General features: G+C 74.1%; 38 protein-coding genes and 1 pseudogene. 14 read left to right on the plus strand and 25 right to left on the minus strand.

What is annotated here, in order from left to right:
* Positions 1-247 precede the first annotated feature (247 nt).
* Complete coding sequence (locus tag ACIBPB_RS24725) at positions 248-1081, plus strand: MaoC/PaaZ C-terminal domain-containing protein (RefSeq protein WP_396842004.1); 834 nt, start codon at positions 248-250, stop codon at positions 1079-1081.
* Between the two features lie 84 nt (positions 1082-1165).
* A complete protein-coding gene (locus ACIBPB_RS24730; protein ID WP_396841859.1) occupies positions 1166-1783 on the plus strand; it encodes a DedA family protein in 618 nt (205 codons plus the stop codon).
* Between the two features lie 259 nt (positions 1784-2042).
* Here ACIBPB_RS24730 and ACIBPB_RS24735 read toward each other — a convergent pair whose 3' ends face one another.
* A complete protein-coding gene (locus ACIBPB_RS24735; RefSeq protein WP_396841860.1) occupies positions 2043-2681 on the minus strand; it encodes a TetR/AcrR family transcriptional regulator in 639 nt (212 codons plus the stop codon).
* A 66-nt stretch (positions 2682-2747) separates the two neighbouring features.
* Here ACIBPB_RS24735 and ACIBPB_RS24740 point away from each other — a divergent pair, with 66 nt between their 5' ends.
* From ACIBPB_RS24740 to ACIBPB_RS24755, 4 genes are all read left to right on the plus strand, one after another.
* On the plus strand, positions 2748-3200 hold the full coding sequence (locus ACIBPB_RS24740; protein ID WP_396841861.1) for an SCP2 sterol-binding domain-containing protein: 453 nt from the start codon (positions 2748-2750) through the stop codon (positions 3198-3200).
* Position 3201: 1 nt separating this feature from the next.
* Positions 3202-4416 (plus strand): acyl-CoA dehydrogenase family protein, encoded by a 1215-nt coding sequence (locus ACIBPB_RS24745; protein WP_396841862.1) that lies wholly within the window; start codon positions 3202-3204, stop codon positions 4414-4416.
* Positions 4417-4613: 197 nt separating this feature from the next.
* Positions 4614-6179, plus strand: a complete 1566-nt coding sequence (locus ACIBPB_RS24750; RefSeq protein WP_396841863.1) for an AMP-binding protein — start codon at positions 4614-4616, stop codon at positions 6177-6179.
* A 126-nt stretch (positions 6180-6305) separates the two neighbouring features.
* On the plus strand, positions 6306-7877 hold the full coding sequence (locus tag ACIBPB_RS24755) for a N,N-dimethylformamidase beta subunit family domain-containing protein (protein WP_396841864.1): 1572 nt from the start codon (positions 6306-6308) through the stop codon (positions 7875-7877).
* 107 nt (positions 7878-7984) lie between these two features.
* Here ACIBPB_RS24755 and purD read toward each other — a convergent pair whose 3' ends face one another.
* Complete coding sequence (purD, locus tag ACIBPB_RS24760; RefSeq protein ID WP_396841865.1) at positions 7985-9232, minus strand: phosphoribosylamine--glycine ligase; 1248 nt, start codon at positions 9230-9232, stop codon at positions 7985-7987.
* A gap of 126 nt (positions 9233-9358) precedes the next feature.
* Complete coding sequence (locus ACIBPB_RS24765; RefSeq protein ID WP_396841866.1) at positions 9359-10648, minus strand: adenylosuccinate synthase; 1290 nt, start codon at positions 10646-10648, stop codon at positions 9359-9361.
* A gap of 122 nt (positions 10649-10770) precedes the next feature.
* Here ACIBPB_RS24765 and ACIBPB_RS24770 point away from each other — a divergent pair, with 122 nt between their 5' ends.
* Both ACIBPB_RS24770 and ACIBPB_RS24775 read left to right on the plus strand, forming a co-directional pair.
* The gene (locus ACIBPB_RS24770; RefSeq protein WP_396841867.1) at positions 10771-11769 is read left to right on the plus strand and encodes a hypothetical protein; all 999 of its coding nucleotides are present in this window, start codon (positions 10771-10773) and stop codon (positions 11767-11769) included.
* A gap of 74 nt (positions 11770-11843) precedes the next feature.
* Entirely contained in the window at positions 11844-14006 is a 2163-nt protein-coding gene (locus tag ACIBPB_RS24775; RefSeq protein WP_396841868.1) for a chromosome partitioning protein, read from the plus strand.
* A 48-nt stretch (positions 14007-14054) separates the two neighbouring features.
* On the opposite strand, the gene ACIBPB_RS24780 is transcribed toward ACIBPB_RS24775, so the two are convergent.
* Complete coding sequence (locus ACIBPB_RS24780; RefSeq protein ID WP_396841869.1) at positions 14055-14483, minus strand: DUF3151 domain-containing protein; 429 nt, start codon at positions 14481-14483, stop codon at positions 14055-14057.
* A gap of 260 nt (positions 14484-14743) precedes the next feature.
* Between ACIBPB_RS24780 and ACIBPB_RS24785 the strand changes: the two genes are divergently transcribed.
* Complete coding sequence (locus ACIBPB_RS24785) at positions 14744-15955, plus strand: LOG family protein (RefSeq protein ID WP_396841870.1); 1212 nt, start codon at positions 14744-14746, stop codon at positions 15953-15955.
* Positions 15956-16011: 56 nt separating this feature from the next.
* Here ACIBPB_RS24785 and fbaA read toward each other — a convergent pair whose 3' ends face one another.
* Positions 16012-17034, minus strand: coding sequence for a class II fructose-bisphosphate aldolase (gene fbaA, locus ACIBPB_RS24790; protein ID WP_396841871.1), 1023 nt, complete (start codon positions 17032-17034; stop codon positions 16012-16014).
* 162 nt (positions 17035-17196) lie between these two features.
* Complete coding sequence (locus ACIBPB_RS24795) at positions 17197-17580, minus strand: phage holin family protein (RefSeq protein WP_396841872.1); 384 nt, start codon at positions 17578-17580, stop codon at positions 17197-17199.
* Positions 17581-17850: 270 nt separating this feature from the next.
* On the opposite strand from ACIBPB_RS24795, the gene ACIBPB_RS24800 reads away from it, so the two are divergent.
* Entirely contained in the window at positions 17851-18063 is a 213-nt protein-coding gene (locus ACIBPB_RS24800) for a hypothetical protein (protein WP_396841873.1), read from the plus strand.
* A gap of 36 nt (positions 18064-18099) precedes the next feature.
* Here ACIBPB_RS24800 and ACIBPB_RS24805 read toward each other — a convergent pair whose 3' ends face one another.
* A complete protein-coding gene (locus ACIBPB_RS24805) occupies positions 18100-19149 on the minus strand; it encodes an LCP family protein (RefSeq protein WP_396841874.1) in 1050 nt (349 codons plus the stop codon).
* Positions 19149-19631 carry a SigE family RNA polymerase sigma factor gene (locus ACIBPB_RS24810; RefSeq protein ID WP_396841875.1) on the minus strand — a complete coding sequence of 161 codons (483 nt, stop codon included), beginning with the start codon at positions 19629-19631 and terminating at the stop codon, positions 19149-19151. Before ACIBPB_RS24810 ends, ACIBPB_RS24805 begins: the two co-directional genes overlap by 1 nt.
* Positions 19632-19798: 167 nt before the next feature.
* Between ACIBPB_RS24810 and ACIBPB_RS24815 the strand changes: the two genes are divergently transcribed.
* From ACIBPB_RS24815 to ACIBPB_RS24830, 4 genes are all read left to right on the plus strand, one after another.
* Complete coding sequence (locus ACIBPB_RS24815) at positions 19799-21370, plus strand: LPXTG cell wall anchor domain-containing protein (RefSeq protein WP_396841876.1); 1572 nt, start codon at positions 19799-19801, stop codon at positions 21368-21370.
* 53 nt (positions 21371-21423) lie between these two features.
* Positions 21424-22845 (plus strand): 3' terminal RNA ribose 2'-O-methyltransferase Hen1, encoded by a 1422-nt coding sequence (locus ACIBPB_RS24820; protein WP_396841877.1) that lies wholly within the window; start codon positions 21424-21426, stop codon positions 22843-22845.
* A complete protein-coding gene (locus ACIBPB_RS24825; protein WP_396841878.1) occupies positions 22842-25358 on the plus strand; it encodes a polynucleotide kinase-phosphatase in 2517 nt (838 codons plus the stop codon). Before ACIBPB_RS24820 ends, ACIBPB_RS24825 begins: the two co-directional genes overlap by 4 nt.
* Positions 25359-25438: 80 nt before the next feature.
* A complete protein-coding gene (locus ACIBPB_RS24830; protein ID WP_396842005.1) occupies positions 25439-26218 on the plus strand; it encodes a DedA family protein in 780 nt (259 codons plus the stop codon).
* A gap of 218 nt (positions 26219-26436) precedes the next feature.
* Here ACIBPB_RS24830 and ACIBPB_RS24835 read toward each other — a convergent pair whose 3' ends face one another.
* The 17 genes and pseudogenes from ACIBPB_RS24835 to ACIBPB_RS24915 form a co-directional block, all read right to left on the minus strand.
* Entirely contained in the window at positions 26437-26814 is a 378-nt protein-coding gene (locus ACIBPB_RS24835) for a helix-turn-helix transcriptional regulator (protein ID WP_007073957.1), read from the minus strand.
* 57 nt (positions 26815-26871) lie between these two features.
* On the minus strand, positions 26872-27411 hold the full coding sequence (gene pyrE, locus ACIBPB_RS24840; protein WP_396841879.1) for an orotate phosphoribosyltransferase: 540 nt from the start codon (positions 27409-27411) through the stop codon (positions 26872-26874).
* A 167-nt stretch (positions 27412-27578) separates the two neighbouring features.
* Complete coding sequence (locus tag ACIBPB_RS24845) at positions 27579-28379, minus strand: SDR family NAD(P)-dependent oxidoreductase (protein WP_396841880.1); 801 nt, start codon at positions 28377-28379, stop codon at positions 27579-27581.
* Between the two features lie 194 nt (positions 28380-28573).
* A pseudogene (locus ACIBPB_RS24850) lies at positions 28574-29170 on the minus strand (hypothetical protein); the annotation flags it as partial.
* Positions 29171-29242: 72 nt separating this feature from the next.
* Positions 29243-30085, minus strand: a complete 843-nt coding sequence (locus tag ACIBPB_RS24855) for a hypothetical protein (RefSeq protein ID WP_396841881.1) — start codon at positions 30083-30085, stop codon at positions 29243-29245.
* Positions 30086-30167: 82 nt separating this feature from the next.
* A complete protein-coding gene (locus tag ACIBPB_RS24860; protein ID WP_396842006.1) occupies positions 30168-31175 on the minus strand; it encodes a hypothetical protein in 1008 nt (335 codons plus the stop codon).
* Between the two features lie 72 nt (positions 31176-31247).
* Positions 31248-32816, minus strand: a complete 1569-nt coding sequence (locus tag ACIBPB_RS24865; RefSeq protein WP_396841882.1) for a polyamine aminopropyltransferase — start codon at positions 32814-32816, stop codon at positions 31248-31250.
* Positions 32813-33253 (minus strand): hypothetical protein, encoded by a 441-nt coding sequence (locus ACIBPB_RS24870; RefSeq protein ID WP_396841883.1) that lies wholly within the window; start codon positions 33251-33253, stop codon positions 32813-32815. The genes ACIBPB_RS24865 and ACIBPB_RS24870 overlap by 4 nt, the downstream gene beginning before the upstream one ends.
* On the minus strand, positions 33250-33627 hold the full coding sequence (locus ACIBPB_RS24875) for a hypothetical protein (protein ID WP_396841884.1): 378 nt from the start codon (positions 33625-33627) through the stop codon (positions 33250-33252). Before ACIBPB_RS24875 ends, ACIBPB_RS24870 begins: the two co-directional genes overlap by 4 nt.
* Positions 33627-34049: a DUF350 domain-containing protein gene (locus ACIBPB_RS24880; RefSeq protein ID WP_357308487.1), complete on the minus strand. Its 423-nt coding sequence runs from the start codon at positions 34047-34049 to the stop codon at positions 33627-33629. The genes ACIBPB_RS24875 and ACIBPB_RS24880 overlap by 1 nt, the downstream gene beginning before the upstream one ends.
* A 32-nt stretch (positions 34050-34081) precedes the next feature.
* Positions 34082-34507 carry a DUF4247 domain-containing protein gene (locus tag ACIBPB_RS24885; protein ID WP_357308484.1) on the minus strand — a complete coding sequence of 142 codons (426 nt, stop codon included), beginning with the start codon at positions 34505-34507 and terminating at the stop codon, positions 34082-34084.
* Positions 34504-34995 carry a DUF2617 family protein gene (locus tag ACIBPB_RS24890; RefSeq protein ID WP_396841885.1) on the minus strand — a complete coding sequence of 164 codons (492 nt, stop codon included), beginning with the start codon at positions 34993-34995 and terminating at the stop codon, positions 34504-34506. Before ACIBPB_RS24890 ends, ACIBPB_RS24885 begins: the two co-directional genes overlap by 4 nt.
* 2 nt (positions 34996-34997) lie before the next feature.
* Positions 34998-35627, minus strand: coding sequence for a DUF4178 domain-containing protein (locus tag ACIBPB_RS24895; protein WP_396841886.1), 630 nt, complete (start codon positions 35625-35627; stop codon positions 34998-35000).
* Between the two features lie 82 nt (positions 35628-35709).
* Positions 35710-36630, minus strand: a complete 921-nt coding sequence (locus ACIBPB_RS24900; RefSeq protein ID WP_396841887.1) for a hypothetical protein — start codon at positions 36628-36630, stop codon at positions 35710-35712.
* Positions 36631-36684: 54 nt separating this feature from the next.
* The gene (locus tag ACIBPB_RS24905; protein WP_396841888.1) at positions 36685-37062 is read right to left on the minus strand and encodes a hypothetical protein; all 378 of its coding nucleotides are present in this window, start codon (positions 37060-37062) and stop codon (positions 36685-36687) included.
* Positions 37063-37206: 144 nt separating this feature from the next.
* Entirely contained in the window at positions 37207-39798 is a 2592-nt protein-coding gene (gene clpB, locus ACIBPB_RS24910; protein ID WP_396841889.1) for an ATP-dependent chaperone ClpB, read from the minus strand.
* An 85-nt stretch (positions 39799-39883) separates the two neighbouring features.
* Positions 39884-40525: a TetR/AcrR family transcriptional regulator gene (locus ACIBPB_RS24915; protein ID WP_396841890.1), complete on the minus strand. Its 642-nt coding sequence runs from the start codon at positions 40523-40525 to the stop codon at positions 39884-39886.
* Between the last annotated feature and the right edge of the window lie 314 nt (positions 40526-40839).

Below are 40839 nucleotides of genomic sequence, written 5' to 3' on the forward strand. Positions count from 1 at the left end.
CGCCCGCAACGCCCTGCGCGCGGGCGCCGATCCGCACCCCGCACAGCTGGACGCGGGCGCCGATCCGCGCCCGGCGCGGCTGGGCGCGGCGGAGCCGCCCGCGCTCTCGGCCGAGGCGACCCAGGACCTCTCCGCGCTGGCGGGCGACCTGACCCACGACCTGTCCGCCGCGAGCCGGTCGGCGGCCACGCTGACCGCCGCCGCGCCCGGCGGGCCGGACGGGCGGGTCCGGATCGAGCTGGGGCGGATGCCGGCGCCCGGCGCGCTCTACCGGCGGGCCCTGCTCGGGGTGCTGCCCGGGATGGGACGCCGGCGCGGGCAGGACGTACCCGAGGTGGAGCTGGCGGTCGGCGGGGTCACCGTCGACCCCGGGCACCTCGCCGACTACGACCGGGTGTGCGGGTTCCGGCTGGCCGACCGGCTGCCGGCCACCTACCTGCACGTGCTGGGTTTCCCGCTGGCGTTGCGACTGATGACGGTGCCGGAGTTCCCCATCCCGCTGACCGGGGTGGTGCACGTGGCCAACCGGATCACCGTGCACCGGCCGGTCGACGCCGGCGAGACCGTGGACTTCCGCACGTACGCCGAGAACCTGCGCCCGCACGAGCGGGGCCGGCAGCTCGACGTGGTGCTGGTCGGTTCGGTCGCCGGTGAGGAGGTCTGGCGGGGCGTCTCGACGTACCTCGGGAAGGGACGCTCGGCGGGCGGCGGCCCGCGGCGCGACCGGGGTGACCGCCCGGCAGCGCCGGCCGCGTCCGCCCAGTGGCGGGTGACGCCGCGGGTGGGCACCGACTACGCCCGGGTCTCCGGCGACCACAACCCGATCCACACCTCACGGCTCGGGGCGCGGCTGTTCGGCTTCCCGGGCCCGATCGCGCACGGGATGTGGAGCAAGGCCCGGTGCCTGGCGGCGCTGGAGGGCCGGCTGCCGGAGGCGTACACGGTGGACGTGGCGTTCAAGCTGCCGGTGCCGCTGCCGTCCACGGTTGCCTTCAGCGCCGGCGCCACCGGCACGGACTGGGACTTCGCGCTGCACAGCGCCCGGGACGGCCGGCCGCACCTGGTGGGCACCATCCGCTGAGCCGGGGCCCCGGCGGGCCCCGGTTTACCCCCTTTTGCACCGGAAGAGGCACCACCTGACCGCGCACCCCCGGAGCATGGGGGGATGGGGGACGCGCTCGACCTGCTGCACCAGACGGTGACCTCGCCGTGGGTGTACCTGCTGATCATCGCGGTCACCGCGGTCGACGCGTTCTTCCCGGCGGTACCGGGCGAGACCGTGGCCATCACCGCCGGGGTCTTCGCGGCCAACGGCGAACCGCACCTGGTCGGGGTGATCCTGGCCGCCAGCTTCGGCGCACTCGTCGGCGACCACATCTCGTACGCCATCGGGCGCGGCGGCGGCGCGCACCGGCTGGCCCGGCTGCCCGCCGACAGCCGACGCCGGGCCAGCTCCGAGTGGGCCCGCCGGGCCGTCGACCGGCGCGGCGGGGCGATCCTCACCACCGCCCGGTACGTCCCGGGCGGCCGCACCGCCGTCACCCTCACCATGGGCGCGGTCCGCTACCCGATCCGCTCCTTCCTGATGTACGACGCGCTGGCCTGCGCCGTCTGGGGGACCTACTGCGGGCTGCTCGGCTGGTTCGGCGGCCTCGCCTTCGCCCACCACCCGATTCAGGGCCTGCTCGTCGGCGTCGGCCTCTCGGTGCTGGTCGCCGGCCTGCTGGAAGCGGCCCGGTGGGCCCACCGACGGGCCCGAGCCCGCGCCGCCATCCGCCGCTGACCCACCCGCCCCACCCGACCGCTCGGCCGATCGGTCCGGCCACGGAATGCGGCAAACGGTGGTCTCCGCACGGCCCGAGGGCCCACCTTGCCGCAATCCGTGGCGCGGGCGGGGCGGACCGCCCGCCCACCGCCGCCCAGCCCTGACCAGCCCGACTAACCGGCCGGCCCGGGCGGGCAGGGCGGGGTGGACAGGCGAGGCAGGGCGGGGTGGGGCGGGCAAGGCGGGGTGGGGCGGGCCGGGTGGGAGGCCGGGGCGGTCAGTCGGCGGGCGGGTGCCAGGTGGTGCCACGGAGCAGTTGGTCGGCGCCGAGCCAGGCCACGTTCATCATCCGGGTGGCGGTCTTCTCCGGGTCCGCCTCGGGGTGGTCGGCGAGCCAGTCGGCCAGCGACTCGGTCGCGCCGACCAGGGCGTACGCGACGACCTCGAGATCGGTGGGGCGGACCTCGCGGCCCTTGGCGCGCAGCGCGTGGTCCAGCATGCCGGCGACCACGTCGACCAGCCGGTCGCGCATGGTGGCCAACTCGGCGGCGAACGGTTGGGAAGCGCGGGCCTGCCGGTAGAGCACCGCCCAGCCGTCCCGGTGTGCGCCGACGAAGCCGAAGAAGGCGCGCAGCCCGCGCCAGAGCCGTTCGTCGGCGGGCAGGTCGGGGGCGGCCGCCCCGGCGATGGCCTCCATCATCCGGGTGCCCTCGCGGTGCAGGCAGGCGACGAAGAGCTCGTCCTTCGTCCCGAGGTACGCGTAGACCATCGGCTTGGAGATGCCGGCGTCGTCGGCGATCTCGTCCATGCTGGCCGCGTGGAAGCCGCGGCGGGAGAAGACCTTGACCGCCGCGTCGAGCATCTGCTGCTCGCGTACCGCCCGGGGCAGGCGCTTGAAGGTGGGCGTGCTGGACACCTTGCGAGCATACCTACTCGTGCGTAAGGTTACGCCAGAGTAACCAAGTCGAGAGGTGCATCCCCCATGACTGACTTCGACCCGGCCAACTTCGCGAACGTCGGCCCGAAGGAGTTCGCGCAGCTGGTCAAGTCCACTCCGGACGACAAGATCGCCGAGATGATGTCGGGCGAGCTGCGCGGCAAGGTGCTGAGCGAGGTCTTCAACCGGATGCCGTCGCTGTTCCGCGCCGACCGCGCCGGCTCGACCAACGCGGTCATCCACTGGAACATCACCGGTCGGCCGGACGGCGGCACCGACACCTACGAGATCGTCATCGACAACGGCACGTGCACCGTCTCGGAGACCCCGACCCGCGACCCCAAGCTCAGCCTCACCATGGGCCCGGTCGAGTTCCTGAAGATCGTCTCTGGCGGCGCGAACCCGGTCATGATGTTCATGACCGGCAAGCTGAAGGCCAAGGGCGACCTGGGTCTGGCGGCCAACATCGCCAACCTGTTCGACATCCCGAAGGCCTGACATGACCGAGTTCTCGCTCGACCTGAACGAGGAACAGCGGGACCTCCGCGACTGGGTGCACGGCTTCGCCGCCGAGGTCGTGCGCCCGGCCGCGGCCGAGTGGGACGCCCGGGAGGAGACCCCCTGGCCGATCATCCAGGAAGCGGCGAAGGTCGGCCTGTACGGCTTCGAGTTCCTCGCCACCTGCTGGGCCGATCCCACCGGCCTCTCGCTCCCGATCGCCAGCGAGGAGCTCTTCTGGGGTGACGCCGGTATCGGGCTCGGCATCTTCGGCACCTCCCTCGCGGTCGCCGCGATCTACGGCGCCGGCACCCCGGAGCAGCTCGTCGAGTGGGTGCCCCAGTGCTTCGGCGACGTCGACCAGCCGGCGGTCGCCGCGTTCTGCACCACCGAGCCGGAGGCCGGCTCCGACGTCGGGTCGATGCGTACCCGCGCGGTCTACGACGAGGCCACCGACGAGTGGGTGCTCAACGGGCAGAAGGCGTACGCCACCAACGGCGGCATCGCCGGGGTGCACGTGGTCACCGCCTCGATCGAGCCCGACCTGGGCTCACGCGGGCAGGCGGCGTTCGTGGTGCCGCCGGGCACGGCCGGCCTCAACGCCACCCGCAAGCTGCGCAAGCTCGGGCTGCGCGCGTCGCACACCGCCGACGTCTTCCTCGACGACGTCCGGGTGCCCGGGCGCTGCCTGCTCGGCGGCAAGGAGGCGCTGGACGAGCGGCTGGCCCGGGCCCGCTCCGGGCAGCGCGCGTCCGGCCAGGCGGCGATGCGTACCTTCGAGCTGTCCCGACCGACCGTCGGCGCCCAGGCGCTCGGCGTGGCCCGCGCCGCGTACGAGTACGCCCTGGACTACGCGAAGGACCGGGTCCAGTTCGGACGGCCGATCATCGAGAACCAGGCGGTCGCGTTCGCGCTCGCCGACATGAAGATGGAGATCGACGCCGCCCGGCTGCTGGTCTGGCGGGCCTCCTGGATGGGCCGCAACAACCGGCCGTTCACCGCGGGCGAGGGCTCGATGTCCAAGCTCAAGGCCGGCGAGGTCGCCGTCTCGGTCACCGAGAAGGCGGTTCAGCTCCTCGGCGGAGCCGGCTTCCTGCGCGACCACCCGGTGGAGCGCTGGTACCGGGACGCCAAGATCTACACCATCTTCGAAGGAACCTCCGAGATCCAGCGGCTGGTCATCTCCCGGGCCATCTCCGGGATGCAGATCCGCTGATCGCCGGCGGACCCCGACCCGACCCGCGACGGCATCCGCTGTGCCGAGCGGTACCCGTCGCGGGTCGGGCCGCCGGTCCGCCCGGCCCGGCGTACGCCGTTCCGCGCGTCCGCGGGCTGGACAGATGATCACCTCAGCCGGGCCGCCGGGCCCGGACGGTGCATGATCGGGAGACTCGAACGCGAAGGAGGCTCGGCATGGACCTGCCGTTCATCGTCGCCACGCTGACCCGACGCGGACTGCTCACTCCGGGGCACCCGATCCGGGTCGCCTCCCAGCTCAACGCGCTGCGCCGCTGGGGCTGGAGCCTCGCCGGTGAGCTGCGCCAGGCCGCTGCCCGCGATCCCGGGCGGACCGCGGTCGTCGACGAGAACGGCGGCAGCCTGACCTACCAGGAACTGCTGGACCGCTCGGAACGGCTGGCCCGGTCGATGCGCGCGGTGCTCGGCGTACGCAGCGGCGACCGGATCGGCGTGCTGTGCCGCAACCACCACGGGCTGATCGAGGCGATCGTCGGAGCCATGCTGCTCGGCGCGGACGCCGTACTGGTCAACACCGGGCTCTCCGCCGGCCAGCTCAGCACCGTGGCCGAGGAGCAGAAGCTGCGGGTGCTGGTGCACGACGCGGAGTTCGCGGAGCGGCTCCTCGCCCTCCCCGCCGAGGTGCACCGGGTCGACGAGCGCGGCCAGGAGGAGCTGATCGCCGCCGCCCTGCCCGGGGACCAGCTCCAGCCGCCGGAGCGGGACGGCCGGACCATCGTGCTCACCTCGGGCACCACCGGCGCGCCGAAGGGCGCCCGGCGCCCGACCCCGCACGGGTTCGGCCCGCTGGTCTCCATCATCGACCGGATCCCGCTGCACGCCCGGGAGACCGTGCTGATCGCCGCGCCGATCTTCCACACCTGGGGGTACGCCGCCCTCCAGGTGGCGTTCGCGCTGCGCGCCACCGTCGTGCTGCACCGCCGCTTCGACCCGGCCGCCACGCTGGCCGCGCTGACCGCCCAGTCCTGCGACGCGCTCTTCGCCGTACCGGTGATGCTGCAGCGGTTGATGGAGGTGCCGCCGCCGGCGGCCCGACCACCGCTGAAGGTGGTCGCGGTCAGCGGCTCGGCCCTCCCCGGCGGGCTGGCCACCGCCTTCATGGACCGCTTCGGCGACGTCCTCTACAACCTCTACGGCTCCACCGAGGTCTCCTGGGCCTCCATCGCCGGCCCGGCCGAGCTGCGCGCGGCGCCCACCACGGCCGGCCGGCCGCCGCACGGCACCCGGCTGGAGGTCCTCGACGACGCCGGCCGGCCGGTGCCGGGCGGGCAGGTCGGGCGGATCTTCGTGGGCAACGAGATGCTCTTCGAGGGGTACACCTCCGGGGCCAGCCGGGAGAGCCACGACGGCCTGCTCGACACCGGTGACCTGGGCCGGGTCAACGCCGACGGGCTGCTCTTCGTCGACGGCCGGGCCGACGACATGATCGTCTCCGGTGGGGAGAACGTCTTCCCGTCCGAGGTGGAGGATCTGATCGCCCGGCTGCCGCAGGTGCGCGAGGTCGCGGTGATCGGCGTACCGGATCCCGAATACGGTCAGCGACTGGCCGCCTTCCTGGCCCTGCACCCGGACGAGCAGCTCGACCCGGCCGCGGTCCGCGAGTACGTGCGGCACTACCTGGCCCGCTTCTCCGTACCGCGGGACGTGGTCTTCGTGAAGTACCTGCCGCGCAACGCCACCGGCAAGGTGGTCGCGCGGGAGCTGCGCCGCTACTACGAGTAATCAACCGGCCGTTCGGTGCGCGTAAGCAGCCGCGCGAGGGACAGATTCGGCGTACGGAGCGTGATAGCCTCTCTCCGCTTTCGTCCCGGGCCGGCAGGTCCTCTCCATGCCCCCAGGAGCCACTAGATGGTCCGAATGCGTCGGCGCTGGGCGCTCGCTCTGCTGGCTGGTGGGGCGTCCGCCGCGGCTATCAACGCGGAGTACTTCTCCCGCCGGACGCCCGCGCCGCGGCCCTCCGACGTGTCGGTGCGGCAGCCGCCGCCCACCCTCGCCGAGGAGAACCTCCTGCCCGGCGAGCCCTGGTGGCCGAAGGAGGGCCTGCCGACCACCGACGACGACCACCGGCAGATCCAGGGGTACGTCAACAAGACCAGCATCCTGCCCGGTGACTCTCTCGACTTCCACGTCGCGGTGAACCCGGCCGGCCGGTTCCGGATCACCATCCACCGACTGGGCTGGTACGGCGGTGCCGGCGCCCGCACCGTGTACACGAGTCCGGAACTCGAAGGGGTCCCCCAGGAGGTGCCGGCGGCCGACGCCGCGGACGGCATGATCGCCTGTCGCTGGCCCCGCTCCTGGGGGCTGGACGTGCCCAGCGACTGGCCCTCGGGGGTCTACCAGGCGGTGTTCACCTCGGCCGCCGGCTGGCGGGCCTGCACCCCGTTCATCGTCCGGGACGACCAGCGCCGCTCCGACCTCTGCGTGGTCCTGCCGGTCACCACCTGGCAGGCGTACAACCAGTGGCCGAAGGACCGCCGGCAGGGCAAGAGCCTCTACAACGGCTACTCCGCCGACGGCCGCACCGACCCGGAGTTGCGGGCGGCCCGGGTCTCCTTCGACCGGCCGTACGCCAACGAGGGCATCCCCTCCCGCTTCCTCGAGGACCAGCACGCCATCCAGTTCCTGGAGCGGTCCGGCTACGACATCTCCTACGCCACCAGTTTCGACCTGCACTCGGGGCGGATCGATCCCACCCGGCACCGGGGCATCGTGTTCTGCGGGCACGACGAGTACTGGTCCACCGAGATGCGCGGGGCCGCCGAGCGGGCGGTGGCCGGTGGGACCAGCGTCGCCTACTTCGGCGCGAACAGCATCTACTGGCGCATCCTCGTCGACGCCGCGGACGACGGCCGGCCGGAGCGGACGATCACCTGCACCAAGGTCGCGCCCACCGACCTGAGCGCGGTCACCGACGAGACCACCTGCCGCTGGCGTGACCGGGGTGAACCCGAGCAGGCGTTCCTGGGCGTGCAGTACAACGGCGTCGTGGACGGCCGCAAGTCACTGGTCGTACGCGCCGCCGACCACTGGTTCTGGGCCGGCACCGGGGTGGCGGAGGGCGACCGGATCCCCAGCCTCGTCGGCGGCGAGGCCGACGGCCGCTCCCGGGGCCTCAAGCCGCTCCGCGACGTGCGTGCCACGATCCTCAGCGCCTCGCCCTACCGGACGAGTCAGGGCCGGCCGCAGATCCAGAGCAGCCACATCTACGAGACCGCCAACGGGGCGATCGTCTTCGCCGCCGGCACGCTGCGCTGGACGACGGCGCTGAACAGCCCCACCTGGCGCAACGAGCGCATCGAACGGGCCACCCGCAACCTGCTGGACCGGATCGTGGAGCCCACCGTCCCGCCGGCCCAGCCGACCACCCCGGCCACGCCGGCCAGCTCGCCGGCCACCCCGACCGTCGGGACGGTCTAGCGCCCCTGCCCCGGAGCGGACGGTTCCGTCCGTCGCCGAGGGTCAGGCCGGCAGGCTGTCGCCGGCCCGGTCAGGCCGGCCCGCTGATCCGTCCGTCGGCGGCCCGGTCAGGCCGGCAGGCTGATCCGTCCGTCGGCGGCCGCGGCGGCGATGTCGGTCCGGTGCTGGGCGCCGGCCAGCTCGATTCCCGACACCAGGGCGTACGCGGCCTGCCGTGCCGCCGCCAGGTCCGGGCCGGTGGCGGTGGCGCAGAGCACCCGGCCGCCGGCCGACCGCAGCGTGCCGTCGCCGTCCCGGCGGGTGCCGGCGTGGATCACGCCGGGCTGCTCGGCCCCGGTGATCACGTCACCGGTGCGCGGGGCCGCCGGATAGCCCTCGGCCGCCACCACGACCGTGACCGCCGAACCGTCGCGCCAGCGCAGCGGCGGGTGCGCCGCCAGCGTGCCGGTGGCGGCGGCGTGCAGCAGCCCGGCCAGCGGGGTGTCCAGCAGCGCGAGGACCACCTGGGTCTCCGGGTCGCCGAAGCGGGCGTTGAACTCGATCACGCGAGGGCCGGCGGCGGTGATCGCCAGGCCGACGTAGAGCAGACCCGAGAACGGGGTGCCGCGCCGGCGCATCTCGGCCAGCGTCGGGTGCACGACGTCGCGCATCACCTCGTCGACCAGCCCGGGCGGCGCCCACGGCAGCGGCGCGTACGCCCCCATGCCGCCGGTGTTCGGGCCGGTGTCGCCGTCGCCGGCCCGCTTGAAGTCCTGCGCGGGCAGCAGCGGCAGCGCCGCCTCGCCGTCGGTGACCACGAAGAGGGACACCTCGGGTCCGGCCAGGTACTCCTCGATGACGACCCGGCCGCACTCCGCCGCGTGCGCCTCGGCTACCGCCGGGTCGTCGGTGACCACCACGCCCTTGCCGGCGGCCAGCCCGTCGTTCTTCACCACGTAGGGCGCGCCGAACTCGGCCAGCGCGCGCCGGACGCTCTCCGTGTCGTCGCAGGTGTACGCCCGGGCGGTGGGCACGCCGGCGGCCGTCATCACGTCCTTGGCGAACGCCTTCGAGCCCTCCAGCCGGGCGGCCTGCGCGGACGGGCCGAACACCGCGATGCCCTTGGCGCGTACCGCGTCGGCGACTCCCGCCACCAGCGGCGCCTCCGGCCCGATCACCACCAGGTCGGCGCCGGTCTCCACGGCGAGCGCCGCCACCGAGGCCGGGTCGGTCGCGTCCACCTCCCGCAGTTCCGCCACCGCCGCGACCCCCGGATTGCCCGGTGCCGCGACCAGTGCCTGCACCGCCGGATCGCCGGCCAGCCCGAGGGCGAGCGCGTGCTCCCGCCCACCACTACCCACAAGAAGAACCCGCACGACCCCGCATCCTACTGGCCACCCGACCCGGCGCAGTTGATCAAGGAGTTCGCGTCTCATCCTGGGTGGTTCAGGACGCGAACTCCCTGGTCACCGCGACGAGGGTGGGGAGGCGGGGGCAGGGGGTCAGGGGAGGAGGGGGTGGCGGATGACGTTCTCCTCGCGGCCGGGGCCCACGCCGACGACGCTCACGCGGGTGCCGGTGAGTTCCTCGATGCGGGCGATGTAGCGGCGGGCGTTCTCCGGCAACTCGTCCTCGGTGCGGGCCTTGGTGATGTCCTCCCACCAGCCGTCGAGCTCTTCGTAGATCGGCGTGGCGTGGTGGATCTCGGTCTGCGTCATCGGCATGTCGTCGTACCGCTCACCGTTGATCTCGTACCCGACGCAGATCGGCACCTTGGCCATGCCGGTGAGCACGTCCAGCTTGGTGACCACCAGGTCGGTGACGCCGTTGAGGCGGCAGGCGTACCGGGCGACCACCGCGTCGAACCAGCCGCAGCGGCGCTCCCGGCCGGTGGTGGTGCCGTACTCGTGGCCGATCTTGCGCAGGTGCTGGCCGTTGTCGTCGAACAGCTCGGTGGGGAACGGGCCGCTGCCCACCCGGGTCGTGTACGCCTTGCTCACCGCGATGACCTTGGTGATCGCGGTCGGTGGGATGCCCGCGCCGACGCACGCGCCGCCGGCCGTCGGGTTCGACGACGTGACGAACGGATAGGTGCCGTGGTCCATGTCGAGCATGGTGGCCTGGGCGCCCTCCAGCAGCACCGTCTCGCCGCGGTCCAGGGCGTCCCAGAGCATCACCCGGGTCTCGGCGATGTACGGCCGGAGCCGCTCGGCGTAGCCCAGGTACTCCTCGATCGTCGCGTCCAGGTCGATCGCCTTGCGGTTGTAGACCTTGAACAGGAGCTGGTTCTTCTCGCGGAGCGCCAGCTCCAGCTTCTTCCGCAGGATGCCGGGGTCCAGCAGGTCCTGGAGCCGGATGCCCATCCGGGCGACCTTGTCGCCGTACGCGGGGCCGATGCCCCGGCCGGTGGTGCCGATCCGGGAGCTGCCCAGGTAGCGCTCGACCACCCGGTCCAGCGCCCGGTGGTGCGGCATGATCAGGTGCGCGTCGCCGGAGATGCGCAGCCGGGACACGTCCACCCCGCGCTCGGCGAGGCCGTCGATCTCCTGTAGCAGCACCTTCGGGTCGACCACCACGCCGTTGCCGATGACGATCATCGCGCTCGGCGACAGCGCGCCGGACGGCATCAGGTGCAGCGCGTACTTCTGGCCGTCCGGCGTGATCACCGTGTGGCCGGCGTTGTTGCCGCCGGAGTAGCGCACGACGTAGTCGACCCGCTCACCCAGCAGGTCGGTAACCTTGCCCTTGCCCTCGTCGCCCCACTGGGCGCCGAGGAGCACGATCGCTGGCATCTTCTCCGCCTCCAGAAGGCTCGGGTGCCAGGTGGCGACCGGTCAGCGAGCCCGGGGTGTCAGGCTAACAAGTAGTGACGATGGGACCGGCAGGGGTTCGTCGAGAAGCAGGAGGCTCCTTCGTGTACGACGTGGTGCTGCTCACCCTCGGCTCGGAGCGGGACGCCGCCGGTGGGGGCTGTGGCGGCGGTGACGCCTGCTGCGGTGGCACCGCCGAGGGAGCCGGCGAGGAGTCCCCGGAACGCTGCGAGACACCGCGCGTACCGGTGTTGGCCTGCGCGGACGCGCTGACCGCCCGGGGTGCGCGGGTGGTCACGGTCACCGCCCGGTCGGACGCGGAGATCGACGAGGTGCTGGCCCGGCTGGACGCTCCGCCGCGCGCCGACGGCCTCACCTGGCCCGACCCGGACTCCAAGACCCGTCTCGTGATCGCTACGGCGAGTGACGGCCAGTTGCGCGCCGTGCTGCGCCGGCTGGTCCGCCGGTACGCCCCGCCGCCCAGCCGCCGTCCGGACGACCTGCCCGGCGACCGGACCGTGCCGGACCTGCCCCCGGTCGGCGTACTCCCGCTCGATCCGGCCCGGAGCGGTCCGGCGCGGGACCTGGCCGGGCAACTCGGGCTGCCCCGGGACCCGGCGGCGGTGGCCGCCGCGGTGCTGGACGGCACGGCCCGCCGGCTCGACCTGCTGCGCAACGACGGCGGCTCGGTGACCCTCGACGGCGCCCTGCTCGGCGCGGCCGACGACGCGGGCCGGCCGCTGCACTGGCGGGCCCGGGTGGAGGTCGACGGGACGACGCTGAGCGACGGGGACGAGCCGATCATGGCCTGCGCGATCGGCAACGCCGGCGGGTACGCGCGCCTGGCCGACGTGACGCTGCTCGCCGACCCGGACCCGACCGACGGCCGGGTGGAGGTGGCGGTGGCCGTGCCCGTGGTCGCCCGCTCCACCTGGGGCCGCAAGCGGGTACGCCTGGAGGTGCGGCGCGCCCGCGGCCGGGCCGTGGCCGTGGTGCCGCGCGACGACAAGGTGCCCTTCCTGGACGACGGCGTCGAGGCGGAACTGAACCGGAAGCGCTCCTGGTGGATCGAGCCGGGCGCCTGGGCGGTCTGGACCGGCTGACCTCCGTCGATCTTCCGACCGGGCGGACGGGCAGCCGGACGGCCTATCCTCGGCGGGAGGAATGGGGAGGAACCGTGGTGCACGAGAACGCCGACCGGGCCCACGTACCGGGCCAACCGCCGGTGCCGGAGCGGGACATCGAACCGCTCTGGCCGCCGGAGCAGAACGACCCGGCCGCCACCGTTCCGCCCTGGGCCGCGCCGGCCCAGCCCGGCGCGGCGAGCTGGCCAGCCACGCCGCCCGGGGCAAACACGCCCAACTCGCCGCCGTCGACCGTGCCGGCCACACCCCCGCCCACCCCGTTGGCTGAGGGACCGGCCCCGCAGACGGTACGGCCGGCCCCGGTGGACCTGGACCTTCCGTTCACCCTCGACCAGCCGCCCGGCCCAGCGACCGGGTCGGTCCCGCCCCCCGACCTGGCCGGCGCGGCGGAGGCGGCCGGGCGGCCCGGGAGCCCGCCCGCCGATGACCCGCAACCGCCCGCCCTCGCCGGCGGGTTGCCGGTCACGACCCCGGAGGCCACGACCCCGGAGGCCACGACCCCGGAGGTCACGACCCCGGAGGCCACAACGCCGGAGGCCACGACCCCGCCACCCGGCCGCGACCACGGCGAGCCCGATCCGGCCGGCGCCCGCGACGAGTCCGCCGGCGGCCCCGGCGGCCGGGGCGAATCACCCTGGGCCCAACCACCGCAGCGCGCCACCGCCACCGAGCCGACCCCGACGCCACCCGGCACCGAGCCGACGGCGCCCGGCATGGCCACGCTCCAGCCGGCGCCGCCCGGCCGGGACGCCACCGAGCCGGCCCCGACGCCCGGCCCGGCCGCAGCCGACCCGGGCGGCACGGCGGCGGCGGAGTCCGGTCGCCCGTCACCGGGGCCCGGGTCGCCCGGTCCGGGGACCTCGGTCAGCGCGCCGCCCGCCGTCGGCACCGGCCAGCCGCCGGCCGGCGCCGCCCAACCGCTCCCCGACGGCGGCACGGCGGACGCGGCGGACGCCACCGGGGACGCCGGGCCACCGCGGCTCGGGCCGTTCCCGCCGTCGCCGGGCGTACCGCTGCACCAGCCGCCCTACGGCAACGGGTCGGCGTACCCGCCCGGCCCGGTCGGGTACGGGCAGCCCGGGTACCCGCCGCCGGGCGCCGGCCCCGCGCCCGGCCCGTACCCGCCCTGGCCGCAGCCGGCCGCGACGGGTGCGCCGCAGCCCGCCCCGCCGCAGCAGCCCGGCCCGGCACCGACCGGGTACCCGGAGCAGCAGCCCGGTCCGGCGCCGACCGGATACCCGGAGCAGGGCTGGGCACCGGAGCCCGGGGTCACCCCGACCGCCGAGGACTTCGCCCGCCGCCGGCAGGCCCGGCCGGTCGACCCGGTGGCCACCATGGGCGTACGGGCCGTGGTGAACCGGATCGGCCTGGTCCGGCTCCCGCCCGGGCGGCACGAGCAGGAGATGAAGCGGGACATCGAGATGGTCCGCCGCAACTTCGGCGGGCTGCGCCAGGTGACCGTGGTCAACCCGAAGGGCGGCGCCGGCAAGACGGTCGCCATCCTGCTGCTCGCCATGACCTTCGGACAGAAGCGCGGCGGGTACGTGCTGGCCTGGGACAACAACGAGACCCAGGGCACCCTGGGCATGCGGGCGCAGCAGGACTTCCACTCCCGTACGGTCCGGGACATGCTGCGTGACCTGGCCCAGTTCCAAGGGCCGCACGGCCGGGTCGGCGACCTGTCGCAGTACGTCCGCTCCCAGGGCGAGGGGATGTTCGACGTGCTCGCCTCGGACGAGTCCGCCACCGGCGGCGAGATGCTCACCGCCGCCGCGTTCGCCGAGATCCGCGAGGTGGTCAGCCGCTTCTACAAGCTGATCTTCGTGGACACCGGGAACAACGTCCGGGCGCAGAACTGGCAGGCCGCGATGGACGCCACCGACCAGTTGGTGGTCACCATGTCGGCCCGCAACGACTCGGCGGAGACCGCCGCCCGGATGCTCGACCACCTGGAGCAGAGCGGCCGGCAGCGGCTGGTGCGGCAGGCGGTCACGGTGGTGTCGATGCCGCCGTCGCGCAAGGAGATCGACCTGCCGGCGATCCAGGAGCACTTCGCCGCCCGGACCCGGGCGGTGCTGCTCGCGCCGTACGAGCGGCTCATCGACACCGGCGAGCCGATCCGGTACGGCCAGCTCTCCTCGGCCACCCGCGACGCCTGGTTGAAGATCGCGGCGGCGGTGGCGGAAGGTCTGTGATGCGGCGCGACGGCCGGCCCCGGCGGGGCCGGCCGTCACGTGGCACGGTCAGCGGCTGGCGAGCGCGTCCGCCGCGGCCGGGTCGCAGTCGCGGAGGAACTGGGCGCAGCGGGCCGCCTCGTCCGCCTCGCCGATCTCGCCGGCGGCCCGGGACAGCACGTAGAGGCAGCGCAGGAAGCCCCGGTTGGGCCGGTGCGACCAGGGCACCGGGCCGTGGCCCTTCCAGCCGCTGCGGCGCAGCTGGTCCAGGCCCCGGTGGTAGCCGGTGCGCGCGTACGCGTACGCCGTGACGACCTGGCCCGCGGCGAACGCCCGGGCCGCGAGCGCCCCCCACGCCGCGCTGTGGCTGGGGAAGCGGGCGGCCACCTCGGCGTACGCCTCGTCGGTGTCCTGCTCGGCGGCGGCCGCCAGCGCGGCGTCGGCCTCCTCGTGCGCGGGCAGGAGCGTGGCCGGTGGCTCAGGCAACAGGTTCTGCATCGCCCCATTCAACCCGCTTCGCCCTGAGGTCCGCGAGAGGGTCGGGCGAGCCGGTCGGCTGAACGGCTGAGGGTTTCGTCACGCCTGCGGCCCTCGGTCCGGTACCCGCGGCCCATCCCGCGCCGCGGTGTCTTCTACTACAACTAATGCTCCGGAGCCTCCCCAGGACCCGGTTGAGCAGGAGCCCGGCGGTCTGACCGTCGGGCTCCTGCGGTCCGTACCGGGTTTGCCGGCTTGCCCCGCGCGGGCAGGATGGCGGGGTGCCGACCCCACCTCCCGCGGACGTCATCGAGCCGCACGACACCAGCCACGACGAGATCGAGACCCGGGCCGAGTTCGAGCGACACCTCGCCACCGGCAGCCTGGCCGGGCTCACCGTGCAGGGCCTCCGCCTCGACCTCGACCCCGTCCCCGACCTGACCCGCGTCGACGTGGCCGACACGCTCTTCGTGGGCTGCCGGTTCGCCGGCCGTGAGGTCGGCGCCGACCTGGTCCGGCGCGGGGCGAACGTGGTGCCGCCGTTCTCGAAACTGCCCTACCCGACCCAGCAGGCCCACCTCTACACCGCCGACGACCTGGCCGCGGGCTTCGCCGAGGCGGGGTTCGCCGGGATGTACGACACCCGGGTGTACGCGCACTTCCGGGCGCACGGCGGGGCGCTGCCCGACGTCCGTGAGGCGCTCGGCCAGCGGCTGCACGACCACGGGGTGGACAACGCCCTGGCGGACGCCACCCGGGCCTGGCTGGCGGTGCACGGGCCACAGTCGGTGGTGGGGGTGATGGGCGGGCACGCGGTGCCGCGCGGCAGCGCCGCGTACCGGATGGCGGCGGTGCTGGGTTGGGAGCTGGCCCGGGCCGACCGGCTGGTGGTGACCGGCGGCGGTCCCGGCGTGATGGAGGCGGCCAACCTGGGCGCGTTCCTCGCCGGCTGGCCGGCCGACGAGCTGACCGCGGCGATCGACGCGCTGGCCACCGCGCCCGACTTCACCGACCACGACCGCTACACCGAGGCGGCGCTGCGGGTCCGGGAGAAGTACGCCGGCCCAGCGCTGCCCGCCCCGCGCCCGGCGGCCACCGGCACCGAGTGGGCCCGCTCGGGCGGGCTGGCCATCCCCACCTGGCTCTACGGGCACGAGCCGGCGAACCTGTTCGCCGGCCGGATCGCCAAGTACTTCTCCAACGCCATCCGGGAGGACACCATCCTGCGGCTGGCCCGGGGCGGGATCGTCTTCGCGCCCGGCCGGGCCGGGACCGTGCAGGAGGTCTTCCAGGCGGCCACCAAGACCTACTACGGCACCGACGGGGCCAGCGGAGCGTACGTCTTCCTGGACCGGACGTACTGGACGACCGAACTGCCGGTCGAGTCGCTGCTGCGCCCGCTCTTCACGGCCTCCCCGTTCGGTGACCTGTCGGCCACGGTGCACCTCACCGACGACGTCCGCGAAGCGGTCCAGGTGCTGACCGCCCGGTGAGACGCGGAAGGCCGGCCCCCGCCCGGGGTGCCGGCCTTCCGCTCACGCGCGCGGCGTCACTTCATGGTGGTGCCGGTGGAGCGCAGGTGCTCGCAGGCCTCCACCACGCGGGCGGCCATGCCGGCCTCGGCGGCCTTGCCCCAGACCCGCGGGTCGTACATCTTCTTGTTGCCGACCTCGCCGTCCACCTTGAGCACGCCGTCGTAGTTGCGGAACATGTGGTCCGCGACCGGGCGGGTGAAGGTGTACTGGGTGTCGGTGTCGATGTTCATCTTCACCACGCCGTAGTCCAGCGCCTCGCGGATCTCCGACAGCAGCGAGCCGGAGCCGCCGTGGAAGACCAGGCTGAGCGGCTTCTCCTTGCCGTACTTGGCGCCGACCGCCTCCTGGATGTGCTTGAGCACCTCGGGGCGGAGCTTCACGTTGCCCGGCTTGTAGACGCCGTGCACGTTGCCGAAGGTCAGCGCCGCCATGTAGCGGCCCTTCTCGCCGAGGCCGAGCGCGTCGACCATGGCCAGGCCGTCATCGACGGTGGTGTAGAGCTTCTCGTTGATGGCGTTCTCGACGCCGTCCTCCTCGCCGCCGACGACGCCGACCTCGATCTCCAGGACGATCTTGCCCTTGGCGGCCTGGGTGAGCAGTTCCTCGGCGATCTGGAGGTTCTCCGCCACCGGCACGGCCGAGCCGTCCCACATGTGCGACTGGAACAGCGGCTCCTGGCCGTTCTTCACGCGCTCCTGCGAGATGGCCATCAGCGGCCGGACGAACTTGTCCAGCTTGTCCTTGGGGCAGTGGTCGGTGTGCAGCGCGATGTTCACCGGGTACTTCTTGGCCACCTCGTGCGCGTAGGCGGCGAAGGCCACGGCGCCGGTCACCATGTCCTTGACGGACGGACCGGACAGGTATTCCGCGCCGCCGGTCGACACCTGGATGATGCCGTCGCTCTCCGCGTCGGCGAAGCCCTTGAGCGCCGCGTTCAGCGTCTGGGACGAGGTCACGTTGATCGCGGGGTACGCGTACCGGCCGGCCTTGGCCCGGTCCAGCATCTCCGCGTAAGCCTCGGGGGAAGCGATGGGCATATCTAACGCTCCTTACTTACCGCTCTCGGCCGTGCAGGCCGCTGTCTTCCATGGCGCCGACCGTTCCGGTCGCTGACGTCCACGGGTGCGCCGGACCGCGCTGTCCACCGCGGGAAGTATCCCGTAGGAGGTCGCGGCGGGCACAACCGACCCGGGAACCGCTCACCGCTCTGCCAGCCGGTCCGGCACCACCACGCTGATCAGCCAGGTCACCACGGCCATCACGATGGCCCCCCAGAACGCGGCCCAGAAGCCGTTGACGTGGAAGGGCAGGTCGAGCCCGCGGCCGATCCAGTCGGTGAGCAGGAACAGCAGGGCGTTCACCACGAGCGCGAACAGGCCCAGCGTGAGCAGGTAGAACACGCAGCCGACCACCTTGATGACCGGCTTGAGCACCGCGTTGACCACACCGAAGATGAGCGCGACCACGATCAGGGTCAGCGCGTTGTTCGCGCCGCTGCGGCCGGTCACCTCCACTCCCGGGACGATCAGCGTGGTGATCCACAGGGCCACCGCGGTGATCGCTAGTCGGATCAGGAAACCCACCCCACCATCCTGGCACGGGCCTCGCGACCGGAGGGACGATCCGGCGACTCCGCGCCGCGCGCCGGCCCAGGCCGGGCTCCCGGCCCGCCGGCCGCGGGCCACACCGGCCGCGGGCCACACCGGCCGCGGGGCCACGCCGGCCGAGGGGCCACGCCGGCCGAGGGGCCACGCCGGCCGCCACCCGGCGGTTCGGCCCGGCACCGAGCGGGGGCCGGCCCCAGCCCGTACGGTGTGGTGGGAACGGTCCGCAGCGAGATCCAGGGAGGGACGATGGGTCAGCCCGACGAGGACTTCGCCCCGAGCGATCACCTCGCTCCGGAGGAGCGCGACCTGGAGGCGGAGCCGGCCGACGCGGTCGAGCAGGCGGCGATGGTCACGCCCGACGACGGCGACGCCGAGCCGCACCGCGGCCTCGAGGTCGGTGACTGGGACGCCATGGAGCAGGCCCGGGTGGTCACCGCGGACGAGGACGACTACCGCTGAACTGCCGGGCGGGGCCGGTCCCCGGCCCCGCCCGGGTCAGCGCAGGCTGGTCACCTGGTCGGGGTGGGCCGCGACCCACCCGGCCAGCCGGTCCTCGCGCAGCGCGGCGAGGAAGTCGGGGGCCAGTGCCGGGTTCATCCCCACCTGGTACGAGCCCTGCTCCTCGAAGCGCACCGGCAGGCTGACCGCGACCGGCTCGGCGCCCGTCGCTTTCCCGGCGACCGAGAGCAGCGCCAGCAGCGAGGTGTCCCCGGTGTCGGTGACCAGATCGGGTCCGACCTGCACCAGCAACCGGTTGAGCCGGGCCGGGTCGGTCAGCACGCCCTGCTCCTGGATCCGGCGCAGCAGCCCGGCCGCGTACCGGCCGGCGTTGCGGTCCCGGTCCAGGCCGCCGTTGCGCAGGCCGTACCGCTGCCGCAGCAGGTCCACCGCGGCCGCCCCACCGAGCTGCTGGCAGCCGGCCGGGAAGCGCCGGCCGGTGTGCACCGAGCGCACCGCCGCCGGCAGGCAGACCGGTACCCCGCCGACCGCGTCGGTGAGTTCCCGGGTCGCCGGGTAGGTGAGCACCGCGCCGGCGTCGATCGGTACGCCGACGAGTTGGGCGACCACCTGGCGGGTGTTCCGGTAGCCCGCCGCCAGGTCCACGGTCTTCCCGGCACCGGCGGCGAACGACGCGTTGAGCTTGTCCCGCCCCCCGCCGGGGACCGGCACCGGCAGGTCGCGCGAGATCGAGACGAGGTAGAGCCGGCTCCGGTCGGCCGGCACGTGCACGAGCACGACGGAGTCGGCCCGCCGGCCCCCGCCGGCCGCGTCCACGCCGAGCAGCAGCACGTTCAGCGCCCCGGTGGGTACCGGCGACGCCGGTGCGGCGAGCTGACCCGACGGGGCCGGCGGCGGGGGCGCCAGCGCCGTGAAGCCGACCAGGGTGGCGGCGACCAGCGCCAACGCCGTGCCACCGAGCCGCAGTTGCAGCCGGCGACGCCGGCGGCGCTTCGCCACCCGGTCGATGGCGGCGCGGAGCGGCCCGGTGGGCGGGGCGAGGGTCTCGTGCCGCGCGAAGGCAGCCCGCAGGTCGTCCTCGATCATCAGTGCACCTCCACGGTTTCGGCTCGAAGGGTGGCCAGGGCACGCGAGATGCTGGAGCGGACGGTGCCGACCGCGCAGCCGAGGATCTCGGCGATCTCCGCGTCGGGCAGGTCCTCGTAGTAGCGCAGCACCAGCGTGGCGCGCTGCCGGCGGGGCAGCCGGGACAGCCAGGACCAGATCTGGTCCCGGTCCACCGCGGACTGGGCGTGGTCGGTCGGCGCCGGCACCGCCTCGTCCGGTTCGCCGCGCAACAGCACCCGCCGCGCCCACGAGCCGCGCCGCCAGTCGATGTACTGGTTGGTCAGCATCCGCCGGACGTACCGCTCCGGGGCGTCGCTGCGCACCACCCGCCGCCAGTTCAACTGGACCCGCACCATGGTTTCCTGGACCAGGTCCTGCGCCTGGTGCGGATCGCCGGTCAGCATGACCGCGTACCGCAGCAGGACGTTCAGCCGCGCGTCGGCGAACTCTTCGTACGTCACTGCACCTCCCGGGTGTCCCGCTCAGTTGACGGGTACGGGTGGCCGGGACATTGCATCGTCCGACCGGTTCTTTTCGCCGGCCGCCGGCATTTCGGGGCAGCCGGCCCGGTGGCCGGTCCCCTACGCTGCGAACAGGCCGCACGAGGCGGGCCACGCGGAGGGGAACCATGACACTCACCCGGACCGTCCGGCGGTGGCTCGCCGCCCTCGGCATCGCGGCCCTGGTCACGGCCGCCGGCACCGCCCCGGCCGGTGCGGCCGCCGCTGGCGACGACCTGGCGCTCTACGCGAACAACGCCGTGCTCACCCCGGGTGGCACCCTACGCACCATCTCGGTCTATCCGCTCACCGACCGACCGCTGCCCAGCTCGACGCTGACCGTCGACCGTGGCGAGGTCGACGCCTTCGCCCTGGTCGAGCCGCCCCCGGGCACCAAGTCCTGCACCGAGTCGGGGGCCGTCATCCGGTGCACGGTCCAGGGTGGTGCCGACTCGGCCCTGCTGCACCTGTCGGTCAGCGCCCGGGACGGCGCGACGGCGGGCCAGGAGGGCCGGCTCACGCTCACCCTGAGCACGCCCGACGCGGGCACCGCCACCGCCCGGCCCACCATCACGGTCGGCGAGGGCGTCGCCCTGGTGGCCGCCGCGGAGCTGCCGCTCTCCGGCCGGCCCGGCGCCCGGCTCCCGGCGCCGCTCGCCGTGACGAACCGCGGCGCGACGCCCGCCCGCGGGGCGGTGCTGCTGGTCCAGGGCCCGTACCCGCTCCTCCCCGACCGGCGCTACCAGAACTGCCAGTACGCGGAGCGGCCCATCCCGGACCTGGGCGCCACCGTCTTCGCCTGCTCCTTCCCGGACGCCGTGCTGGAGCCGGGCGCGACCGCGCGGCCGGACGACAGCTTCGCCCTGCGCTTCCGGCGGGATGCCTGGGCCCCCGACGACCTGCGGGGCAACGCGTTCTGGTTCACCCCGGCCGACTGGCAGGAGTTCCTGTCCATCGCGCGGCTCGGCGACCGGCTCGGCCCGTGGGGCACCCAGGGGACGCTCCGGCTGACCACCAGGGCCGGCGTGGCCAGCGCCCCGCCGCAGACCGACGTCGACCCGTACGACAACGGCACCGCGCTCTTCCTGCACGTCACCGGCGACCAGCGGGCCGACCTGGCGGCCGACGGCGCCACCGTGACCGGCGTGGTGGGTGCGACGGTTCCGCTCACCGTGGGCTGGACCAACAACGGGCCGGCGGCCACCACCGTCGACGGCTCCCAGCAGCTCTGGACCCTGGCCCGGGTGCGGGTGCCCGAGGGCGCGGTCGCGGTGAGCGCGCCCCGGTCCTGCCAGGACGTCCGGCAGATCCGCGAGGACGACCCCGGGCCTGAGATCCCGGAATACGGCTGGGGGGTCCCGGGCGCCCGGGAGTACGAGTGCCACGCCACCGAGAACATCCCGCCGGGCGGGCAGCTACGGCTGCGGTTCGAGCTGCGCATCACCCGCGCCGCCAGCACCGGCCGGATCGAGCTGCGCCACTACCGCGGGGACGAACGCCGCCCGGACCTGAACCCGGCGAACGACAGCGCGATCATCCGGGTCGCCCCGCCAGCGTCGGGCGGCGCGGGCGGCGGCGGCACGCTGCCGATCACCGGTGACCGGACCGCGTTGACCGCCGGACTCGGCGCCCTGCTGCTCGCCACCGGCGCCGCCGGCTACCTGCTGGCCCGCCGCCGCAACACCCGCTTCCTCGCTTGACCGGGCCCCCACGCGGGCCGAAACACGATCGACAACGCTGAGACCATCAGACCGTGCTGCTCACCCTGACCACCACCCACCGTCCCGCCACCGACCTCGGCCACCTCCTGGTCAAGCACCCGGACCGCGTGCAGAGCTTCGACCTGCCCGCCGGCACCGCGCACGTGCTCTACCCCGAGGCGGACGAGGCGCGGTGCACGGCGGCGCTGCTGGTCGAGGTGGATCCGCTGAAGCTGGGCGGTGGGCGGGGCCGCCGGCAGGCCGCCACGCCGGACACCTTCACCCTCGGCCGGTACGTCAACGACCGCGCGTACGCGGCGTCCAGCCTGCTCTCCTCGGCGCTGGCCAAGGTCTTCCGGTCGGCGCTGCGCGGCGAGTCCCGGGACCGCCCGGAGCTGGCCGCCACCCCGATCCCGCTGACGGTGCGGGTGCCGGTGCTGCGCTGCCGGGGCGGCGCCGAGCTGGCCGGCCGGGTCTTCGCCCCGCTGGGCTGGGCGGTGACCGCCACCCCGGTCCCGCTCGATGAGGCATACCTGGAGTGGGGCGACAGCCGCTACGTGGACCTGACCCTGACCGGGACGCTGCGGGTCGCCGACGCGCTCAACCACCTGTACGTGCTGCTGCCGGTGCTGGACGACGCCAAGCACTACTGGGTGGCGCCGGACGAGGTGGACAAGCTGCTCCGGGCCGGCGCCGGCTGGCTCGCCGACCACCCGGAGCGGGCCCTGATCACCCGCCGCTACCTGGCCCACCGCCGGGCGCTCGCGGGCGAGGCGCTGGCCCGCCTGGCCGAGCTGCGGCTGGCCGACGAGCCGCCCGCCGACGACAGCGTGGACAGCGAGCAGCCCGACCCGGCGCCGCGGGCCTCCCTCGCGGTGCGCCGGCGGGAGGCGGTGCTGGCCGCGCTGCGGGACAGCGGCGCCGCCCGGGTGCTGGACCTGGGTTGCGGCGGCGGCGCGCTGCTCACCGCGCTGGTCGCCGACCGGCGGTTCACCGAGATCGTCGGGACGGACGTCTCCAGCCAGGCGCTCACCCTGGCCGCCCGGCGGCTGCGGCTGGACCGGCTGCCGGAGCGGCAGCGCGACCGGATCCGGCTCTGGCAGTCGGCGCTCACCTACCGGGACGACCGGCTGCGCGGCTACGACGCCGCGGTGCTCATGGAGGTGGTCGAGCACGTCGACCCGCCCCGGCTGCCCGCGCTGGAGGACGCGGTGTTCGGGCACGCCCGGCCGGCGACGGTCGTGGTGACCACCCCGAACGTCGAGTACAACGTCCGCTACGAGGGGCTGGGCGCGGGCCGGTTCCGGCATGCCGACCACCGGTTCGAGTGGACCCGCGCCGAGTTCGCCGCCTGGGTGCGGCGGGTGGCGGAGGCGCACGGCTACACGGCCACCGTCGGCGGTATCGGTGACGAGGACCCCGAGCTGGGCGCGCCGACCCAGCTCGCCGTACTGACCCGGAAGGAGGCGGCGTGAGCACCCTGGACATTCCCGAGCTGGCCCTGGTGGCGCTGGTCGGCGTCTCCGGCGCCGGCAAGTCGACCTTCGCCCGGCGGCACTTCCGGCCCAGCCAGGTGCTCTCCTCCGACGCCTTCCGGGGCATGGTGGCCGACGACGAGAACGACCAGTCGGCCTCCGGCGACGCGTTCGACGCGCTGCACCACGTCGCCGGCATCCGGCTGCGGCGGGGGCACCTGACCGTGGTCGACGCGACCAACCTCCAGCCGCACGCCCGGGCCGCCCTGGTGACGGTGGCCCGCGAGCACGACGTGCTGCCGGTGGCGATCGTGCTGGACGTGCCGGAGGCGCTGGCCTGGGAGCGGACCCAGGGGCGGGCCGACCGGACGCACGGCCGGCAGGTGCTGGCCCGGATGCAGCGGGACCTGCGGCAGTCGTACGGGCGGCTGGCCCGGGAGGGCTTCCGCAAGGTGCACGTGCTGCGCGGGGTCGACGAGATCGAGGCGGCCGAGATCCGCTACGAGAAGCTGTTCAACGACCGGCGCGAGCTGACCGGGCCGTTCGACATCGTCGGTGACGTGCACGGCTGCCGCGAGGAGCTGGAGGCGCTGCTGCTCCGGCTCGGTTACGCGCTGCGCCGCGACGACGCGGGCCGCCCGGTGGACGCGGCGCACCCGGCCGGGCGTACCGCGGTCTTCGTCGGTGACCTGGTGGACCGCGGCCCGGACTCGCCCGGCGTGCTGCGCCTGGTGATGGGCATGGTGGCGGCCGGGCACGCGATCTGCGTGCCGGGCAACCACGAGCAGAAGCTGCTGCGCAAGCTGCGCGGCCGGGACGTGCGGCTCACCCACGGCCTGGCCGAGACGATGGCCCAGCTGGCGGCCGAGCCGGAGAGCTTCGTGGCGGAGACGGCGGCCTTCATCGACGGCCTGGTCAGCCACTACGTGCTGGACGGCGGGCGGCTGGTGGTGGCGCACGCCGGGCTCAAGGAGGCCTACCACGGCCGGGCCTCGGGCCGGGTGCGCTCGTTCGCCCTGTACGGCGAGACCACCGGCGAGACCGACGAGTACGGCCTGCCGGTGCGCTACCCCTGGGCGCGCGACTACCGGGGCTCGGCGATGGTCGTGTACGGGCACACCCCGACGCCGGCGCCGGAGTGGGTGAACAACACCATCTGCGTCGACACCGGCTGCGTCTTCGGCGGGCAGCTCACCGCGCTGCGTTACCCGGAGAAGGAACTGGTCGCCGTCCCGGCGGTGCGCGAGTGGTACGCCCCGGCCCGCCCGCTGGTCCCGGTGGCGCCGGCCCGGCCGGACACCGTGCTGGACCTGGCCGACGTGGCCGGGCGGCGGCACCTGAGCCACGCGTACGGGACGCTGACCGTGCCGGCCGAGAACGCCGCCGCCGCGCTGGAGGTGATGAGCCGGTACGCGCTCGACCCGGGCCGGCTGGTCTGGCTGCCGCCGACCATGGCGCCCTGCTCGACGTCCACGGTGGACGGCTTCCTGGAGCACCCGGCGCAGGCGTTCGCCGACTACCGGTCGGCCGGCGTCGAGCGGGTGGTCTGCGAGGAGAAGCACATGGGCTCGCGGGCGGTGGTGCTGGTGGAGCGGGAGCCGGGGCGGTTCGCGGGCGGCGCGGTGCACACCCGTACCGGCCGGCCGTTCTTCGGGCCGCCGCTCGACGACGAGCTGCTGGCCCGGGTGCGCGCGGCGGTCACCAGCGCCGGCCTCTGGGCCGAGCTGGAGACCGACTGGCTGCTCCTGGACTGTGAGCTGCTGCCCTGGTCGGCGAAGGCGGGCGGGCTGATCCGCGAGCAGTACGCCGGGGTCGGCGCGGCCGGCCGGGCCGCCCTGCCGGCGGTGCTGGCGGCGCTGGACGCGGCGGCCACCCGGGGGCTGCCGGTGGAAGAGCTGCGCGGCCGGATGGCCGACCGGGCGGCCGAGGTCACGGCGTACTCGGCGGCGTACCGGGGCTATGTCGGGCCGACCGACGGGCTGCGCGGGGTGACCCTGGCGCCGTTCGCCGTGCTGGCCGGGGCCGGCGCGAGCTTCGTCGACCGGGACCACGGCTGGCACCTGGCGCTGGCGGACCGGCTCTGCGCGGCGGACCCGGAGTTCTTCACGCCGACCCGGCGCCAGGTGGTCGACCTGACCGACGACGCGGCGGTGGCGGCGGCGACCGACTGGTGGCTGGCGCTGACCGCGGCCGGCGGCGAGGGCATGGTGGTCAAGCCGTACGCCGGCCTGGCCGCCCGCTCGCCGAAGGGGTCGCTGCTCCAGCCGGGGATCAAGTGCCGGGGCCGGGAGTACCTGCGGATCATCTACGGTCCCGGGTACACCGAGCCGGGTCAGCTCGCCGCGCTGCGGACCCGCTCGCTGGGCCGCAAGCGGGGGCTGGCGCTGCGCGAGCACGGCCTCGGCCTGGCCGCCCTGGACGCGCTCGCCGAGGACGCCCCGCTCTGGCGGCGGCACGAGCTGATCTTCGCGATCCTCGCGTGCGAGTCGGAACCGGTCGACCCACGCCTCTGACCAGGTACGCCCGGTCCGGCGCAACGCCGGACCGGGCCCGGGTACCCTTTGTGGCCGTGGACACAGCAGAAAAGACCCGAATGCTCTCGGAAAGCGTCGCGCTGAACCCGCTCGACCCGAAGGACCTGATCCACACTTTCGGGATGGTCGGGGTCTGGGCGATCCTCTTCGCCGAGACGGGCCTGCTGGTCGGCTTCTTCTTCCCGGGCGACTCGCTGCTCTTCCTGGCCGGGGTGGCGGCCTCGCCGGTGGCCGACGCGATCTTCGGCGACGGCACCCGGCTCTCCCTGGCCGGCCTGCTGATCGGCGGCCCGCTCTGCGCCATCGCGGGCGCGCAGCTCGGGCACTGGCTCGGCGCCCGGTACGGCCAGCGGATGTTCGACCGCCCCAACTCCCGCCTCTTCAAGCGGGAGTACGTGGAGAAGGCCGAGTACTACTTCCAGAAGTTCGGCCCGGCGAAGGCCGTGGTGCTGGCCCGGTTCATCCCGATCGTGCGGACCTTCCTCAACCCGGTCGCCGGCGTGCTCGGCATGCCGGCCCGGCAGTTCCTGCTCTGGAACATCGTCGGCGCGGTCCTCTGGGTGGACGGCATCCTGCTGGTCGGCTACCTGCTGGCCCACCAGATCTACGATGCGATCGGCGACAAGATCGACCGGTACATCCTGCCGGTGGTCGCCCTGATCGTGCTGATCTCGGTGCTGCCGATCTTCTTCGAGTTCCTCCGCGACCGGCGCGCCCGCAAGCGCGGTGAGGCGGCCGCGGTGGTGGCCGCGGCGAGCGCCGCCGGCGCGATCGAGGCGGTGCGGGACGCGATCGACGGTGACGACCACCGCGGGCACGAGCCGCGTCACCGCCGCTGACCCTTCGGACAGACCGATGGCCGGCCCCCTGCGGGGGCCGGCCATCAACGTTGTCGAGCTGCGGGTGGCACGGATGACGGGCAGCCGTCACCGGTGGCCCGGCGCGTCCGACGCCGCATCACGACCCCGGACAGCCATCCGATGGGTGGCGCCACCCCTGGCACGCCACCCGTCACCGCCCGTCGGAGGGTCAACCCCGACCTCGGCACGTCCAGTTGTCAGCGGGCCTTCTTGGTGGCCCGCTTACGCGGCGGGGTGAGCAGATCCGCGATCGTGGCGATCGCGGTCGGCACCAGCCGGTAGTACGCCCAGACCCCACGCTTCTCCCGCTCCAGCAAGCCGGCCTCGGTGAGGATGCGCAGGTGGTGGCTGACCGTCGGCTGCGAGAGGCCGAGCGGTGCGGTGAGGTCACACACGCACGCCTCCCCCTCGGGCGCCGACTGGATCAGGCTGAGCAGCCGGAGCCGGGCAGGGTCGGCGAGGGCCTTGAGGACCCCGGCGAGACGCTCGGCATCGGCACGTTCGATCGGCTCGCCGGCAAGCGGCGAGATCTGAGGCATGGTCATTTCAGCCAACGCAGTTCCCACGTATTCCATCCTTCCACCAGCAGCATCGATCCGCCTGCATATCAGCAGATCCGAATCGGCAAACTTTTACGCCACAAGGCCGAGGTCAGCCAACGTATAGGCCGCTCGATACGGCAATCCGGCGGCTCGCACCGCGTCGCCGGCGCCTCGATCAACAATAACCGCCACACCGATCACCTCGGCCCCGGCCTCGCGCAGCGCCTCGACGGCGGTCAACACGCTGCCGCCCGTCGTCGAGGTGTCCTCGACCGCCAGGACGCGCCGCCCGGCGACGTCCGGCCCTTCGATACGCCGCTGGAGCCCGTGCGCCTTACCCGCCTTGCGCACCACGAAGGCGTCCAGCGGCCGGTCGGTCCCGGCCGACGCGTGCAGCATCGCGGCGGCGACCGGATCGGCCCCGAGCGTCAGTCCACCGACCGAGTCGTACGCCCAGTCGGCGGTGAGGTCCCGCATCACCCGGCCCACCAGCGGTGCGGCCTGGTGATGCAGCGTGACGCGACGCAGATCGACGTACCAGTCCGCCTCGCGGCCCGACGAGAGCACCACACGGCCGTGGACCACAGCCAGGTCGGTGATGAATTTACGCAGGTCGTCCTGGTCCCCCATGGCGATAGAGGGTACTGCGCAAGTCTGGGAGTCGTCTGTCGGGTCCACCCCAGGTCAGCCCTGCGGGCGACGACGGATGGCGATGTTCGACTACGTTCCGCGACCGTCCACCTGGGCCACCCGGTGCCCGTCGGCGTCCAGGCGGAGCGGGTCGGCCGGTCCGCCGGTCAGCCGCCGACGCGGCCCCGGTTGTCCCGGGAGACGCCCCGCAGCAACCGCCGCGGCGCGTGCCGCAGGCCCGCCACGGCCAGCTTGTATTTCCAGCTGGGCACGCTGACAAGCTTGCCTTTTCGCAGGTCACGCAGCCCTTCGTCGACCACCTCGTCGGCCCGCAACCACATCCAGCGGGGGGTGCGAGACATGTCGATGCCGGCCCGCTCGTGGTAACCGGTGCGGGTGTAGCCCGGGCAGAGTGCCATTACCCGGACGCCCAGCGGGGCTACGGAAAGAGCAATCGATTCACTGAAATTCGTCACCCAGGCCTTGCTGGCCGAGTAGGTCGAGCCGGGCATCGGAACGCCGAAACCGGCGACCGAAGAGACATTTATCACTGTCCCACTGGCTCGCTCGATCATCGGTCCCAGGGCCGCGTGGGTCAGCCGGAGCACGGCCAGCACGTTCAACCGCAGCAGCCGGGCCTCGTCCTGCACCGCCGACCGGACGAACGGGGTGTTCAGGCTGATCCCGGCGTTGTTCACCAGCAGCTCGATCGGCGGATCGGCGGCGAGGCGGCGCTCCACGGTCGCACAGCCGTCGTCGGTGGACAGATCGGCGGAGATGGTCTCCACCCGGCGGCCGTGCCGGCCGGTCAACTCGGCCGCCGTCGCGTCCAGCCGGCCGGCGTCCCGGGCCACCAGCACCAGGTCCCAGCCGTCGGCGGCGAGCCGGCGGGCGAAGGCCTCGCCGATACCCAGGCTGGCCCCGGTGATCAGGGCACGGCGCGGGGCAGGGCGGGGATCGTCGGTCACGGTCGTTCCTCGGGGGGCGGGGTCGGCCCGGGCGGCGCCGACGCGGGGGGCGGGGTGGGTGGGGCCCAGGGCGATCCGGGCCCGTAGGCCGGCGGGTGCGGCGGCGGCCCGGCGGCCGGACCGTAACCCGGCGGCGCGGACGGCGGGCCGTAGGCCGGGCCGGTCGGCGCGGAGGCCGGGGCGGAGGCCGGGGCGGGCGGGGGTAGCGGGCCGGTGGGTGGCGCGGGGCGGCGGTGGAGGAACGCGCCCGCCGCGGGCAGGGTCAGCAGCGCCGCCACCAGGAGGTAGCCGAGGACCTGCGCCACCGACAGCGTCGCGTTCAGCGGGATCCACCAGCCCGGGTACGCGTCCCCGAGCCGGCCGAGCAACTCCATGGTGTCCCGGCTGTCGCCGGTCACCCGCAGCGGGGCGGCCCGCTGGCCGACCAGGGCGGCCAGCCCGCAGCAACCGCAGCAGAGGCCCAGCCCGGCGACGACCCAGGTGCCCACCCGGGCGCCGGGGCGACCGGAGCGCAGCCCGAGGGCGAGCCCGGCGAGGACCAGCGCCATCAGCACGCCGATCACCGCCGCCAGCGCGGTGGTGCCGCGCAGCAGCGACACCACCTCGTCGATCTCGGTGCGGCCGGCCCCGGTGGCCTGCGCCGACGCCCGGAACCGGTCGGCCGTGCCGGTCGCCACGACCAGGGCGGCGACCGCGTACGCCACCGATCCGGCGGCCATCAGCAGCAGCAGCGCCGCCGCCGCGACGACCACCCCGGGGCGGCGGGGCGCGGCCTGATCGGGGTACGACACGACGAATCCCTCCGGTAGGCGTCGGCTTGCAACCTACTCGGAGGGATCGTCGGAGTCGCTCTTATCGCGGCGTCAACTTCCCGCGGGCGGCTCGGGGTCGCGGCGCTCGCCGGGCTCCGCCGCCGGCCGCGGCTGGTCCGGCGACGACGCCGGGCCGGGCTGACCCGGTGACGAGGCCGGGCCCGGCTGGTCGGGTGACGACGCCGGGCCGGGCTGACCCGGCGAGGACGCCGGGCCGGGCTGATCCGGAGACCCGGGGTAGCCGGGTGCGGGCGGGTAGCCGGGCGTCGACGGGTAGCCGGGGGTGGCCGGGTAACCGGGGTAGGCGGCGCCGGGCACCGGCGGCTCCCAGGCCTGCGGCCGCTTCCGGAAGAACTCGTTGGCCGCCGGCAGCGCCAGCAGGATCAGTGCGGTCAGCAGGGCGAGCAGGCTCAGCACGCCGAGCAGGGTGTTGACCGGGCCGTACCAGGAGGGCATGGCGTCGGACAGCCGGCGCGCGATCTCCTCGCTGCTCGGTACGTCGCCGCTGGTGCTGCCGCCGCCGGTGAGGCCGCCCGCCGCGCTGTTCAGCAGGTTGCCGCCGGTGCAGCAAATGAGGATGCCGCCGAGCACCCAGGTGGTGATCCGGGAGCCGTTGCGGCCCCGGTTGTTCAGCATCGCGAGCACGACGAGCCCGATCGCGAGCAGCAGGGTCAGCACGGCCGCGACGAGGCCGAACACCCAGATGAAGTCGGCCGCGCCCTCGACCGACGTGCCGGCATAGGCGTCCCGCATGACCTCCCGGACCGTGCCGATGGTGGCCAGCGTCAGGATCAGGCTGATCAGCTGGATCGCCGCGACCCCGATGAGCAGCCAACTGGACGCCGTGACCACGGCGGGACGCGCGCGGGGCGGGGTGCCCGGAGCATCGACCATGATTCTCCCTCCCTAGATCAGAGCACCACCGTAGCGAGCCCGCGCCCGGACGGCACGGTCCGGCGGGCCGGATCCTCGCCGGTCAGCGGCCGGATGCCTCGCTCTCGCGGCGGAGCCGGCGGTGCTCCGCGGTGACCACACCGAGCAGGGCGAGGTCGAGGGCGAGCGCGGAGACCGCGCCGAACTGGTTGACCGTGAAGTTGAAGATCTGCCCGAACAGCAGGTCCACCAGGAGCGCCAGCTTGAACAACCGGAACGCGTCCGCCCGGTCCCGGCGCAGCAGCCAGGCCGCCCGTACGCTGAGCACCGCGGTGATCAGCGCGGCGACCGAGGTGCCGAGCACGGCACCCCACTCCCGTTCCTGGTCCAGTTCCCCGGTCACGCCGTCGAGCGCCACCGCCACGACGGTCAGCACCGGCTCGGCCACCAGGTAGATGACCACCGGCCAGACCAGCCACCGCCGGGCGGCCACCCAGGCGGCGAGGCGGCGGGCCCGGTCCGCGCCGCGTTGCCAGAACCGCACCGGCGGCGGCTCGCGCCGGGGCACCGCGTCGAGCAACCGCACCATGGCCGCCTCGGTGGCCGGTCCGGTCCCCTGCACCATCCGCAGCACGGCGATCCGCCGCCGGTCGGTGAGCCCGCCGGGCACCCCGGTGAGCACCATGTCGAGGGCGTTGGCGAGCCGTTCCGGCGGGGTGAGCCGGGTCCGGCCGGTCCGCCCGCGTACCGCCTGGGTGAGCACCACCAGCAGGGCGAACGCGCCGTAGATGATGCCGGCGGCGGGGGCGTAGAAGTAGTCGGTGCCGGTGGTGACGAACTTGCCCACCTCGTCGATGAAGAGCCCGAACCCGATCCCGCCGATGATCGCCGCGGCGGTCCGCGGCCCGCCGCCCAGGAAGACCATCCCGACGCCGAGCCCGAGCCCCATCAGCAGCCCGCCCCAGAGCACGTGCGCGATGTGCAGCCCGCCCCCGCCGAGCTGCGGGAACCCGGTGGCCTGGAGGTACGCCCGGAGGCCGAGCACGGTGACCACGCCGGAGAGCACGAACGCCTGGAGGTACGCGCCGGCGTCGACGGCCCGGGTGGGGATCCGCCGGCGCAGCCAGCCGAGTCCCGGGCCGGGCAACGGGCGGCGGGACGGTCCGGGCGACATGCCCCGAAACTAGTAGCCCCGCCACTCCACGCGGGCGTAGTCGAGCACCCTGGGCCGCAACAGCGTGGAGGCGGGCACGTCCAGCCGGGCCCGGTCGGCGGGGAAGGCGGCCGCCGCGGCGAGCACCGCCGGGGTGAGGTAGCGCAGCGGCGGCGCGTCGGCGGGCAGCGCCAGCACCGGCGGCTCCGATCCGGGTGCGGCCAGCACGTACCCCCAGTCGCCGAAGCTCGGCACGTCCACGTGGTACGGCACGGTGGCGAAGCCGGCCTCGCGGACCGACCGCTCAATCGACCAATACGACCGGGGCGCGAAGTAGGGCGAGCCGGCCTGCACGACCAGCCGCCCGCCCGGGGCGACCACCGAGCGGATCAACGCGTAGAACTCGACGGTGTAGAGCTTCGCGGTGGCCGTCTCGTCCGGGTCGGGCAGGTCGGCGATGACCACGTCGAACCGTTCGGTGGCGGTCCGCAGCCAGCCGAACGCGTCGAGGTTGAGCACCCGGACCCGGGGATCGGCCAGCGAGTTCCGATTGAGGTCGCGCAGTTGCGGCTCGGTTCGGGCCAGCCGGACCACCGCCGGGTCCAGGTCGACCAGGGTCACCCGCCGCACGTCCGGATACTTCAGGATCTCCCGCAGCGCCAGCCCGTCCCCGGCGCCGAGGACCAGCACGTCGCCGTGCGGGCCGCGCATCGCCGGGTGGACCAGCGACTCGTGGTAGCGGTACTCGTCGATCGAGCTGAACTGGAGGTCGCCGTTGAGGAAGAGCCGCAGGTCGGTGTCCGCGTGGCCGATCTCCCGCACCGACCGGGTCAGCACGATCTCCTGGTAGCGGCTCCGCTCGGCGTGCACCACCGGGTCGCGGTAGAGCTGCTGCCGCGCGGTCACCTCGAAGTCGTGCGCGGTGACCCACGCGTACCCGAGGCAGAGGGCGACCACGACGCTGCCGGCGCCGAGCGCGAGCCGCGCCCGGCCGCTCAGGTCGGCCCGGAACACCGTGCACACCAGGGCGACGCCGGCGACCGCGTTCACCGCGCCGACCACCAGGGCGCCCTTGAGCTGACCGAAGACCGGAATCAGCAGGAACGGGAAGGCCAGCCCGCCGAGCAGCGCGCCGACATAGTCGGCGGCGAACAGGTCGGCCACCGCGCTCCCGGCGGACTGCTCCCGGATGCGTTGCAGCATCACCATGAGCAGCGGGATCTCCGCGCCGATCAGCAGGCCGAGCACGAACGCGGTACCGACCAGCGCCGGCCCGTACAGGTCCAGCCAGGCGAAGGCGGCGTAGAGGCCGAGCACGGAGAGGCCGCCGAGCAGGGCGAGGGTCAGCTCGATCGCGGCGAAGGCCGCCGCCGCCCGGGACTGCAACGGCTTCGCGACCAGCGCGCCGACCCCCATCGCGAAGACCATCACGCCGAGCACGATCGACGCCTGGCCGACCGCGTCCCCGATCAGGTAGCTGCCGAGCGCGACCAGCGCCAGCTCGTACACCAGGCCGCAGGCCGCGCAGACGAAGACCGCGAGCAGGACCGCCGCGCGGGCCGGCCGCCACGACGGCCGCGCCGGCGCGTCGGTGGTCACGCCCGCTCCTGGGTACGCGCGGCCACCGCGGCCGCCCCGGGGCGCTGCGCGGGCCCGGCTCCCCGGCGCTGGTGGCCGGTCGACGCGTCCGGCGCCGCGCCGCGACCCGTCGCCCGGCGGCGCTGCACCACGCCCACGGTGATGAAGAGCGCGGCGAGCAGGAACAGCCCGACCGTGGCGAGCAGCCAGCCCCACCGGTCCCGCAGGTAGTCGCTGCCGGCGTCGGGCAGCGGGGACGGGCTGCCCGCGGCCGGGAGCGGGGCGTCGGCCGGCTCGGCCAGGCCGGCCTCGACGGCGAGCAGCGGCAGCATCACGGCGGCGCGGGTGACCGCCCAGCCCGGGTCGTCGACGAAGGCGTCCTCGGTGAGCCCGAGCCGCGCCAGCCCTCGCTCGACCTGCCCGAGGTCGGCGGGGTCGATCTCCGGCGAGCCGGTCACCTCGATCCGGGCGAGTCGTTGCTCTCGCTGCTCTCCGAGACGTAGCCGACGTTGGCGGTCACCTGCAGCCAGCGCGGGCAGGCCGGGTTCTCCTCGACGGCGATGCCGTCGCCGAGGTTAGAGCCGACGTTGCGCGGGGCGGTGCCGTAGTCGTAGTAGTCGACCAGCGCCCAGCCGTAGCAGAGGCCCTGTTCGGCGCTGGTGCGCTGGAGGATCGCCACGCTGTCGGTCCGCTCGTCGGCGGCCGGCGCCGGCACCGTGCGGTCCCCGTCGCCGTTGAGCACCTCCGCCACCACGCAGCCGGCGAGGACCAGGCCGGCGGCCAACCAGGCGACCCAGGCGGCCTTCCGGTTCGCCGCCCGCTTGGCGGTCATCAGCTGATCGCGGCGGCGATGATCGCGCCGGTGGCGAGGTGCACGACGGCGGAGACCCACACCGCGGGGTGCGGCTCGGGGTCGACCAGGATCTCCCCGAGCCGGCCCGGCGTGGCCATGTCCAGCAGCAGGAACGACGCGGCCATGATGACCAGCCCGAGGATGCCGTACGCGGCGGCGCCGACCAGGCCGAGCGTGAAGTCGTCCGCGCTGGCCGCGATCGCGGCGACCACGATGATGCCGACGCCGGCCAGGTTCGAGGCGAGCAGCAGCGCGGCGTTGCGGTTGCGCGCCACCCAGATCAGCTCGTGCAGCTTGCCGGGGGTGGCGACGTCGACCAGCACGTAGCCGACGGCCATCAGGGCGACGCCGACCACGCCGTAGGCCAGCGTGACGAGCAGATCGGTGATCAGGGTCTGCACAGGGCACTCCAGGGTTCGTCGAGGGGGTCAGGTCACTTGCCGGAGCCGGGTCCGCCGCCGCGGAGCGTGCTGCCCCGCCCCCAACCCCAGTGGGTGCCCACCCGGGAGTGGTAGCGGGGATAGGCGGTGGTCATCCGCTCCAGCAGGATCACCGAGCCGGCGGCCAGCGGCAGGATCACCACCGAGTCGTCGTCGTAGCGCAGGTAGACGCCGCTGCCGTCGACGTACTGGTCGGCCGGCCGCCAGGCGTCGGTGAGCTCCTTCGACACCTGGCTCGGCGCCTTGCCCGAGGTGTAGGCGCGCGCGTCGGCCCCGATGTCCCGGCTGGTCGCCCGGGTGTAGTGGTCCTGCACGTAGCCGCGCGGGGAGAAGTTGCCGTAGAAGATGGCGAACGCGGCGACCAGCGCGCCGATCACGGCGAGCGCCACGCCCACCACGAGCCACCGTCGGTACGTCACAGTGCCACCACCGTCTCGGTCAGGACCAGTTCGTTGGTCTGCGGATACGCGTGCCAGGTGCGCCAGGCCACCGTGCCGTCCGGCGGATCGGGGCGGACCGCGAGCGCGGTGACCGCATCCTCGTCGCCGGGGAAGATCCCGACCAGCGCGTACGGGTCGACGGCCAGTTCGGCGCGGAGCGCCGCGACCCGGCGGCGCAGCCCGTCGCCCGCCGGCCGGAGCACCGTGGCGGTGAACCGGTAGCCGGCGTCGGCGTCGTGCAGGTTCGGGGGCAGATGCGGCTCGCGGCCGGGCAGGCAGGCCACGGTCTCCACGAGTTCGCCGCAGATCACCTGGTGGGAGGCGCCGAGCAGGCGCAGCCGCAGCCGCAGTCCGCCCGGCAGGGTCAGCTCGCGGACGTGCAGGGCGGGGTGTTCGGGGCCGCCGAGGGCCAGGCTCAGGTCGGCGGCGCGGGTGTCGACGTACGGGGCGTCCAGGGCGACCAGCACGTTCAGGCCGCCTGCTCCGGTCCACCCTGCGGGTAGATCATCACCTCGGCGCGGCGCAGCTCCTCACCGAGGTTGACCTCCCAGCCGGCCTCGCCGTACGCCTCGAAGGAGAGCCGGGCGCCGCCGGGCGCCTGGTAGTCGTGGTAGCGCATGGTGCCGCGCGGGTCGAGGCCGGTGCCCTCGGTGGCGGTGTACCGCGCCTGGCCGGACTCGTCCCAGTTGTAGCGGCGGCCGGCGATCTCCAGCGTCGGGGCGCCCGGCGTCACGGTGGCTCCCGGCTCGCTGGTCCAGAGCACCAGCTCCAGGTCGGGCTCGGCCTCGACGGAGAGCCAGCGCTTCACCCCGCCCGCGTCGTCGAGCAGGTGCTCGGCCCAGCTCCAGCCCCCCTCGACCAGGTGCACCGAGCCACGCACCGTGTACGGCACCTGGCGGATCTCCACGATGTCGCCGGGCTTGAGCGCGCGCGGGTCACCGCGCAGCGCGTCGGCGTCCCGGTCCCGGAACGGATCGGCGGGGGTCTGCGGGCGTGGCCCCGACCGGGCCTTGCGCACGGCCAGCACGGCGATCACGACGCCGGCCACCCCGACGAGACACCCCAGCGTGGCCACCAGGTACGCCACCGAACCGTTCACGACTGCCTCCCCCAACCTGCACCGGCGGAGACGGTAACAACCCGACGCACGCGCAGCGAAGCGCCGTACCCTGAGTAGGAGGTCAGCTACCTGGTGTGCCCGAGCCAGCGTGCGGAGTGTCCGAACCGGGCGGCGGGTCGGCCGGGTGCCCGGCCTCTGCTGCCGCCGTGGCGGGCTCGGCCGGCGCCCGGTCGAAGTGCACGCTGGGATCAGGACAGACCGGGTGGCCGGGCACCGGCCAGAACGGCTGGCCCGCTCCCGCCGGCCACGCCGGCTGGCCCGGTGGCGGGGTCGGCCACGACGGCTGCGGGTGGTACGGCCCGTAGTAGCCGGCTGCCGGCGGGTAGCCGTAGCCCGGCCAGGGGCCGCCGGACGGGGCCTCGCCCCCGAACCAGCGGCGGGAGTCCCGGAGCAGGAGCAGCACCACCACCGCGGCGCTGAGTCCCAGCACCAGCAGGACGCCGAGGCCGCCCACCGCGGAGACCACCGCCCCGGGGCCGTCGCTCTGGGTGTCGAGGGTCTCCAGGAACTTCGACTCCTCCCACCCGGCGTCCGGTGGCATACCCGTCGACGAATCGAACTCAGGGGCGTCCGCGACGGCGAACATGGCGAGCGGGGCGATCAGCAGGCCGAGGCAGACCTGCCCGACGCAGAGCAGCAGTTGCGCCCCGCCGGCCACGAAGACCAGGATCCGGGCCACGTTGCTGCCCCGGCGCAACGGCAGGGCGGTCGCGCCGAGCCAGCCCGCGAGCAGCAGCGCCGGGATGGCCATGAAGCAGGCCATGAAGACGTTGCCGGCCCGTTCCCCGGAGACCTCGGCCGGGTCCGCGTCGGGCACCCGGCGCAGCACCTCGTCGATCTGGGCGTCGTAGCGCACCGTCTCGACCACCACCAGGCAGACGATAAGGAGCAGGACGGCCACGGTGGCGAGCTGCAACCAGTACGCCACGGTGACCGCGCCGGGCCGGGTTGGTCGGGCCGGCGCGGCATCGGTAGAGGTCATGGCGGCAAGCTACGTGGTGGGTGCCGTTTTCGTTGTCCCCCAACGGGCCGCCGGTCAGTCCCCGGTCAGGCGTTCCGTGGCGTACTCACGCAGGGTGGCGCGGCCCATCAGGCAGCCGCTGAACGTGGTGAACTCGCGCTCGTCCTGACGCAGCCGCTCCCAGGCCGCCTGACCGGCCGCCCGATCCACGGTGTCCAGCAGTGCGGCCGCGTACGCCACGCCGGCCGGCGAACCGTGCCCGAGCAGCCAGTCGACCTTCTTCCGGGCCTGTTCCGGATGCTCGTGGAGGGCCTGCACCACGCGGTGGTACGCCTCCGTCGCCGGCAGGATCTGCCCGGCGAAACCCACCCCGCCGAAGGCGAGCGTGTCCGCCTTCGCGAGCTCCTTGATTGCCGCGTCCAACTCCCGATCGTGCTTTCCGAACCCCACCATGCCCTCACTATTGCCCGCTCCGGCCCGGCTCGACCCTGTTGATCAAGGAGTTCGCGTCGCGCGGCGGCGCCTCCGCTGACGCAAACCCCTCGATCAACGACGAAGGCGGGGTCCCGCGGCACTGCGGGACCCCGGTCGGGCTGGTCAGGCGGTGGTGACCGTCAGGGACTCCTTGGTGTCGGCCAGGTCGACCTTCACCGTGTCGCCGTCGCGGATCTGGCCGGCCAGCAGCGCCTTGGCGAGCTGGTCACCGATCGCCGACTGGACCAGCCGGCGCAGCGGGCGGGCGCCGTAGATCGGGTCGTACCCGTGCTCGGCGAGCCAGGTGCGAGCCGCGTCGGTGATCTCCAGGCCCAGCCGGCGGTCGGCGAGCCGGCGGCGCAGCCGGTCCAGCTGGATGTCGACGATGGCCCGCAGGTCGCCACCCTGCAGGGCGGCGAACACCACGATGTCGTCGAGGCGGTTGAGGAACTCCGGCTTGAAGTGCGACCGGACCACCGCGAGCACGCCCTCCCGGCGCTCGTCCTCGGTCAGCGTCAGGTCGCTGATCACCGACGAGCCCAGGTTCGAGGTGAGGATCAGGAGCGCGTTGCGGAAGTCCACCGTGCGGCCCTGGCCGTCGGTGAGCCGGCCGTCGTCGAGCACCTGGAGCAGCACGTCGAACACGTCCGGGTGGGCCTTCTCCACCTCGTCCAGCAGGATCACCGAGTACGGCCGGCGGCGCACCGCCTCGGTGAGCTGGCCGCCCTCCTCGTAGCCGACGTAGCCGGGCGGGGCGCCGACCAGGCGGGCGACGGAGTGCTTCTCGCCGTACTCGCTCATGTCGATGCGGACCATGGCCCGCTCGTCGTCGAAGAGGAACTCGGCGAGCGCCTTGGCCAGCTCGGTCTTGCCGACGCCGGTCGGGCCGAGGAAGAGGAAGCTGCCGGTGGGCCGGTCCGGGTCGGCGACGCCGGCCCGCGCCCGGCGGACCGCGTCGGAGACCGCCGCGACCGCCTCGGCCTGGCCGACCACCCGGGCCCCGAGCGACCCCTCCATCCGCAGCAGCTTGGCGGTCTCGCCCTCCAGCAGCCGGCCGGCGGGGATGCCGGTCCAGGAGGCGACCACGGCGGCGATGTCGTCGGCGCCGACCTCCTCCTTGAGCATCGCGCCGTCGGCCTGGAGCCGGGCCAGCTCCTCCTCGGCGGTGGTCAGCTCGGCCTTGAGGGCCGGGATCCGGCCGTAGCGCAGCTCGGCGGCGCGCTCCAGCTCGCCGTCGCGCTCGGCCCGCTCGGCCTCGCCGCCGAGCCGCTCAAGCTCCTCCTTGGCGGTGGAAAGCTTGGCGATGTGGCTCTTCTCCAGCTGCCAGCGCTCGGAGAGCGCGGTGAGCTGCTCGCGCTTGTCGGCCAGCTCCTTGCGCAGCCGCTCCAGGCGCTCGGCGGAGGCGGCGTCCGGCTCCTTGGCCAGCGCCATCTCCTCGATCTCGAGCCGGCGCACCGCCCGCTCGATCTCGTCCACCTCGACCGGCCGGGAGTCGATCTCCATGCGCAGCCGGGACGCGGACTCGTCGACCAGGTCGATCGCCTTGTCCGGCAGGAACCGGTCGGTGATGTAGCGGTCGGAGAGGGCGGCGGCGGCGACCAGCGCGGCGTCAGTGATCCGTACGCCGTGGTGCACCTCGTAGCGCTCCTTGAGGCCGCGCAGGATGCCGATGGTGTCCTCGATGGTCGGCTCGCCGACCAGCACCGGCTGGAAGCGGCGCTCCAGCGCCGGGTCCTTCTCGATGTGCTCGCGGTATTCGTCCAGGGTGGTCGCGCCGACCATCCGCAGCTCGCCGCGGGCCAGCATCGGCTTGAGCATGTTGCCGGCGTCCATCGAGCCCTCGCCCTTGCCGGCGCCGACCACGGTGTGCAGCTCGTCGAGGAAGGTGATGACCTGGCCGTTGGAGTTCTTGATCTCCTCGAGCACCGACTTCAGCCGCTCCTCGAACTGGCCGCGGTACTGCGCGCCGGCCACCATGGCGCCGAGGTCGAGCGAGACCAGCTTCTTGTCCCGCAGCGACTCGGGCACGTCACCGGCGACGATCCGCTGGGCCAGGCCCTCCACGATGGCGGTCTTGCCGACGCCGGGCTCGCCGATCAGCACCGGGTTGTTCTTGGTACGCCGGGACAGCACCTGGATCACCCGGCGGATCTCCGAGTCGCGGCCGATCACCGGGTCGATCTTCCCGTCCCGGGCGCTGGCGGTCAGGTCCACGCCGTACTTGGCCAGGGCCTGGTAGGTCTGCTCCGGGTCGGCGGTGGTGACCCGCCGGTCCCCGCCCCGGACGGTCGGGAAGGCGGCGACCAGGTTCTCCTCGGTGGCGCCGGAGTTCTTCAGCGCGACGGAGACCGCGCCACCGACCCGGGCCAGCCCGGCCAGCAGGTGCTCGGTGGAGGTGTACTCGTCGCCGAGCGGCCGGGCGATCTGCTCGGCGGCGCCGATGGCGTTGACGAACTCGCGGGCCAGGGTGGGCTCGGCGATGCTGGAGCCGCGGGCGGCGGGCAGCGCGTCGAGCGAGCGCTGGGCGACCCGGCGCAGCTCGGCGGGGTCGGCCCCGACGGCGCGCAGCAGGCCGGCGGCGGTGGAGCCGTCGGTGTCCAGCAGTGACAGCAGCAGGTGCCAGGGTTCCACCGTGGCGTGGCCGCGCTGGTTCGCCAGCGCGACGGCACCGGTGATGGTCTCGCGGCTCTTGGTGGTGAGGCGTTCCGTGTTCATGGGCTCCCCCGGATCGGCGTGTCCACTGGGAGAGACACAACCAGAGTTGAGTCTATTCCGCTCAACTCCATCGGTGTGACCTGGATCACTCTCGGCGTTGCCAGCGCCAGTCGAACTCCCCCTCTCCTGGCGGCGGCCCGGGCAGCGGCGGCTCGCGCTGCACGAGACCGGCGAGCAGCAGCGCCAGGTGGCGGCGGCGCAGCTGCCGGGTCCGCTCCGGATCGGGTACCCGGATCGCGGCGCACCCCTCCAGCAGCAGCCCGACGTCCTGCGGCACCACGTCCGATCGCAGCCGCCCGGCCGCCCGCGCCCGCCGCACCAGCCCGTCGACCAGCTCGTTCGCGCGGATCGCGGCGCGCCCCAACTCCTCGGTCGGGGTGAAGGTGCCGGCCAGGTGCACGGTGAGCGAGTGCACGTCGGCGTCGACCACGCGCTCGAGGAAGCCGGTGAACGCGACCCAGCCGTCCGGCTCGTCGGCGACCTCCTCGGCGGCCGCGATGAACCGGCGCAGCCCGTCGTCGCAGAGCTTGCGCAGCAGGTCCTCCTTGCTGGCGTACCGCCGGTAGAGGGCGCTGATCCCGACGCCGGCCCGCTCGGCGACGGCGGCGACCGGCGCCTTCGGGTCGGCGAGGAAGACGGCGCGGGCGGCCTCCAGGATCACCGTGTCGTTGCGGGCCGCCTGGGCGCGCCGGCCGGCGAGCGGCGGGGAATCGGTCGGGTTCGGCATGGCCCGAGAATATCACTGGAACGGATCGTTCCGCTCTGTTAGGCTTAGGCGGAACGAAGCATTCCGTTCTGAAGGAGCCAGCATGACGGACACCGCCCTCCGCCCGTACCGCGTCGAGATCCCACAGGCCGCCCTCGACGACCTCGCCGACCGGCTGCGGCGGACCAACTGGCCCGGCGAGCTGCCGGGCGTGGGGGCCGCCCCCCGGGGGCCCCCCCCCCCGGGGCGCGGGGTTGGGACGTAATGGGTTGATACCTTTTTATGGCGGGGGGTGGAGGGGGGGGTTTAAGCCCCCCCCCACTTTCTAACACAGA

This window comes from Micromonospora sp. NPDC049836 (assembly GCF_044465125.1).
Lineage (GTDB): Bacteria > Actinomycetota > Actinomycetes > Mycobacteriales > Micromonosporaceae > Micromonospora.

What these genes read in the sequence shown, in the direction of transcription:
- ACIBPB_RS24740 (WP_396841861.1), top strand. Translation starts at nt 2,748, where the DNA reads ATGACTGACTTCGACCCGGCCAACTTCGCGAACGTCGGCCCGAAGGAG.
- clpB (WP_396841889.1), bottom strand. Translation starts at nt 39,798, where the DNA reads ATGAACACGGAACGCCTCACCACCAAGAGCCGCGAGACCATCACCGGT.
- ACIBPB_RS24755 (WP_396841864.1), top strand. Translation starts at nt 6,306, where the DNA reads ATGGTCCGAATGCGTCGGCGCTGGGCGCTCGCTCTGCTGGCTGGTGGG.
- ACIBPB_RS24830 (WP_396842005.1), top strand. Translation starts at nt 25,439, where the DNA reads ATGCTCTCGGAAAGCGTCGCGCTGAACCCGCTCGACCCGAAGGACCTG.
- ACIBPB_RS24835 (WP_007073957.1), bottom strand. Translation starts at nt 26,814, where the DNA reads ATGGAATACGTGGGAACTGCGTTGGCTGAAATGACCATGCCTCAGATC.
- ACIBPB_RS24730 (WP_396841859.1), top strand. Translation starts at nt 1,166, where the DNA reads ATGGGGGACGCGCTCGACCTGCTGCACCAGACGGTGACCTCGCCGTGG.
- ACIBPB_RS24750 (WP_396841863.1), top strand. Translation starts at nt 4,614, where the DNA reads ATGGACCTGCCGTTCATCGTCGCCACGCTGACCCGACGCGGACTGCTC.
- ACIBPB_RS24855 (WP_396841881.1), bottom strand. Translation starts at nt 30,085, where the DNA reads ATGGTCGATGCTCCGGGCACCCCGCCCCGCGCGCGTCCCGCCGTGGTC.
- ACIBPB_RS24905 (WP_396841888.1), bottom strand. Translation starts at nt 37,062, where the DNA reads ATGGTGGGGTTCGGAAAGCACGATCGGGAGTTGGACGCGGCAATCAAG.
- ACIBPB_RS24805 (WP_396841874.1), bottom strand. Translation starts at nt 19,149, where the DNA reads ATGATCGAGGACGACCTGCGGGCTGCCTTCGCGCGGCACGAGACCCTC.
- ACIBPB_RS24900 (WP_396841887.1), bottom strand. Translation starts at nt 36,630, where the DNA reads ATGACCTCTACCGATGCCGCGCCGGCCCGACCAACCCGGCCCGGCGCG.
- ACIBPB_RS24725 (WP_396842004.1), top strand. Translation starts at nt 248, where the DNA reads ATGCCGGCGCCCGGCGCGCTCTACCGGCGGGCCCTGCTCGGGGTGCTG.
- ACIBPB_RS24800 (WP_396841873.1), top strand. Translation starts at nt 17,851, where the DNA reads ATGGGTCAGCCCGACGAGGACTTCGCCCCGAGCGATCACCTCGCTCCG.
- pyrE (WP_396841879.1), bottom strand. Translation starts at nt 27,411, where the DNA reads ATGGGGGACCAGGACGACCTGCGTAAATTCATCACCGACCTGGCTGTG.
- ACIBPB_RS24745 (WP_396841862.1), top strand. Translation starts at nt 3,202, where the DNA reads ATGACCGAGTTCTCGCTCGACCTGAACGAGGAACAGCGGGACCTCCGC.
- ACIBPB_RS24875 (WP_396841884.1), bottom strand. Translation starts at nt 33,627, where the DNA reads ATGACCGCCAAGCGGGCGGCGAACCGGAAGGCCGCCTGGGTCGCCTGG.
- fbaA (WP_396841871.1), bottom strand. Translation starts at nt 17,034, where the DNA reads ATGCCCATCGCTTCCCCCGAGGCTTACGCGGAGATGCTGGACCGGGCC.
- ACIBPB_RS24915 (WP_396841890.1), bottom strand. Translation starts at nt 40,525, where the DNA reads ATGCCGAACCCGACCGATTCCCCGCCGCTCGCCGGCCGGCGCGCCCAG.
- ACIBPB_RS24780 (WP_396841869.1), bottom strand. Translation starts at nt 14,483, where the DNA reads ATGCAGAACCTGTTGCCTGAGCCACCGGCCACGCTCCTGCCCGCGCAC.
- ACIBPB_RS24765 (WP_396841866.1), bottom strand. Translation starts at nt 10,648, where the DNA reads ATGCCAGCGATCGTGCTCCTCGGCGCCCAGTGGGGCGACGAGGGCAAG.
- ACIBPB_RS24815 (WP_396841876.1), top strand. Translation starts at nt 19,799, where the DNA reads ATGACACTCACCCGGACCGTCCGGCGGTGGCTCGCCGCCCTCGGCATC.